The organism is Bacillus sp. 11B20 (assembly GCF_056098985.1).
Window position 1 is genome coordinate 974337 of sequence record NZ_JBLZWZ010000009.1, and the last position, 57345, is coordinate 1031681.

Here is a 57345-nt window from a genome sequence, read left to right on the forward strand (position 1 = left end):
CTTTGCATCTGAGCAATCCAATCATATTACGATGCAGAATCTCACAATTGATGGTGGCGCAACACTCGGAATCTAGCATTTCAATCAAAAGGAGGCCTTTTCATGAAACATTCATTATTGTCGTCAGAAGAAAAAGTACAGTTGCTTCAAGACTATCAGCCAGGCGCTTTTTTTCTTGCTTCACCTAAACGCACGATACTTGCCGAAGGGATTTTCCAGCATATTGAAACCAATCAGCTAAATGAACTATCTACAAAGGTAGCGCATGTATTTGACGCTGCCAAACAAGCTGGTATTCAAGCACCGATTGTGGCTGGTGCTGTCCCGTTTGATCCGGTGCAGCCCGTTCGTTTAAATGTTCCAGTCCATGTACAGTTTAGTGATCCACTCGAATTTCAACAAGGTGATGAGGAGTCAGAAGCGGTATCGCCATCCTATGAGGTGACACCTGTCCCTGCTCCAGATGTCTACATGGAAGGTGTGAACGAAGGATTAGCTAAAATTGAGAACGGAGAGCTTAGCAAAATCGTACTCTCTCGATCTCTCCATCTCAAAGCAAATCGAGATATTCATACGAAAACAATACTCGAACGACTGGCTCGTCATAATACGACTGGCTATACGTTTGCTGCAAATATAGCTGACCCGAAGGCTTCCCAAAAGCGCACACTTCTTGGGGCAAGCCCTGAGCTGCTACTTTCAAAAACTGGTTCATCTGTGATTTCCAATCCACTCGCTGGTTCTCGGCCGCGCAGTTCAGATCCAGTAGAAGACCAGCGCCGCCGCGATGAACTCCTTACTTCAGCGAAGGATTTACACGAGCACGCAGTGGTTGTCGAAGCTGTCACTAAAGCGCTTACTCCTTACTGTCATACATTAGATGTGCCTGCATCACCATCCGTCATACAAACAGAAACGATGTGGCATTTGTCTACTGTGGTCAAAGGTGAATTAACAGATTCTAGTGTGTCCTCAATTGATTTAGCGCTTAGCCTTCATCCAACACCTGCAGTATGCGGAACACCTACAGCAGATGCACGTGAAGCCATTCAAGCGATTGAACCCTTCGATCGAGGATTTTTTACAGGAATGATCGGCTGGGCAGATACAAATGGTGATGGTGATTGGATTGTCACCATTCGTTGTGCAGAAGCTGAGGGTCACTCCCTTCGCCTCTTTGCTGGTGCAGGAGTGGTCAAAGGATCAAAAGCAGAGGATGAGCTAGCTGAAACATCTGCAAAATTCAACACGATGCTTCATGCGATGGGCATCCATCAGCTATAAAAGTAAATAGGAGATGACAAAAACATGTTCGTTCAACCACCTACATGGCCAGAAGAATTTGCAAAACGCTACCGTGAAAACGGCTGTTGGCGTGGGGAAACCTTTGGCGGTATGCTTCGTGCACGCGCCGCATCGTTAGGAAATAAAACAGCGATTACATACGCTGATACGCATATGAGCTACCAAGAACTTGATGAGCGCGTCAGCAGTCTTGCCGCTGGTTTTCATCAGCTTGGCATTCAAAAAGGAAGTCGAGTTGTCGTGCAGCTTCCTAACATTCCTGCTTTTTTTGAGGTCATTTTCGCTTTATTTCGAATCGGTGCTTTACCCGTCTTCTCGCTGCCATCTCATAGAAGCAGTGAAATCACTTATTTTATTGAGTTTGCCGAAGCAGACGCATATGTCATACCAGATATCGATGGCGGCTTTGATTATCGAACACTTGCACGTCAAGTGAAAGAAAAGCTTCCCTCATTACCTCATGTCATTGTTGCAGGGGAAGCTGAGGAATTCCTTGGCTTAGATGATCTGCGCAAGGACCCAGCACTTGATCCCCAAATTCATGTAGAGGCAAGCGATATTGCATTTCTTCAGTTATCTGGAGGCAGCACAGGCCTTTCTAAGCTTATTCCTCGCACGCATGATGACTATATTTATAGTCTTTGGAAAAGCAATGAGGTGTGCGAGCTCACACAAGAAAGTGTGTATCTAGCTGCACTTCCAGTTGCGCACAACTATCCATTAAGCTCGCCTGGAGTCCTTGGGACGTTATACGCAGGCGGAAGAGTCGTTCTTGCACCTGGATCAAGCCCTGATGTCGTCTTTCCACTCATTGAAAAAGAACGGGCGACCATTACCGCTGTCGTTCCACCTATCGCATTGATTTGGCTAGAGGCCGCTCCTCATCGATCAGATGACATATCGAGTCTTGAAGTCTTACAAGTCGGCGGTGCTAAATTCAGTGCTGAGGCAGCAAAACGAGTGATGCCTGCCCTTGGATGTAAGTTACAGCAAGTTTTTGGTATGGCAGAAGGTCTGGTCAACTATACCAGATTAGATGATCCTGAACATGTCATTATTCATACACAAGGACGCCCGATGTCTGAATATGATGAGGTACTAGTGGTTGATGATGAGGACAAGCCCGTCCCGCATGAAGTGGCTGGACATCTTTTAACAAGAGGACCTTATACGATTCGCGGCTACTATAAAGCCGATGAACAAAACAAAAAAGCATTTACACCCGATGGCTTTTACAGAACAGGTGACATCGTGCGATTAACCAAAGAAGGAAATGTTGTTGTAGAAGGCAGAGACAAGGATCAAATCAATCGTGGCGGCGAAAAGGTTGCCGCTGAAGAAGTTGAAAACCATTTACTTGCGCATGCTGACATTCATGATGCCGCCATGGTATCCATGCCGGATCCATTTCTTGGCGAACGCTCATGTGCCTTTGTCATTGCAAAAGGAGACAACAAACCAGCACCGCACGTCTTAAAATCATTTCTAAGAGAACGCGGGCTCGCAGCCTATAAAATTCCTGACCGCATTGAATGGATCGATGCGTTCCCACAAACAGGTGTAGGCAAAGTCAGTAAAAAAGCATTAAGAGAACTAGCTGCAACCCATACTGCCAACGTATAAAAAAGAGGAGTGAAAACCATGGCAATCCCTACTATTCCTGCATATCCAATGCCAAGCACACAAGATTTACCCGAAAATAAAGTGAACTGGATACCAGATCCGAAACGTGCTGTTCTGCTGATACATGACATGCAGCAATATTTTTTAAATGCATTTCAACAAGATACATCACCGATCACAGAGTTAGTTCAGCATATTGAACAATTACGTGACACATGCAATGAACTTGGCATTCCAGTCGTCTATACAGCTCAGCCTGGTGACCAAGACCCGAAGGATCGTGCCCTATTAACAGATTTTTGGGGACCTGGACTTGGTGATGATGAAGCATTGACAAAAATCATTGATCAGCTTGCTCCATCTGAGGCAGATACATTGCTGACAAAATGGCGTTATAGCGCATTCAAAAAATCTAATTTTTTGGATATTCTTCAAGAAGGCGGGCGTGATCAACTGATCATTACTGGCGTATATGCACATATTGGCTGTATGCTGACAGCCGCAGAAGCATTCATGCTCGATATTGAAACCTTCTTTGTCGCAGATGCCGTCGCTGACTTTTCATTGAAACATCACAAAATGGCCATGACCTATGCAGCTGAACGCTGTGCGGTCACCACAACAACAAATCAAATCATTGGTCGTTTAACAGGACAGGAAGCAGAAAGTGATGACCTATCTTTTGAGGCCATTCTTCAGCAAGTAGCTGAGTATCTCCAATTGGAGCCGAATGAAATACCGCTTGACGAGAATCTCGTCTACCTTGGACTTGATTCTATTAGAATGATGAGCCTAGCGGAAAAGTGGAGACAGCAAGGAGCGACAGTCAATTTCGTTGAGCTTGCAGCAAATCCAACACTCGCTCATTGGCGGACTCTTCTTTTCCCAGACAAACAGCCATCTATTCCAAATATCGATTACTTGTAAAGGAGGTATAGACCCTTGTCGATCCAGTCAGTCGATTCATTTCCACTAACCGGTGCCCAATCAGGCATTTGGTATGCGCAGCAGCTTGATCCATCTAATCCTATTTTCAATACAGCTGAGTATATAGATATTAAAGGTCCTATTGACCCCATACACTTTGAAGCAGCCATTAGAAAAACTGTCTTAGAAGCAGATTCTTTGTATATGCGATTCGTTGAGGATACTGACGGTCCAAAGCAATGGTTCTCATCTAAGAAAGAGATTCCATTCCAATTAATCAATTTACAAAATGAAAAACAGCCGCTTGATGCGGCTAAAGCATGGATGAAGGCAGATCTTTCAACGCCAGTCTCTTTAGAGAAAGATGTATTATTCCGTGAAGTACTTTTTCAACTTGCTGACGATCGATTTATCTGGTATCAGCGCATTCATCATATTGCCATTGATGGATTCGCCTTTTCGCTCATTGCGCGTCGTGTTGCTGAGGTCTATACAGCCCTATCGAAAGGGACACCTATGCCCCCTCAAACATTTGGATCCTTACATGACGTAGTCCAAGAGGAGCTCACCTATCAACAGTCCAATCGATATGAAGATGATCAAGCGTTTTGGAAAAATCGCTTTGCTGATCAACCTGAAATTGTCAGCCTTGCTGAGCTTGCCCCAAGAACGTCGGATCATTTTATCCGAAAAACGGCTAGCTACGATGCCGCAAAGGTAAGCAAAATGAAAAAAAATGCTCCAGCCTTCGGTGGTACGTGGCATGAAATGATCCTTGCTGCATCCGCTTTATATGTGCATCGTATGACTGGTGCACATGATATTGTTTTAGGATTACCTGTGATGATGCGCCTTGGATCGTGCGCCTTACAAACACCCGGAATGGTCATGAACCTAGTACCGCTTCGTTTAACATGTAAACCAGAAATGACGCTCTCAGTACTTGTTCGCCAAGTATCTGATGAGCTAAAAGCCATTCGTCCTCATCAACGATATCGTCACGAGGACATGCGGAGAGACTTTAAACTTATCGGAAGAAATCAGCGATTATTTGGCCCGCAGATCAATATCATGCCATTTGATTATGATCTCATGTTCGATCAGAGCATTGGTCAAGCACATAACCTCTCAGCAGGGCCCGTGGATGATATATCGATCAACATATACGACCGCGCGGATGGGAACGGATTTCAAATCGACTTTGATGCAAATCCTGCCGTTTACAAAGAGCAAGCAGTTGACGCTCATCAGCAGCGTTTCCTTCAATTGCTGGAAGAAATAACCGGACTAGAGCAAGATCAGACGATCAGTCAATTCAACCTTCTTTTGTCTGAAGAAAAAGAGACCATTCTCAAGCACTGGAATGATACAAAACGAGAATTACCAAAGGAATCTTTACGGGAACTATTTGAAAAACAGGTGAGCAAAACGCCACAAGCAAAAGCACTACAGTTTGAAGGAATCACTTTGACTTACGAAGAGCTAAATCAGCGGGCAAATCAATTAGCTCATTATTTGAAAAAACACGGCATTGGACCAGAACAATTTGTCGCCATTGCTCTGCCTCGATCCATCGATATGGTCGTAAGTCTATTAGCCGTCGTCAAAACGGGAGCTGCATATCTGCCATTAGACCCTGATTACCCTAACGATCGAGTCGCCTATATGCTAGAAGATGCCAAACCGGCGTGCTTGCTCACAGTCAAAGAGACAGCAGACGGTTTGGACCATCCGCACATCGTTCAACTGGATGATTCAACTGTTCATCAGGAGATAGCAGGCAGTCCAAATCTCAATCCGACATGGAGCGAGGGCTCTCCACATCACCCGGCTTACATCCTCTACACATCAGGATCGACAGGCAAACCAAAGGGTGTTGTTGTAACAAAACGAAATGTGATCAACTTTATATTGTCCATGCAAGATTCATTTTTATTAGATCAAGAAGACCAGCTTTTAGCGGTAACGACCATTGCCTTTGATATTTCCGGGCTCGAAATGTTCCTCCCGCTTTTACATGGAGCTGCTATTTTATTGGCAAAAAAAGAAACCATACAAGATCCAGCAAAACTTTCAGATATGATTCGTTCTTATCATGTCACCATCATGCAGGCAACACCAACGTTGTGGCATGCGTTGGCAGATGAATATCCTGACGTGATTACAGGTATGCGAGTTCTTGTTGGAGGAGAAGCACTCCCTGCCTCCCTTTTGCATACCTTGCAATCTCTTCAATGCGACATTACTAATTTGTACGGACCTACAGAAACGACGATCTGGTCTACGATGGAAAATGTCACAGCACATCGAGAGAATAGCGGGCCGGCAATCGGTAAACCCATTTGGAATACGAGCGTTTATATTTTAGATGAAGGACTAAACCCAGTCCCAGCAGGGTCAATCGGTGAACTTTATATTGCTGGTGAAGGAGTATCTAGAGGATATCTTGGACGATATGATTTAACGGCTGAACGTTTTGTCGCTGATCCATTCGGCACAAGCGGCACGAGAATGTATCGTACTGGTGATTTAGCCAGATGGCGTGAAGATGGTTCGATTGATTATATCAGCCGTGCCGATCATCAAATTAAAATCCGCGGCTTCCGTATTGAACTAGGTGAAATCGAAACCGTGATGATGCAGCACCAAGCCATTAAGCATACATCTGTTATCGTTCGTGAAGATCAACCTGGGCAGCAGCTGCTTTGTGCATATGTTGTGCTGACAGATGGCTCTTCTCTACACCCTTCAGAGCTCAGACAGTTTGTGGCTTCATTACTTCCTGATTACATGGTACCTTCTGCTGTTGTCGTTTTGCCAGAACTTCCACTTACGCCAAACGGCAAAATCGATCGCAAAGCATTACCAATACCAAATATGTCTTTAGTTAGTTCTGAGCGGACACCTAGAACACCACAAGAAGACATGTTATGTAGTTTATTTGCAGAAACCCTTGGCCTATCTCAAATTGGCATAGATGATAGTTTCTTTGACTTAGGAGGACATTCCTTACTCGCCGCTCGCCTGCTTAGACGTATACGCGATACACTTGGCGCAGACCTAAGCATGAGTACCATTTTTGAATCGCCTCGGGTTGCTGATCTTGCGCAGCATATTGACAAAGCGAAGGACATTCGGCCGCCGCTTCAGGTTGAAGACAAGCCAGATGAAATTCCATTATCCTTTGCCCAAAAACGGCTCTGGTTCCTTCATTGCCTTGAAGGGCCAAGTCCAACTTACAATATTCCACTTGTCATTCAACTGACAGGTACACTAGATCAAACAGCTCTAATTGGTGCTCTGGCAGATATCACTGAAAAACATGAAACCCTTAGAACCATTTTTCCAGATAAGAACGGCATGCCAAGACAGGTCATTTTACATCCGAAAAGTGTTCAGCCTGAACTCCATGTCACAGCTTCAGCCGATCAACAAATTGAGAGTCAGTTAAACGAAGCCATTCGCTATAGCTTTAAAATTGAAGAAGAACCTGCACTGCGAGCAGAGTTATTCACGCTTGATGCAAACCGATCCGTCCTGCTTCTATTGCTGCATCATATCGCTGGTGATGGCTGGTCACTTGCACCATTGACGCGAGACTTAGCTGCTGCTTACGAAGCCCGTATACAAGGAAAATCCATCTCCTTGCCAGCAGAACCTGTTCAATATGCTGACTATGCTATTTGGCAGCAGAAGCTGTTGGGTAGTGAAGAAGAGACGGATAGTCTATTTGCCAAGCAGCTCAGCTATTGGAAAGGTGCCTTACATGACTTGCCTGAAGAACTTGAACTTCCCTATGACTTCCCGCGTCCACAGGAAGGAAGCTTCAACGGTGCGACGATAGACTTTACGATTGAACCCGCTTTACATCAGAACCTCCTTGAGCTTGCCAAGCAGCATCAAGTGAGTTTGTTCATGGTGCTTCAAGCATCACTTGCAGCATTAATGACACGCCTTGGAGCAGGGACAGATATCCCAATCGGCAGTCCGATTGCTGGACGCAATGACGATGCACTTGACGATATTGTGGGCTTGTTTGTGAACACACTAGTATTACGTACCAATACAGATGGTAATCCAACCTTTAGTGAGCTATTGAAGCGAGTGCGAGACGTTGACTTAGCAGCCTATGAGCATCAGGATCTGCCATTTGAACGGCTAGTCGAAATCCTAAATCCTACCCGATCCAGATCACGAAACCCATTGTTCCAAGTCATGCTTGCCTTCCAAAATACACCGAAGGCAGAAATGAAGCTGACACAGCTTGACTCAGACCTTTACGTGAAACCAGTAGGGTCAGCTAAATTTGATCTGACCATCGAATTGACAGAACAAAGAACTGAAACTGGATCAGCAGCAGGATTAACAGGTTTGTTTGAATTCAGTACAGATGTGTTTAAAGAAAGCACCATTCGAGCAATCGCTGACAGAATGAAGCGCTTTTTAACTGAAGTGACTGAGCGCCCACACGTGCCGATTGGCCAAGTGAACATTTTATCAGATAAAGAACGGCAAACATTTCTCCCTGATAAAAAGACATTCGCTCAGTTAGATCAAGCACATAGTCTCCCAGCCTTATTTGAAAAAACGGCGCAGCAATATCCTGATCGAGTGGCTGTAACGTATGGCAATAAGCAGCTTACCTATGGTGAGTTAAACTACAAAGCCAATCGTCTTGCTCATTTATTAATACAAAGAGGCGTTGGACCAGAACAGTTCGTTGCACTTGCCCTGCCTAGATCAATCGACATGCTCGTAAGCTTGTTAGCCGTTCATAAAGCAGGCGCAGCCTATGTTCCGCTTGATCCTGACTATCCAGCAGACAGGCTGGCATACATGATACAAGATGCCAAACCAGTTTGTAGCATCACAACAAAAACAGATGCAGTGCATCTCCCTGCTGATTGCGATTTGATTTTGTTAGACGAAAAAGAAACGAGCGATCAATTGCTGACTATGCCAAATCATAATCCGGCTGATATAGACAGAATTGAACCGCTATCTTCTCTGCATCCGGCCTATATTATTTATACATCCGGTTCTACAGGGAAACCAAAAGGAGTGGTCATCCCACATCAAAATGTCATCCGTCTTCTGACATCTACTGAACATTGGTTCCATTTTGATGAAGAGGATGTTTGGACAATGTTCCATTCATATGCCTTTGATTTTTCAGTATGGGAAATATGGGGACCACTTTTATATGGCGGCAGGCTTGTCATTGTACCTCATACCATCTCTCGCTCTCCTGAAGAGATGCTGCAGCTTCTAGTCGAGGAAGGGGTAACTGTGCTTAATCAAACACCTTCTGCCTTCTATCAGCTCATGCAGATAGACAAGGAACAACAAACACTAGGCCAAGCATTATCACTCCGCTATGTCATCTTTGGCGGTGAAGCATTAGAGCTTAGCAGATTAGAAGATTGGTACAGCCGTCACTCAGACTGTAAGCCAAAGCTAATTAACATGTACGGCATTACAGAAACCACCGTACACGTTACGTACAATGAACTCAATCGAGACATAATCACAAAGAACTCCAGCAGTTTAATCGGCGAACCGATTCCTGATTTACACGTTTACGTACTTGATGAATACCTGCAGCCTGTTCCCCCTGGGACAACAGGTGAAATGTATGTAGCTGGAGCTGGCCTTGCAAGAGGTTATCTAGGCAGACCTGACCTGACATCAGATCGATTCCCTGCTGATCCTTATGGAGCACCTGGCACAAGGATGTATCGTACAGGCGACCTTGCGCGCTGGACAGAAGAAGGGGCGCTTGATTACATTGGCAGAGCTGATCATCAAATTAAAATACGCGGATTCCGTATTGAACTTGGAGAAATCGAAGCCGTTCTGGCACGCCATGATGCAGTTGCACAAGTGGCCGTCATGGTGCGAGAGGATCAGCCTGGCGACAAGCGCTTAGTTGCATATATCGTCACAACGGAAGAAGACTATTTCGATACTGAAGCCCTTCGTCATTTTGCAGCAGCCAGTCTTCCTGATTACATGGTGCCCGCAGCATATGTACAGATTGACGCCATGCCGCTTACAGCAAACGGGAAGCTTGATCAAAAATCACTGCCGGCCCCTCAATTGCATTTACAGCAAGCGGATGGGCGCGGCCCAAGAAATCCGAAAGAGGAAATCCTATGTCATCTCTTTGAAGAGGTGCTTGATTTGCCTAAAATCAGCATAGACGATCGCTTTTTTGACATTGGCGGACATTCACTGCTTGCGGTTCGTTTAATCAGCCGCATTCGTGATGCACTTGGTGTCAAACTAAGTATCGGAACATTGTTTGAAGCACCAAATGTAGCAAGTTTAGCAGAGAAACTAGAAACAGGAAGCGATGAAAATGCACTAGAAATCTTACTGCCGCTGCGAACAAATGGAGAAAGGTATCCTCTCTTCTGTGTTCACCCAGCAGGTGGTCTTAGCTGGTGCTATGCCGGCCTCTTGAATACATTAGAGAAAGACATCCCTATTTATGGATTACAGGCACGAGGAATCGCAAGAAAAGATGACTACCCGCACACACTAGATGATATGGCTGCGGATTACATCAAGCACATCCAAACAATTCAGCCAAAAGGCCCTTATCATCTTCTTGGCTGGTCATTAGGTGGAAACGTTGTACAAGCAATGGCTACACAGCTCCAGCAGCAAGGTGAAGAAATCGCACTCGTTGCGATGCTGGATGCCTATCCGAACCATTTCTTACCGATTAAAGAAGCACCTGATGAAGAAGAAGCACTAATCGCTCTTCTTGCGCTCGGCGGTTATGATCCAGATACCTTAACAGGTGAACCGCTCACGATGAAAAGTGCCGTCGACATTTTGAAAAAAGATGGCAGTGCACTAGCAAGCTTAAGTGAAGATGCCATTAGAAATCTAAAAGAAACCTATGTGAATTCAGTTCGATTGCTCGGAGAATATCAGCCAAAAACTTATCAGGGAGACATATTATTCTTTAGATCTACCATTATCCCAGATTGGTTTACACCAATTGATCCCGAAGCATGGGCACCTTATATCAACGGAACAATCGAACAGCACGACATTCATTGCCGGCACAAAGACATGTGCCAGCCTAAACCCCTAGCAGAAATTGGTGTCATCTTAGACAACGCACTGCATCGGGTCAAACAAAAGCACTAAGAATAAAGGAGAGATGACAAATGACAAATCCCTTTGATCGTGAAGACGGTGTATTTCTTGTGCTTGTCAATGAACAAGGACAGCATTCACTTTGGCCATCATTTGCACCAGTGCCAGATGGATGGGAAAAGGTCTTTGGTGAAGACACTAGAAATGCCTGCATCGATTATATCCAGACACACTGGCAGGACTTGCGGCCATTAAGCTTAACAAAAGAACCTGCACTAGCACATGGAAAAACGGAATAAATCATTGCACCCTGATCTCCATCAGGGTGCTTTTTTGACAGAATAAACATCACCATCTTTCAGCTCTTTCTGCTACAATTTAATTGAGAATGTTTATCAATCAATAAGAGATCAGGTGGTTTTATGGGAAACAACAATCAATTACGTACATTGGCAAATGCCGAACAATTCATCTATCGATTAACATATACTGAAAAAATAAATAATGCAGAGCTTCCACATACAGAGCAGCAGCTATCAGATACATTCTGCCTCCTCTTCAGCATAAGCGGCAGCGGTTTACTCACATTGAACGATCAAAAATGGCGATTGAAACATCTGACACTCTATACGATCATGCCTGGGGAAACATTTATGTTGAAAACAGAGCCTTATCAAAAACACGAGCTCTATCTGTTTCGCTTTCAGCTCTACACGCTGCAAGATCAAAACATAGGAGAAGTATCAACGGAACATGCCCGTTCTTTACTGAATAAATGGCAATTTATCGATATTAGTTCGATTGAACAAATTCATTCTTTACTGTCCGATATGACAGAGGAATGGCAAAGACCTGAATCTATTAGCTTTTTTAAAAGCCAAACTCTTTTTCAGCAGCTCATTATGCAGCTTTTCACACTGCATAAAGAAGATATTTGTGACACGGCACATGCCCTTTTCAAAACAAAACAATATATCGATCAACATTCCGAAGAACCCCTCAGCCTGACAAGTCTATCTCATATGGCTGGCATCAGCTCTAATCATTACAGTGAGCTATTTAAAAAGCATTTTGATGTGAGTGTCACTGATTATATCACCAAGAAAAGGATGGCTAGAGCCAAACAATTAATGGCAAAAGGCAGCGCAAAGCTCAAAGACATTGCACTTGAAATCGGCTATCAAGATCCGTATTACTTCAGCCGCATCTTTAAGAAAAAAACGGGCATGACCCCTTCTACTTATATGAAAAGCCGGCAACGGAAAATTGCAGCCTATGGCCATTCCATACTCGGCCAGCTCACACCCATTCATATCATCCCATATGCTGCCCCGCTTCACCCTAAATGGACAGCACATGATTTTGAGCATTATGCAGAAGAAATTCCGATTCACTTGAGTGCACATCGGATCAACGAGCATGCTGAAGCCAATTTACAGCTATTAAAGGAAACAAAACCTGAGCTGATCATTGCCAATGATCATGTGACAGAGGAAGAAAAACAAGTGTTAAAAACCATCTGTCCTGTTCACTTTGTTCCATTCACACAATTGGATTGGCGCACTCAATTCAGACAGACAGCTATGTTCTTAAACGAAGCGAAGGAAGCAGAAGAATGGCTGATTCATTACGAGGAACTCGTCATTCAAGCGAAAAAGGCATGCCTTTTTGATCATCCACCAAAAACTATCCTGCCTCTTCGTATCTTTCAAGATCAGCTCTATTTGTCTGTGAATCGCACCATGTCAGAAGTGATTTTTCAAGACATTGGTCTTCAGCCAGCTTTTCAGAATGACGGCCAGCTAATAGAAAAAAAAATCAGCATTCGCTCTATACAACAGCTAGATCCAGACGCCATCTTCCTTTTCCTGCATAAGGAGCCAAAAACGATTGATTTTTATCAAAAATTAAAGCAGCAGGAGGCTTGGCAAAATCTCAAAGCTGTGACGCAGCAAGCAGTCTATCCACTTACGTCTGACCCTTGGCGTGAATACACAGCAGCCAGTCATCAACGAGTCATTCAGGACCTTTTATCTTTTTTTCCGTAAAAAGTCCATCATTTGACAGATCATTGTCTATGGATAAAAGGACGAAAGACTACTACAATCTTTAATTGAGAACAATTATCAGTTAAAGGAGAAAACAAATGAAAAAATGGTTCGCATTTCTTATCCTTTGTATCATGACGATCATCGCAGCAGCCTGTGGTGCTGCAGAAAATAAACCTGCTTCAAACACAACCAAAGGCAAGTCAGCTGAAGCAGCTGAAACAAACATCAAATACTTAGAACAAACGTACAAACTCAAAACACCAGTGAAACGAATCGTCATTGCTGGAAGCCTAGAATCAATGGAAGATGCAAAATTACTTGGTATCGAGCCTATTGGTGCTTCTACTGTAGGCGGCACTTTCCCTGAATTATTTAAAGACATCACAGCAAAAACTGAAGGCATCGGGGAAAAAACAGAACCGAACCTAGAAAAAATCCTAAAACTAAAACCAGATGTGATACTTGGATCAACCAAGTTCCCGCCTGCAACAATTAAAAAACTAGATAAAGTCCAAACGACGATCCCAGTATCACATGTCTCTTCCGACTGGGAAAGCAATCTTTTATTACTCGGTGAACTGACTGGAAAAAGTAAAGAAGCCAAAACCATCATCTCTGATTATCAGAAAGATCTTAAACAAGCGAAAGAAACCCTGAAAGACAAAAGCAGCAACAAAACAGCTGTCATTTTACGCATTAGACAGGGCGACCTGTACGTATACCCTGAAGACGTATACTTCAACTCTACTTTATATGGAGACTTAGGTTTTACAGCACCAAGTGATATCAAAAAAGCCAAAGCACAAGCATTGATTTCATTGGAGCGCCTAGGAGAACTCAATCCTGACTATATTTTTGTTCAGTTCTCTAAAGAGGAAAACTCATCGAATCCGAACGCATTGAAGGACTTAGAGAAAAATAAAATTTGGACAAGCCTAAAAGCTGTGAAAAATGGGCACATCAATGAAAATGCCGTTGACCCTATGCTTCAAGGAGGAACAGCACTAAGCAAGACAACCTTCCTTGATAAGGCCGTGAAATGGTTAGATCAAAACAACTAAAAAAGATGTGACGAATGACAAAGGGCTAAAATGATCTTTATTTTTAGCCCTTTGTCTTCTTTTCAGCGGAGCTTGAAAACTTGGAGGAGAGATGACACATGAACGGAATGTTTCTATATGACGAGTTTAACGGGCGTCAGCTTGATATTTACCTACCACCGGACACTTCTATTAATGTTCCAGCTGTCTTTGTACAAGATGGCTCTTCTTTGTTTAGAACACACCTGCTAGAAATCGAAAGAATGATCGAAACCAATACCATCTCGCCAATCATCATTGTCGGCATACATCCCTTCAATCGTCTTGACGAATATACACCATGGAAGGCGTCATCACTGCGATCTGGGTTCCCTGACTTTAAAGGCGAGGCACAGACGTATGTGTCATTTTTAGCGAATGACTTGCTCCCATATATCAAAAGCGAATATCCAGTTCAAGAGACCTGTCATGAGCATAGCCACGTAGGTGCTTCATTAGGCGGGTTATTTGCTATTTATACTTTATTCATGCACCCTGATCTTTTTAAAAATATCGCATCGATCTCCGGGTCATTTTGGTATGAAGATTTTCTACCGTTTGCTAAACAACAAAGCATTCAGTGTGTGGATCACCTTGTCTATTTGTCTGTAGGCAGTGAAGAAGGGAAAGGCAAAACATCTGTTCAACAGCACATGCCGTTATTCACCAAACAACTGCATGATCTTTTATTACAGAAAGGGATGCAGGAATGGCAGCTGCACTATCACATCGAACAAGGAGAGGGCCATCATCTGAAACAATTTCAAAAAAATTTCTTATCGGCTCTAATGTGGTTTTATAAAAGAGAATGCTAATTTTTTATCAGCATGGCACATCCGATATGATATATTGGAACGTATAGATTGAAAGGGAGGGATTTGCGCATGAGACCTTTACAAATCTCAGCCGATACCGCACAAAAGCTTGCTGCATCACTCAATGTACCGTTAGAACAAATTATGCATATGCCGCAGCATATCTTATTAGCTAAATTAGCGGAGCTTGAACAGAAGAAAGATCGTTCTTCTTAAAGACATAAAGGAGTTTACATTCATGGAACAACAACTAGAAAAATCAACATTACATCCTCGCAGTACAGGACAAACCATCCTGCTGATTGCTGGGATTTTGCTCATTGCATTTAATCTGCGGCCTGCCATTACGTCCGTTGGCCCTGTTATCGGCGCGATTCGTTCCGATTTACAGCTTTCAAATGGACTGGCAGGTTTTCTTACGACATTACCACTGCTTTCATTCGCATTGCTTTCTCCAATTGCACCTAAAATCGGAAAACGCCTTGGCAATGAACGAACCCTCTGGCTTGGACTTGCTGTCCTTCTGTTTGGGATTGTGATTCGCTCGTTTGGCACCATCACCTTCTTAATGATTGGAACGGCGCTAGTCGGCGTCGGAATTGCGATTTGTAATGTGCTCTTACCGGGGCTTGTGAAGCATAAATTTCCTGCACATGCAGGTTTGATGACAAGTGTATACACGACTTCAATGTCCGTCTTCGCTGCACTTGCATCAGGTGTCAGTGTTCCGCTTAGTCATACGATGCCTGGCGGCTGGAATACATCATTCCTTGTATGGGCTGGACTTGCCCTTCTCGCCATGATGGTTTGGGCGCCGCAGCTTCTTCATCAGAATACAGCGGCCGTCAAAACCATTTCTCTTACAGAGCAGCCAATATGGCGCTCACGTGTCGCATGGCAAGTGACCTTTTTTATGGGCTTGCAATCATTCCTTTTCTATAGCAGCATCGCTTGGTTTCCTGATATCTTAACATCACATGGAATGAACCTATCAACAGCTGGATGGATGCTGTCCATTATGCAGTTCGCTGGTCTGCCATCCACCTTCTTAACGCCCGTTCTTGCAGAAAAATTAAAAACGCAAAGACCGCTTGTCGCCGGCCTTGTCCTTGTGTATTTACTAGGCATGATTGGACTTCTTCTCGGAGGATCGACACCTATTCTTGTCATCTCTGTCCTATTGATCGGCATTGGACAAGGTGCTAGTATCAGTCTAGCGCTCACCTTCATTGGATTGCGGACAAGACATATGGAACAAGCAGCTGCCCTCTCTGGAATGGCGCAGTCACTCGGTTATTTATTAGCTGCTGTTGGTCCATTCATGATCGGTATCCTTTTTGATTTCACACATACATGGACACCAGCAATTATCATCTTTATCATCATCCTATTTTTCATGTTTTTATCCGGTATGCGTGCCGGACGCAGCGTCTATATTTCAGATCCTTCATAAAAAAGAACCCGCCTCCTCGTGAGACGGGTTCTTTTCTGCTTATGCCTGCTCTGTCACATGTACCTTTAACGTTGCTTGTACCTCTGGATGAAGCTTTACCGGTACATTTGTGTAACCTAATGCACGGATGGCATCATTCAGCTCGATTTTGCGCTTATCGAGTTTAATTTGATGATCTTTTTGCAATTTATCAGCGATTTGTTTGCTTGTAATGGAGCCAAACAAACGGCCGCCTTCACCTGATTTTGCAGTGAGTTCCACTGTTAACGCCTCAAGTGTTTCTTTTAATTGTTTTGCTTGTTCAAGCTCTTGGATGGCATTCTTTTTCTCTTTGTTTTTCTGCCCTTCCAATGCACTTAGGTTCGTTGGAGTTGCTTCAACAGCTAACCCTTGTTTGATGAGAAAGTTGTGAGCGTATCCGTCAGCTACATTCTTGACTTCGCCTTTTTTCCCTTTGCCTTTTACGTCTTTTAGAAAGATGACTTTCATCTTTGAACCCCTCCTTCGAAATATTCGTCTATGGCAGCCTTTAACTTCCCTACCGCTTCTTCAATGGTTATACCATAAATCTGGGTAGCAGCGTTAGTCAAATGACCGCCGCCGTCTAGTGCTTCCATAATAATTTGAACGTTGATATCCCCTAATGATCTGGCACTAATGCATACCGTATCGTCATCTCGTCTAGCGACAGCAAATGACGCTTCTACCTCACTCATTGACAACAAGGAATCAGCCGTCTGGGCAATCGTAATTTGATCATAATACTCCGACCTGTCAGACGGTAATGAAGCAATAGCCACCTGATTTTGATACAGCTCTGTATGCTGAATGAGTTTTGCCCGTTTGATGTAATGATCGACTGTTTCTTTTAAAAACTTTTGCACAAGGACAGGATCTGCTCCCTTTGCACGAAGGTAAGATGCTGCATCGAACGTTCTTGACCCCGTTCTCAGAGAGAAACTCTTCGTATCCACGATGATCCCAGCAAGAAGCGCAGTCGCCTCAATCATGTTAATCCGCAATTTCTTCGGCTGATACTCTAAGAGCTCTGTCACAAGCTCTGCTGTAGATGAAGCATACGGCTCCATATAAACAAGTAAAGGATCACGGATAAATTCCTCGCCTCGTCTATGATGGTCAATGACCACGACGTTTTCAATCTTATTCAGTAGTCGTTCCTCCATGACGAGAGACGGTTTATGTGTATCCACGACGACAAGCAATGTGTCATCCTTTGCAAGCTCCATTGCTTCCTCTGGCGTGATAAAACGTGACCAAAGCTCTTCATAATTTTTAATTTCACTAATTAAGCGTTGAACACTGTCGCCAATCTGGTTGGCATCAATGACAATATAGCCTTCTTTTCCATTGGCCTGAGCGACCTTTAAAATCCCGATGGATGCACCGATTGAGTCCATGTCTGGGAACTTATGACCCATGATCATGACATTACCGCTTTCAGATACAATTTCTTTTAAAGCATGAGAAATGACCCGTGCGCGTACGCGTGTCCGTTTCTCCATTGGGTTCGTTTTTCCACCGTAGAACTTCACTTTTCCATTCGGCTGTTTAATGGCGACCTGATCCCCGCCTCGTCCGAGGGCAAGGTCAAGACTCGACTGTGCTAGTGCTCCAAGCTCTTTCAAAGAAGGAACGGACGCACCAATCCCGATACTCAAAGTAAGCGTCGCACTATGTGCCCCTGTTTTCTCACGGACCTCGTCTAAAATGGAGAATTTCGACGCCTCAAGCTCAGCTAAAATGCTCTCATTTAGGACCGCCATAAATCGTTCAGACGAAATTCTCTTCAGGAAAATTCCGTATTCTTGTGCCCAATTGTTGAGCAGAGACGTCACTTCACTATTAATCGCGCTGCGCACTTGATCATCAAGGCCCTGCGTGACATCGTCGTAGTTGTCTAAAAAGATATAAGATAAAACCGTTCGTTCATTTTCGTACTGTCGTTCAATCTGCACCTGTTCCGTGACATCAAAGAAATATAAAAGGCGCTCTGATCGTTTAATAATGACTTTGAATTTCCGGTCATTCAGCGTTACATTTTCGGTCTCGACCTCTTGTTTAATAAGAGGCACAATGGACTCGAATGTATCGTACAAGGATCTGCCGACAAGTGTGCTTTCATGAAAGCATGAAGCGAGAAATGGATTCGTCCATTCGATATAATACTGGTCATTAAACAGCATAATACCAATTGGCATCTCCATTAATGCTTCTTCTCCAACCTTTTTGACTCGATAGGATAATGTTGAAATATATGAATCAATCTCTTTCTGCACTTGCGTATCTGCCCACTTTAAGAAGTAGAGCACACCTGCAAGGACGAAAAGACCAACCGCTCCTATGATCCAATTAAAATAAAGGTTGAGGAGGACTGTGACCACCGCAAGGACAATTAACGCGATGATCGGATACTTGATGACAGGTTTTCTATAGAAGCTTGGCACTGATATCAACTCCTCAACATTCAGAGTGAATTATTTGTTTTTTACTTTTTCTCTTAAATCAAAGCCTATGTCAGCAATCCCTATAATTCGCACAATCACACCGATCGGCGGAAAGAAAACCGTTAACACGACAGCGAAAATGGGTACCGCTTTTGAGATGTTTTTTTCGTGGCAATAATAGAAGAGAAAAGAAAATCCCTGAATAAGCACCAGTATAAATAAAATTTTAAACAAACTCGATTGAACGAGCCATAAAAAGCTGTCTTTTTCCGTCTGAATCAGCATCAAAAGCAATGTGAGTAAATAATACCATACCATGCTTTTTGGCAGCCGCATATCCTTAAATTTCTTCAAGGACGGCATGTCTGAAACAAACCGTTTGAGCAAAGGCCGCACGAACCAATGATTCACAAAAGCCATCAGCGTGACCAAAATCAATAACGCTATAGGTAAAGCACTTAATGCCGTATCCTGCAACTCTCTGAACTGCTTCAGCTGCTTCGCAATGTCCTTCTCAGACGCGCCGGATTGCTTTAAAGTACTCTCTACCATCGGCATCATTTGCTCAATCGACTCTTTCGCAATATTCATAATATCGATTTGAAAGAGCTGAACACTGACAACAAAGGAGATGAGAAAACTGAATAAATAAATCAGCGCACCTGTTATGATGGCATTCCCGGGCTGCCTTCTGCTGTAGAAAACACCCATGCCTAATCCGGCGGCAATCAATATTGGTGCAGTCATAAGACCATTTATAGACCCAATTAAAAAGCTGATCACTATGCCAATAGCGCCAGCAGCAATTCCTTTTTTCAAGCCGTGTCTGATTGTATAGAGGATGATCGGAATCGGAGCAGATAGAAAAAAAATAATGGATAATAGCGGCACATACAAATAAAACAACGTCATGACCGCGAAAATACTCATCATGATTGCGCCCTCTACTAACGCTTTTGTTTGTTTCACACCTTCACCTCTATCCAATCCTTTTGTCTATATCTTGCTCAATGTGTACTTCTATGTATACGTATGATGTCAGCTCCATCATGTCTTGCCCCAACCTTTATTTTACCATAGCGGCAAATCTCAAGTAAAATGCAGGCTATTCTGGGAGCGTTTCACGTGGAACACCGATATGGAATCGTACATGCAAGTTTTCAAACAGCATGTTACAATTTTTAAGATAATTCTTAGCTATAAACCCTGAATTCAAGGTCAAAAGCTGTTAGAATAGAAACATCATCAATAAAAGTAAGAAGGAGAATTCACATGGGAAAAACACTCGTATTCGGACACAAAAATCCTGACACAGACACGATTTGTTCTGCTATTGCTTACGCTGATCTGAAAAACAAAATCGGCGCTCAGGCAGAAGCCGTCAGACTTGGAGAAATCAATGGAGAAACACAATACGCATTAGATTTCTTTAAACAAGAAGCACCTCGTTTCATTGAAACGGCTGCAAATGAAACAAAGCAAGTCATTCTTGTTGATCACAACGAATTCCAGCAAAGTGTAAGCGACATTGATCAAGTACAAGTAACTGAGGTCATTGACCATCACCGTATTGCCAACTTTGAAACAAGTGAACCTCTTTACTATCGTGCTGAGCCTGTAGGCTGTACAGCAACGATCTTAAACAAAATGTATAAAGAAAACCAAGTGACGATTGAAAAGGAAATCGCTGGTTTGCTTTTATCTGCGATCATTTCTGATTCCTTACTATTCAAATCCCCAACATGCACACAGCAAGATATTGATGCTGCGCATGAGCTTGCAAAAATCGCAGGGGTAGATCCAGAAGTTTATGGCCTAGACATGCTGAAAGCAGGCGCTGATTTAAGCCAAAAAACGGTTCAAGAATTAATTACACTTGATGCAAAAGAATTCGCACTAGGCAAAAGCAAAGTGGAAATTGCGCAAGTCAATACAGTAGATATCGCTGAAGTGACAGCAAGACAGGCTGACATTGAAGCGAAAATCAATGAAGTCATTGCAGCAAAAGGTCTTGATCTATTTGTTTTAGTCATCACAGACATTTTAGAAAATGACTCCCTTGCTCTTGCACTCGGTGCAGAAGCAGCAAAAGTAGAAAAAGCATTTAACGTCACGCTTGAAAACAACACAGCTTTACTAAAAGGTGTTGTATCAAGAAAGAAACAAGTCGTACCTGCATTAACAGACGCACTTTCTTAATAAAACAAGACAAGACTGCTGAATCATTCAGCAGTCTTTTTTGTCTGTCTTCTTTTTAATGAACGTACGTATCACTCACGAGAATATCCTTTAGTACGCTTGTTGGAATCGTGAATTCAACTACGCCCATGTAACCAGGTGCCACATCATATTCATTAAAGGAAATCACCAGTTTGCCTTTTGAATTGATATAGAAGTTTTGATCTGGTTGAATCTTCTTAAACGGTTCAACCGTATCTTGCTTAGTAATCCAGTAAATCTTATTTGAATCCTCTTTCATCTGTTTCTTCATTTGTACTTTAATATTTTCACTAATCACATTAATATAACGATCATCTTTAAACAGACTTGGTAATGTAATGAGGACATGATTTTTCTTATCCACCGTATCATATGTCATTTCCTCTGCCGCAGAAGCCTGAGTCGTCACCTTGTATCGACCTAGTGAAAGAACTTGGTCATTGTTTGTTTTTACTTCATATCCGCTCTCTACACTCAAATGACCATTTTTATAACCCTTTGTTTCCTTTTCAAAATCTTGATACAGCTTTTTGTTTTCAGCTAAATATTTTTCATTCAGGCTGTCTTGTAATGTTCCGTCCCCAAGTCCTGAAACGTGTGGTGTTTTAAGATCAATATTCGTTCCTTGATCGCTCTTTTTAAATTCTGTAAACGTCACGACTTTCACCAGCTCGCCAATGATAGGTACTTCTGAAATCGCTCTTGCTGCCTGTGGACTAACATTAACAGTTGTGACAAAAAGAGCAGCCGCTGCAACAAGTCCGATGGTCCATTGCTGAAAATGAGGTTTTTTGTTTTTTCTTTTTAACGTTCGTTCAATCATCGCATCATATTCCGGTGGTATAGGGATTTCTAAATATTCATCTTTTAAATGTTCCAAATACTTATCCATTTATATTTCCTCCTGTGATAATTCTACTTTTAAAAGCCGCAGCGCCTTATATAATCTTGTTTTAATGGTGTTTTCATTTTCATCGAGAATCTGGGCGATGTCCTCTAATTTTAGATCTTCAAAGAATCTCAAAATAATGATGACTCGATACATCTCAGGCAAATCTTCTATAGCCCGTTTGACGTCTTGATCCTCGTATACATCTGATTCGCCCTGTGATAAGAATTCAAGCGTATCATCATCTGTCACCTGCACCCGCTTCTTCTTTCGTAAAAAGTCTAGGGCAGCGTTCACCACGATTTTATAAAACCAGCTATGCATCTTGCTCGTATCCTCTAATCGATGAACAGATTTAAGTGCTTTATGAATAGCCTCCTGAACAACATCCATAGCATCTTCCGGGTTTTTGACATAACTATAGGACAACCGATAAAAACTGTGTTTATGCTCCATGACGTAATCCGCAAATTGATCGTCTATTTTTCGTTTCTTCATTTTACAAAGAGCTCCTTTATCTTAAATGCGCATCTGTTATTTCTTACATTGGATAGACGCGCGCCTTTTAAAAATAGTTTGCGCTCGGTTATTTTTTTAACATGTCATCGCATTTGCATTCCTATACAAAAAGAGCGAACCTGATGGGTTCACTCTTTCCAGACGGATAGTGTTTGATGGACAAACTGTTTTAGTGGAGAAAGCGGATGAATGATAGGAACGCCTGTCTCGCGCTCCATCTGCTGTGCCGCATGAACCATCGAAAGCTGCATCACACAAATATCTCTGCCTTTTTGCTTCATACATTTTCTCAGCTGCTCCTTGATTTGTTCATCATAGGCTTGCATATCACCGTTTAGGCAAAGATGAAAGACATCCTCCATCACAACCATTTCTACTTCAACCTGTTTACCCCGCTCTGTTGCATATGATTCAAGCCGCTGCATCGTTCCCTCCACTGTATTTGGGTTGGAAAACACAAGCTGAAGAGGCCCTTTTTTCTCACAAATCAGCTCAAATAACGGTTCATCGATCGGAACAATCGGTTGTTTAAAGAGGTGCTGCTGATCACCTAGAGCAGCAATGTATTGTGTACACGTGAGCAGAATGAGATCGGCTTCACTTTCTTGCTTTAATCTGTTGATAGCATACGTTTGCTGCTTGTGTTGATCAAACGAGGGATCTTGAGTGGCGCGTTCTATAAATGATGAATCGACTGTGTGATGCAAATCAACATCTGTATCACCAAAAACATCTTCTATATATGACTGATTGGACGGATGGGCGTGAAGGCAGTGTAATCGAATCATCAGGCTCTCTCCTCGTGAAAGTTTTCAATCATTATATCAATCCTTGTATGAAATAGGGAGCAGCATGACCATATTGTTAAGGAGATATTGAAGGAGGGATTTGAATTGAAAGAAGATCAACAGCCTAAATCATCTTCAGAGTCAGAAGAAACCTTAACGAATCGGCAAGGTCATCCCGTCACAGACAATCAAAATATGAGAACTGTTGGGAATAGAGGACCCACTACACTTGAAAACTACGATTTCCTAGAGAAAATCAGTCATTTTGATCGTGAACGCATCCCTGAACGTGTTGTGCATGCACGCGGTGCCGGAGCTCACGGTTATTTTGAAGCCTATGGCACATTCGGCGATGAACCGATCTCCACCTATACGAGAGCGAAATTGTTTCAGGAGAAAGGGAAAAAGACGCCTGTTTTCGTTCGTTTTTCTTCTGTGATTCACGGCGGGCATTCGCCAGAAACATTACGCGATCCGAGAGGGTTTGCAATTAAATTTTATACAGAGGAAGGCAACTGGGATCTCGTGGGGAACAACCTGAAAATTTTCTTTATCCGAGATGCTTTAAAATTCCCTGATTTGGTTCATGCCTTTAAGCCAGACCCCGTCACCAATCGTCAGGACGGCGAGCGTATCTTTGATTTTGTCTCACAATCACCTGAAGCGACGCATATGGTGACATTTCTCTTTTCACCGTGGGGCATCCCAGCAACATACCGGCATATGCAAGGCTCAGGTGTCCATGCGTACAAATGGGTGAATCATGAAGGAAAAGCGGTGCTGGTTAAATATCATTTTGAACCGAAACAAGGCATTCGCAATCTGACCCAAGAACAGGCGCAAGCGATTCAGGGAGAAAATTTTAACCATGCCACACAGGATTTATATGAAGCCATTGAGCAAGGAGATTATCCTGAATGGGAGGTATATGCACAGATCATGGAAGATGATGCCCACCCTCACCTCGACTTTGACCCGCTTGATCCGACAAAGCTTTGGTACAAGGATGACTATCCATGGAAACCAATCGGACGGATGGTATTAAACAAAAATCCAGAAAACTATTTCGCAGAAGTCGAGCAGGTTGCCTTTGGGACTGGTGTACTCGTAGATGGTTTGGATTTCTCAGATGATAAATTGCTTCAAGGCCGTACCTTCTCCTACTCTGACACGCAGCGATATCGTGTAGGACCAAACTATTTACAGCTGCCGATCAATGCACCGAAAAAGCAAGTCGCCACCAATCAGAGAGACGGCCAAATGGAATACCATGTCGATCAAGGCAAAGGGCAAAATCCCCATGTGAATTATGAACCATCGATCCTCGGGGGATTAAAAGAAGCCAAACAGGATGGAAAGGATCATACGCCTTTTGTAGAGGGTGAAGTCAAACGAGAAGCCATTGACCGACCGAACAACTTCGGACAAGCGGGAGAAACGTATCGCCGTTTTAATGATTGGGAGCGAGAGGAACTGATTAAGAACTTAGTCAACACCCTTGCGACATGTCAAAAGGACATTCAAGACCAAATGATCGAAAACTTTACAAAAGCAGACCCTGATTACGGAAAGCGTGTCGCTGACGGTTTAAAAGCCTTTAAACAAGAGCAGCCAAGCGGACCTATCGGCTCTACAGGCGCTGCTCAAGCCGTGGACGAAGCCATCAACAACAGCACACCATCAGATCCTTATTAATGAAAAAAAGAATGCAGCGGCGAGGCTGCATTCTTTTTGTATACATCTATTAAGCGTTTTGACCTTTTTTGATCCATTCTGCCACATTCACTGTACGTTTTGCCTGATGTTTCACAGCTGCTTCTGCATCCTCTTGGATTTTTCCATTTTGGTCAACGGTCACACTCACACCGTAAGGGTTGCCCCCTGCACCGTATAAGGAATCATCTGTGTATCCAGGAGCGGCAATAATTGCTCCCCAGTGGAACATTGTCGTATAAAGGCTGAGAACCGTCTGCTCCTGTCCGCCATTTGCATTTTGAGCTGAAGTCATCGCACTGACTGCTTTGTTTGCCAATTTACCTTGGAACCACAAGCCGCCTGTCGTATCTAAGAACTGCTTCATTTGAGCTGGCAGGTTACCGAAACGTGTCGGCATGCTAAAGATGATGGCATCTGCCCACTCTAAATCACTTAATTGAACCTCTGGCACATCCTTTGTTTCGTCTAAATGTGCTTTCCATGCTGGATTTGAAGCTACAACTGCTTCTGGTGCCAATTCAGCAACCTTTAATACTTTAACTTCTGCGCCAGCTTCTTTTGCTCCAGCTTCAGCCCATTTCGCCATCTGATAGTTTGTACCTGTTGAACTATAATAAATAATCGCTAATTTTACGTTTTCCATTTGATCCATCTCCTTTTGTTTGTTTTGCCCAAAAAGCTTCTGTAAAAATCCCACCTGTATTCCCCACCTTATTTAAAATTGACGACGATACCATAAAGCCGCAGCATCGACTTCTTCTCTCGTTAACTGATGTCCGCGATTTTCCCAATGAAGTGTAACCGATGCGCCTGCACCCTGCAGCAATTGCTCCAGCTCCTGCGATTCCTCTGGACGGCACATTGGGTCATTTTCACCAGCTGCTATAAAGACTTGTTTCCCCGCTAATGAAGGCAATGAAACCCCGCGTCTTGGAACCATTGGGTGATGCAGGATGGCTCCTTTTAAAGCATCCCCATAATGGAATAACAAGCTTCCAGCAATGTTTGCCCCATTGGAATATCCGATAGCCACCACATTGTGACGATCAAACCCATATTCATCGGCTGCTTCTCCGATAAATGTATACAGCTCCTCTGTACGAGCAATCAAATCCTGCTCATCAAATACGCCCTCTGCCAAACGTCTGAAAAACCGCGGCATGCCGTTTTCTAATACATTCCCTCTCACACTAAGAACAGATGCGTCAGGATCTACTATCTGTGCAAGCGGCAATAAATCTTCTTCCGTCCCGCCAGTTCCATGCAGTAATAGCAGAACAGGTCTTTGTTCATTCTTTCCTTTTCGAAAAAGATGCTTCATCATGAATCTCCTTTCCCTTTAACTTCTCTCACTTCAATTGGCAGTACAATTTGTTCAATCTGACTGCGCTGCGCCTCATATTGCGGTGGCAGTTTCAATGCTTCACCCATTGTTTCCACTGATTCGTCATGTGCAAACCCTGGAGGATCAGTGGCAATCTCAAATAATATGCCCCCAAGTTCTCTAAAATAAATGGCATTGAAGTAATTTCGGTCTTGCACAGGTGTCACTTGATACCCACTTTGTGCAATATGCCTTTGCCAATCTAATTGGTCTTGATCATCTGTTGCTCTCCATGCAATATGGTGCACAACTCCAACACCCATACGTCCTCGTGGAACAGGTGTGATGTTCACATCAATGACATTGCCTATTTCGCCAAACGAACGGAATCTCACATAGTCTCCTTCTGCTCCGACTCTTTCAAGTCCCATCGTTTGCTCTAGCAGCTGCATCGTTTGTTCCGGCTGCGAAGTTAATAAAACAGCTCCGCCAAAACCTTTAATCGCTACATCTGGTGTGACACCGTTAAATGTCCACTCGTTTTGCTTTCCTTCCGCACGCTCTACTAGCTCAATCAATAAGCCGTGTGGATCTTCAAATGAGAGAAAAGCTTCACCAAAACGTTCAACCATTTCATAAGAAACATTAAACTGCTCAAGACGATCCTTCCAGAAAGAGAAAGCGCCTGTCGGTACGACATATGTCGTCACGCCCACTTGACCTGCACCAATTTGACCTTTTTGTGCTCCCGGCCAAGGGAAAAATGTAATAATGGTCCCTGGAGAGCCGCCTTCATTTCCAAAATATAAATGATATGTGCCCGGATCATCAAAATTCACGGTCTTCTTCACGAGACGAAGCCCTAAAACACCTGCATAAAAATCAACGTTCTCCTGAGGATGACCCACAATAGCTGTAATATGGTGAATTCCTTCTGTTTTTTTCACTTCTAATGACCTCCTAATCATGAAGTAATAAACCTCTATTCATTATTCATTATGTCTTTACTGACGTCTTTATATTATCTCGAATTCGAGATATTAAATCAAAAAAATATATTTATCTCGAATTAAGGATATGATGTTTTTAAGTAAATGTCAATGATTTTTGTTTTTTCTTTTAAAAAGCAGAGCTGCTTTGCCATAAACAGCCCTGCTTTTCCTTGATTATTGCAGCAATTTTTTCTTTTTTAAATAGGCTTTCGCTACCTGAAATGCATCCTTCCCCTTCACATTGACTTCATAATTCATTTCTCTCATCTCATCGTCTGTGATTTGACCCGCAAGCTTATTGAGAGAGGTCTCAATCTCAGGGAATTCAGTTAATGTCTCCTGCCTGAGCAGCGGTGCTCCTTGATATGGCGGGAAAACATGCTGATCATCATCAAGCACCTTTAATTTGTATTGTCTCAATTCACTATCTGTCGAATACGCATCGACCAAATTGATATCCCCTTTTTGAATCGCTCGATAACGAAGCTTTGGCTCCATCGTCACGACATCATCAAAGGAAAATTGATAGGCTTTTTGAATGCCTCGATACCCATCCTGACGATCAGAAAACTCTAAGGTGAATCCAGCTTTTATACGGTTTTTGATCTTACCTAGATCTGAAATGTTGGACACCTTATATTGATCAGCCAGTGACTGCGGCACGGCTAAAGCATACGTATTGTTGTATGCCATGGGCTCAAGAAGGCGGAGCTGAAAGGATGATTCCAATCCACGCCGAGCTTGCTCATACACTTTTACTTTATCTGTGCTTTTTGCTGTTTCCTTGAGGAATTCAGAAATCGCTGTACCCGTAAACTCAGGATAAATGTCGATATCACCAGAGCGTAAAGCCTGAAAAACAAAGGACGTCTTACCAAGACCAGGCTTCAGGTTCACTTGAATATCTGTATCCTGTTCAATTAAAAGCTTATACATCGAGATCAAAATCTCAGGCTCTGAACCTAACTTTCCGCCAATGGTGATTTCTTTCTTTTCTTGCTGAAACAGCACGGGGGAAGCGACAACTGCTCCAGCAATCAGAGCAAAAACAGTCACAGAGATCACCGTCTTTTTAAAGGAAATCTTCTCAAAGGTTCGCAGCACCACATCAAATAAGAGTGCGAGTAAAGCAGCTGGTATCGCACCAATGACAATGAGCGACATATCATTTCGATCAATTCCCAGCAGGATTAAGCTTCCTAATCCCCCAGCCCCGATCAGTGCGGCCAGAGTGGTCGTTCCCACAATGAGAACCATCCCGGTTCGGATACCCGCCATGATCACTGGCATCGCAAGAGGGAGCTCCACCTTTAATAACCGTTTGCGATGATTCATCCCCATAGCAAGCGCCGCTTCTCTCAGAGAAGGATCAACCTCCTGAATGCCTGTATATGTATTTCTTAAAATAGGGAGTAAGGCATAGACCACAAGCGCAATAATCGCAGGCACTTGCCCAATCCCCACGAGAGGAATCAGCAAGCCAAGCAGTGCAAGCGACGGAATTGTTTGCAAGACTGCCGTCACCCCGATGACCCACTCCGCTAGCTTTGGAACCCTCGTTAAATAGATACCTAATGGAATGGCAATCAAAATCGCTAAAAATAAAGCAATAAAAGAAATTTGAATATGCTCAAGTAAGGCGTGTCCCAATTGTTCTTTTCGTTCCCATAACACACGAGTCCAATCATTCATGTGAATCGCCCCTCTCTCTAGGAGAATCAGCTAAAAACTGAATCACTGCTTGACGGTTCACTAGTCCTATCCGATCTCCATTCTTTTCAACAGCCAATTCCTCATGCCTTGCCAATTGAGATAAGACTTCATCCAGTGTGGCATGTGCTGAGACCGCCTCATAGGATAAAAGAGCTTCGTGAGCCATCGGTTGCGCCAAGGTTTCCAGCTCAAATGCTTGATGTCCTTCATGATGGGCAGCCCCTGAGACAAACTCCTGTACAAAGGCATTGGCTGGTTGCTGAACCAATTCCTCAGGATGTCCGATCTGCACTACTTTTCCTTCATTCATCACACAAATTCGATCACCCAGCTTCATAGCTTCCTGCATATCATGCGTCACAAAAACAATGGTTTTTTGAATACGGCGCTGCAAATCAAGCAGATCATCCTGCAATTTCTCCCTCGTTAGTGGATCTAACGCACTAAAAGGTTCATCCATCAGGACAATCTCAGGATTAGCTGCAAGTGCACGTGCCACACCGACACGCTGCTGCTGCCCACCAGAAAGCTCTGCTGGCTTTCGATGTCGATACATAGCAGGATCAAGCCCGACCATCAACATGAGTTCATCGACACGCTGTCTGGTCTCATTCCGGCTCCATTGTTTAAGCTCTGGCACCACAGCAATATTTTCTTCTATGGTCATATGAGGAAAAAGCGCAATTTGCTGCAAAACATAACCGATATCCCAGCGCAGCTCATACATATCATAATCACTTATTTTTTGACCTTTTATGTAAATCTCACCTTCTGTTGAAGAAATGAGACGATTGATCATTTTCAATGTCGTCGTTTTCCCGCTGCCACTAGGTCCAATCAATACAAAAAACTCACCTTGCTGAATCTCCAAATCAACAGATTGAACGGCATAGCGCTCATCAGAAAATTGCATCGATACCTTTTTAAATTCAATCATCTTCCCACGCCCTGACTGCAATTATTTTCTAGACTACCAATATGACAGATCAACCTCATATTTGTATAGAATAAACTGTCACTTTTACATACTTCCCCTCGGTTGACTGCCAAAAACAGTTCTAGCAAAAATAGATGAGATTCTTAGTGAGACAAATAAAAAAAGCGAAGAGCTCGGGGCTCTCCGCTTTTAAGTCAACGACTTACTCACCAGTAACGTATGGAAGTAATGCCATTTGACGTGATCTTTTGATCGCTAATGTCAATTTACGTTGATACTTAGCGCTAGTTCCTGTTACACGACGAGGTAAAATTTTACCACGCTCAGAAACAAACTTTCTAAGAAGATCAACATCTTTGTAATCGATGTGCGTGATACCGTTAGAAGTAAAGAAACATACTTTACGACGTTTCGCACGACCGCCTCTGCGTCCACCTGCCATTTGTTTTCACACCTTTCCTTTAGTCATTTTTTCAGATCAATTAGAATGGCAAATCATCATCGGAGATGTCAATCGGTTTACCATCGTTCGCAAATGGGTCATCATTGAAGCTATTTCCCTGATTACGATTTTGGTTATTTTGATTGCCATATGGATTTTGACTTGGTTCATTTCCAAATGGATTCTGATCGTTTTGGCTGCCGCCATAATACTGGCCTCCGCTATTGCCACCGCCGCTGTATCCACCTGAACCAGCACCGCCGCTCTTAGGCTCAAGAAATTGAACACTTTCAGCTTGAACTTCTGTCACGAAGACACGCTGTCCTTGCTGATTTTCATAGTTTCTTGTCTGCAAACGACCGTCTACACCGGCAAGACTTCCTTTTTTCAAGAAATTAGCCACGTTCTCGGCTTGTCTTCTCCAAGTAACACAGTTAATGAAATCGGCTTCACGCTCTCCAGATTGATTCGTAAACGTACGATTCACAGCTAGAGTAAACGTGGCTACAGCCGCACCATTAGGCGTGTAGCGAAGCTCAGGGTCTTTTGTTAGTCTTCCGACCAATACAACACGGTTTAGCATATTGAAAGACCACCTTTAAATATATATTTCAATGATTTATACTTCTTCTTTAACAACAATGTGGCGAATGATATCGTCACTGATCTTAGCTAAGCGGTCAAATTCTTGAACTGCTGCAGCGTCAGATTGAACGTTTACGATTTGGTAGAAACCGTCACGGAAATCGTTGATTTCGTATGCAAGACGACGTTTACCCCAATCCTTTGTTCCAGTGATCTCCGCACCGTTAGAAGTTAACACGTTATTGAAACGCTCGATAACTGCTTTTTTAGCCTCATCGTCAACTGTTGGGCGGATGATGTACATAACTTCGTACTTTCTCATCTGATTGCACCTCCTTTTGGTCTAAGCGGCCCTAAACGGGCAAGGAGCAATAAATTATATTACTCACAATTGTATATTATAACAAATCACTTGGCCTATGACAAGAACCTATACGTTAAAACGGAAATGAATGACGTCTCCATCTTTCACTACATATTCTTTACCTTCTAGACGAACTTTCCCTGCTTCTTTAGCAGCAGACATGCTTCCGCCAGCTAGTAAATCCTCATACGCAACCGTTTCAGCACGAATAAATCCACGCTCGAAGTCTGTGTGGATGATTCCAGCACATTCTGGCGCTTTCATTCCTTTTTTAAATGTCCAAGCACGTACCTCTTGCTCACCTGCTGTGAAATACGTAGCTAATCCTAGAAGAGAATAAGATGCTCTAATTAGCTGATCAAGCCCAGACTCATTAATACCAAGCTCTTCAAGGAACATTTGCTTCTCTTCTCCTTCAAGCTCTGCAATTTCAGACTCAATCTTCGCACAAACGACGATGACTTCAGCGTTTTCACCAGAAGCAAACTCACGGATTTGCTGCACATATTCGTTGCCGTCATGATCCGCTACTTCATCCTCACTCACGTTTGCTACATAAAGAACTGGTTTAGATGTGAGTAAATGGAGCTGTTTCACAAGCTTTTGCTGCTCATCTGTAAATTCTACAGATCTTGCCGATTTCCCAGCTTCAAACGCGGTCATTAGCTTCGACAAAATCTCAAATTCAGCTACTGCTTCCTTGTCCTTTTGTTTTGCAAGCTTGCTCACACGAGCTAAACGCTTTTCAACTGTTTCTAAATCAGCCAAAATCAATTCGAGATTAATCGTTTCAATATCTGCAACAGGATCAACCTTACCAGCTACGTGTGTAATGTTATCGTCTGCAAAAGCTCTGACCACGTGACAAATCGCATCTACTTGACGAATATGAGAAAGGAATTTATTCCCTAAACCTTCACCTTTAGATGCACCTTTGACAATACCCGCAATATCAGTGAATTCGAAAGCAGTGGGAACTGTCTTTTTCGGCTGCACCAATTCTGTTAGCTTTTGTAAACGCTCGTCTGGAACTTCTACAATTCCGACGTTTGGATCAATGGTACAAAACGGATAGTTAGCAGACTCCGCTCCAGCCTGTGTAATTGCATTAAATAGCGTTGACTTCCCGACGTTAGGTAAGCCAACAATACCAGCTGTTAAAGCCATTCTTTCATCTCCTCTATATCAAACGTGCTCGTTATACTGCGTAATATGAACCTAGAGCAATTATAAGTAGGTTTACATGAAAAGACAAGCTAACCATCATGCATTTTCAATAGAAGAAACATCGTCAAAAAGAATAAATCAATGCTTCAAAACGGAAAATTGCACCTGGCTTTGCTGTAGAAAAGACAAATTTAATAAAAAAAGCATGAGGCCTACTTAAACAGTTGGCTCCTCATGCTTGACGAGAATTTTCTTCATTTTTCGTTCAAAATCTCTTCTTGGGATCATCACGCTGTGTCCGCAGCCTTCACATTTAATACGGATATCCATGCCCAAACGAATGACCTTCCACCGATTGGCACCACATGGATGGGGCTTTTTCATTTCAACAACATCATGTAACCCAAACGCTTTGTCTGCCATCAGCCTTCACCTCTCTTGCTCACTTCATTGCATCTATTGTACAAAAAAACGGCGATGGAGGGCAATGCACAAAACAAAGAGTCTCTTTCAATCGTTCATCCTATTCTTTTTTAAAGAAAAAACCCTCCTTTTAGATCATTTTATTTGTGACCAATAGTTACTTAAACTCCGCTTTTTTTCAATATTGTCACAAACACTGTAGGTCAAAAGGTTTTTATTGGTAGAACGCGGTGGTTTTTCCATATTTTTTGATTTATGATATCTGCATAAATGTTATGTGAGGGAGCAGGTACGATGGTCAATCGAAAGGATAGATTAACTGATAAAGAATATAAAATCATATCCGATCATGCTGGAAATATCGACAATTACCAGCAGCACCATACGATAGAAATAGGTCAGCAAACACTCACTGTCCACGATTTTCTAAAGATCGACCAAAAATTATATGGTTTAACGATGCAGCCGGAACAATCAGACGAATTCATTGTCGCTTTTCACTGTCCGCTGCCACATCAAATGACGGTGACATCTAAGCAAGATGTACACAACGCTGCACAGTCATTGCTCAAAACAGATTATGCCTATCCAATTGAAAGAAAGTCCCTTGACAGCAATCAAGAACATGTCTTTTTTAAAGGGAAGGAATACATAGAGAAAGTCTGTCAGAAGCATCCGAATGCAGGTATACATCTCACTGGACAAGCACTTGCCGGTGCTGTTTGTGCTTATGTTGCAACAGAACAGCCAGCTGTCAAAAAAGCCGTCACTTTTGACAGCCCAAATATATGGAGCAGTCTATCGCCTTCGATTCAGCAAAAGGCGCAGCAAGGTCAATATACACACATGTTGACTGAATATATTCAGCCTAGTCATTACGTCGGTTTACTCAATCGTCATGATCAAGGGGTTGGACAAGTCAAGTACACCGTACCGCCAAAGCAGCAAGGCTCAGTCCAAGAATCCGTTAAATACAAAAAAAGAGAAATAGACACCTTTTTAAAATCAGCTTTTGCATCTATGAATATAGAATGGAACGAATCCTTTGATACAAATGCTTTTTTAGCTCTCGTTTCAGGAGAATTTAAAGAAAATGGATATTCATTCCATCCGAATGGATCTGCCCGTATTTTAGATGAACAGCTTGATCATAATACAAGTTTTACAGCCATGCTGCTGCAAGAAATTCATTCTGGACGTGCATATGCACAAAGCGGACTTGAAATTATCATAAAATCCCATTTACTGAAAAATTCATCCTATGATCTGCAAAGTATTATTGAACATGAAGTACACACTGTATTTGAAAAAATCGATGGAATTGATGAAAGCGTAAAAGACGCCGTTCATCATGTAAAACAAGAGCTCAAAGGACTCGTCGGCTTTGGCCACTATGATTTATTAAGTCATAGTGATGTGGAAGCACTCGTAGAGGAAGTGAGAATGGAACAGACCCATTCCTCCTTTTATTCACACGAAAAACAACTGAATGCCTTGTACACCCTGAGAGATTACGAACAAGAGCTTTCTACCCTTTCAAGACATATGTACACAATGGGTGATGACTACGCCAAGGCAGATAGACGCCTTGCGGTGCAAATGGGTATTCATTAAGAAAGGAGTCATCGCATGATCAATCAAAATAAACCTCCTAGTGACGCCCAGCGTTTCTTGCAAAATGTGAGTGCCCGCCGCTCCATGTCTGTATTTGAAAATCAATCGGCACCACACACACAAACACAGTCTCCTGAAGAAATTGCCGCCATTCAGGCCATGCGCAGAGAAGGACAGCGTAAGGATTTAAAACGGCTGCTCAAAATGCGGCTGCACGACGAATTAGCAAATACTCGCGTGCACTTGGAGTATCAATTGGCTAAAACAGAAGACATGATAAACCAGACGACCATTGTCAAACAACACATTTCCCAGCATTTAAAGGGACAGGCCATTTCTGAATTAGAGGATCGCCTCCAGCGTCTTAAACAAATGCCTGTCTACGATGACATCAAAGAAGCTATTGATTCAATTCAGATCAAATAAGCACAGCTCTTAAAAAGAGAGGTGCTTATTTTATTTTATCAATATAATTTTTAGGGCGAGAAAATATCTTTTTACTTAAAATCGGATACAGCATTAAACAGACGAGCAAATAAAGATTCAACAAACTATAAATTGGATACAAGAAAGCAATCAAATCAGCAAATCCAAGAGATGTTAAAGGTGCCATCAAAAGAAGCATTACCAATACAACCAGCCAGCGGGGCATTCGTACAAAAGAAAGCATCCGGCTGGATAATCCAAATAAACCTGCTGCCGTCGTCGTATAAATGGCTAGACAAAGGACAACCGTCATAAACACAAACAAAGACGCCGGCGCCCCTTCTAATACTGTAAACAAAGGAATTCCCTCTGCTGAAAGGCTTCCAGAAATATCAACCAGTATTTCGTTATACACATACGAGATGACACCAAAAATGAGACCGCTTAATATACTCGCCACTTTGGCTTCCCCAAGCCCCTTCATTTCTTTCCCAACCGAAGACAGCACTGCCACAACGGATAATATATTCAAAGAAGCAAAGACAATGCTGGCAGGCCAATTGTACTGCTGTCCAAAATCAATCCGCCACATATGATCATGGTTCATATAATAAAAAACAAACGCATAGATGAGCCCTGCCACCAAAATTGGTATAATGAAAGCATTCACAGATAAAAGCCCTTTCACATCCCAGAAAAAAATCATAAACGAAAACAAACAGAACGCGCCGATGCCAATCCAAAAAGGCACATGATACATCTCAAGAGTCACCCCGCCGCCTGCAATCATGACCGTCGTTGTCGTGAATAAATAAAGGACAATTAACACGTCATACACCTTAGCCAGCCATGGACCGACAAGCCGCTCCAGCACTGGCACAAAGTGATCGGCACGCACCTCATAACTGATTTTTAACACCACATAGGTAGACAGCATAAACATCAATGTAAACAGTAGAATGGCTAGTCCGCTATCAATGCCAAAAAACTGCCAAATTTCCTGGCCGGAAGCATATCCCGCTCCTATTAAGCTTCCTAAAATTAAAAGCGTCCACCTTGAACCAGCCTTCCACACAATCATCACCTCATAGGTATAGAATTAAGCTTGTTTCCGTATACTGTTACTAACTACTATGACAAGGAAGTGAGACCTATGAATAGCAAGAACGGTCTTTTTTTTAGAAATAGGGTGAAAGAATACGTGTCCCATACGGATACAAATGCCATTCAACAGCTTAAAAGTATTTTATTCTCGCATCTTCAGAAAGCAGGAAAAAGACCCGTTGCCATCGTTTGTATTGGAACAGACCGCTCAACTGGCGACTCTCTAGGTCCACTTGTTGGTACAAAGCTTTCAGGTCTGAATTTGAAAAAGCTTCATGTATATGGAACACTCTCTGATCCAGTGCATGCAGTCAATTTAAAAGAAAAACTCGCTGAAATTGAACAAGCTCATAAACACCCGTTTATTGTAGCGGTTGATGCCTGTTTAGGAAGAGTGAAAAGTGTCGGTTCCTTCCAAATTGGAGATGGACCGTTAAAGCCCGGGGCTGGTGTGCAAAAAGAACTGCCAGAGGTAGGAGATATTCATATTAATGGAATCGTCAATGTGAGTGGTTTCATGGAATACTTCGTTCTCCAAAACACACGTCTTCATCTAGTCATGTCTATGGCCAATACACTTTCTGAAAGTCTATCTCACATTGACCAAATGGATTGGACAAGAGAAAAAAGCCGGTCTCTTTTCACCCCTATTCAAAATATCACTGGGCGAATATAAAAAAGACCATCCTGTATCAAGATGGTCACTCTGATGATTCCCTCGTAGAAAGCAATTCAAGGATTCTTTCTAAATCTTCATTGGAGAGAAATTCAATCTCAATTTTCCCTTTTTTCTTCTGTTTCTTGATCGTCACGGAAGTACCAAAGTAGTTCTGTAAGAAAGACTCTCTTTCTTTCAACACTCGATCCTTTGGTGCTTCTTTTTTCTTTGTTTCACGTGGAACATTTTCGTTTAACTGCTGCACAAGCTTCTCAACCTGGCGTACGTTTAATCCCTCATCCACGATTTTCTTTACTAAAGGCGCAAGCTTCTTTTTGTTTTTTAAGCTAAGCAATGTCCGGCCATGTCCCATTGATAACGTTCCATTTGCAATCAGCTTTTGTATGTCATCCGGTAAAGTCAACAGACGGAGATGGTTCGCAATATGCGGTCTGCTTTTCCCTAATCGCTTCGCTAATTCCTCTTGCGTCACACTTAGATGATCCAGCAAGGAAGCATACGCTTCGGCTTCCTCTAGTGGAGATAGATCCTCGCGCTGCAGGTTTTCTAAAAGGGCAATTTCTCTCATCAGCGTTTCTGAAAACTCTCGAACGATCGCAGGAATTGTTGTCAGACCAGCTTGTTGTGCCGCTCGAAAACGGCGCTCCCCTGCTACAATGTCATATCCTTTAATCGATTTACGAACAATGATTGGCTGTAAAACACCGTGCTGCTGAATCGATTCTTTCAGATCAGACAACGCATCATCATCAAACGTTTTCCTTGGCTGATACGGATTCGGGCGCAAATCCTTTAGTTTGATTTCTTCAACCGTTTCTTCATTTGAGTCTACGTTGTTAAATAGTGCATTAATACCCTTTCCAAGACCTTTAGCCATTCGCATCCACTTCCTTTGCTAAGTCTAAATAGACATCTGCACCTCTTGAACGTGGATCATACAAGATAATCGGCTTTCCATGACTTGGCGCTTCACTCAGCCTCACATTTCTAGGAATCACGGTTTGATAGACTTTATCTCTAAAGTACTTCTTCACTTCTTCGATAACCTGAATCCCAAGATTTGTTCTGGCATCAAGCATTGTCAGTAAGACACCTTCAATGGCTAAATCGGTATTTAAATGTTTCTGCACGAGACGAACTGTGTTTAACAATTGGCTCAATCCTTCAAGCGCATAATATTCGCACTGAACTGGTATTAAAACGGAATCAGAGGCAGTTAACGCATTAATCGTCAGTAGTCCAAGTGATGGCGGGCAGTCAATAATCATATAATCATAATTCTGCTTAACAGATTCAAGTGCTCTCTTCAGCCTCACTTCACGTGAGATTGTAGGCACAAGCTCTATTTCAGCCCCTGCAAGCTGTATCGTCGCAGGAATGACATCAAGATTCTCGACCTCTGTCGTCTTAATCACATCAAGAACATCTGCATCATCAACTAAAATATCGTACACACACTTCTCTACGTCGGCCTTCTCAATCCCAATACCACTCGTGGCATTGCCCTGCGGATCAATATCAACTAACAACACTCGTTTGCCTATGTATGCTAAACACGCACCCAAATTAACAGAAGTTGTCGTCTTCCCGACGCCGCCCTTCTGGTTGGTAATCGCTATGATTTTTCCCACGATGTCACCCACTTTCAACTTAACAAGTTTCTCATTCATTCATACTTCCTATTCTATCAAAAAAAGTATGAAACGTTTGCTTTTTTTGTTTCCCTATTATAAATTCGTCGGTGAATGTGCCTTTTCGTACATAAAAGGATGAATGAAAACACACCCAAAAAGTATATCGATATAGCTTTTTCAAGAAATAGACATGCTCAAAACCCTCACTTTCATCAAAAGTGAGGGTCACATGTCAAAAGTTTAATTCACCTATTTTACGGCCTTCACTCACAATGACCTTAGGAGTTACTGTTTTATAGCTTTTCTTTTTTAAAAATCCGTAGGGTGTCTTAATGGTAAAGTTCGCATGTCCCAATGCGTCCCCTGTTTTGCCATAGGCCTGCCACACAATCTTTGAACAATAAGTCGGATCCAGTGATTGAATGGACATGGTGATCGAGTAGCGAGCCTTCGGATGACCTTTCACATAATCGTGTGCCCATTCTCCTGCTAAATCTGCCTTTTCCTCTTGATTAATCCGAATTACCTTTGTATTGGCACTATAGCGAAACCAGTTATGAATGGAATCTAGTTGCGGATGCTGCCGTAACCCTGGAATAGAAGCATAGCTTTTCTCATTAATGACGATACCTGCATGTCCAACCAACCCCTTCACAGCATCAGTGGTTGTCACCAAAATATCTCCTTTTTTAGGGATAATATCGGTACCAGGATACGGCTTTCCTAAAAGGAGCTTGAGGGTGTGCGGCTTCTCATCCGTCACCAGCTCATCCTGCTTATTTTGTCGTAATCCATAGTTCTTCAAATCATCGTCAGCTGTAATCAAGTCGATCGAATCGTCGGAAGACACATAGTCTTGATTGAATTGCTGTACAGTCACATCTTGAGAAACAGCACCTTGCTCCTTCAGAACGTTCAATTCTTCGTTGGTCATCAAACTTTCATCCGCATGATGAGCCGTTGACGATTTCACAGCGTATATTGTCGCTTCATTTGAAAAAAGAGAAAAAGAAAATAGTAAATAACAAATAATGGCGAAAGTAGTCTTCTTCATTTTCATCAAGTAGTTGTCACCTCCTTTACACTTCTAAAATCATATTTTACCAATTTATAAATATAATGTATATTGAATGTGTGCTAGAAATAAGACAAAAAAAAGCTGACGAGTGGCGCTCATCAGCTTTTTTCTATTTAGGGATTCGAATTGTTAATTGGATATATTCCTCAAACTCTTCTTCCTCGGTATTTATCTTAAGTCCGCTGTCTTCTACCATGTGGAGAGACTGACGAATGGTATTCATCGCAATTCGTGTATCACGACTAAACGCCTTACGTTTTGGCTTCGGTTTGCGATCTGTTTTTTGTTCAAGCATCTTCACTACACGCTCTTCAGTCTGTTTCACATTCAACTGCTTTTCGATGATTTCCTGCAATAGCGCGATTTGTAATTCTGGAAGCTTTAGGGGCACAAGTGAACGTGCATGCCTTTCAGAGATTTTTTTCTCTAAAATGGCTTGTTGTACCTCTTCAGGCAACTTTAAAAGTCTTAATTTGTTTGCAACAGTTGATTGTCCCTTGCCTAAACGCTGAGCAAGCGCCTCTTGTGTTAAATCATGGAGCTCTAAAAGACGTGCATAAGCATGAGCCTCCTCAATAGCAGACAGCTCTTCTCTTTGCAAATTTTCAATCAATGCCACAGATGCCGTTTCCGTATCAGTAAAATCTTTTATAATAGCGGGGATTTTCTCCCATTGAAGAGTCTGTACCGCTCTCCAACGTCTTTCGCCGGCGATCAGTTCATATTTTCCTTCTTCTTCTGTTGGTCTAACAACAATCGGTTGGATAATGCCATGGGTATGAATCGTCGTGGCCAGCTCTTGTATCTTTTCTTCTGAAAAAATGGTGCGTGGCTGAAAACGGTTTGGCATAATTGTGTCGACCGGGAGCTCCTGTATCTCTTCCTTTAATGTATCATGCTCAGCAATCTCTGCCTCTATTTCGGTTTCACGCTCAGGATGTTCTTTGTCACCAAGCCCGAAGAAGCGTGAGAGTGAATGCTTCATGAACCTACACCACCTTTAAAAACTACCTTTTTATAATTCTATTTTCTCATGTTTTTTCCTTCTGTAAAATCATAAATATTGAAGAAAAGCCGACCTTTTACATGATCAACCTTCTATTGGTGATTTATTAGGTGTTCCTGGTTTTCTAGGATATTTTTTTGGTGTTTGCTTTTTCTTTTCAATGACAATGATGTTCCGTTCGCTTTCTTCTAAAGGCAGAACAAAGGAATGCTTCTCAACAACCTCTCCTCCGAGGACTGTGACGGCTTTTTTCCCTGCTTGCATTTCTTCGTCAGCGGCAGATGCTTTTAAGGCAACAAACAATCCTTCCTTTTTCACTAGAGGCAGACAAAGTTCGCTCAAGACAGATAAACGTGCAACTGCTCTAGCAGTGACAAGATCATAGCTTTCACGCTTTTCCTTACGTTGTCCAAACGTTTCCGCACGATCATGATAAAAAGTAGTATCTTGTAAGTTTAATCCTTTTGCTAACTCATTGAGAAACGTAATTCGTTTCTGAAGAGAATCAACAATGGTCACATGTAGATGAGGGAAACAAATTTTAAGAGGAATGCTTGGAAAACCAGCACCAGCTCCAATATCACAAATCGTCGTCACTTTGTGAAAATCAATAAAAAATGCTGCTGATATTGAATCATAAAAATGCTTTAAATACACTTCTTCCTTTTCAGTAATGGACGTTAAATTCATTTTCTCGTTCCATTCTACAAGCATGCGGAAGTAGGTTTCAAATTGTTCAAGCTGCACAGGAGAAAGAGTGATCCCTTTCTCCTCTAGTGCTGCTGTAAATTGTTCAATGTTCATGCCGACATCCTTTCTATTCTGCTATCTTCGCAATACGCCCCTGCTCTAAATATACTAAAAGGATAGAAATATCAGCAGGGTTAACGCCTGAAATACGAGAAGCCTGTGCAACAGAAAGCGGTCGGACTTCTTTCAGCTTTTGTTTCGCTTCAGTTGCAATTCCTTTGATGGCGTCATAATCAATTCGGTCAGGAATCTTTTTGTTCTCCATCTTTTTCAGTTTTTCAACTTGCTGGAGTGACTTTTCAATATAACCTTCGTATTTAATTTGAATCTCTACCTGCTCACACACATCAGAAGGAAGCGGTGTTTCAGCAGGAGCTAATTTCACAACAGATTCATAGTTCATTTCTGGACGCTTCATCAAATCGCTTGCACGAATACCGTCCTTCAGCTCACTTCCACCGAGTGAACGAATAAATTCTTGAGTCTCTGCTGTTGGTTTAATGATGACAGAATATAAACGTTTTTTCTCTGCTTCGATGGCTTCTTTTTTCTGCTGGAATGACTGGAATCTTTCTTCAGAAATTAATCCAATTTGATACCCAAGTTCAGTTAATCTTAAATCAGCATTGTCATGACGTAGAAGTAGACGATACTCAGCACGTGATGTCAAGAGACGGTACGGTTCATTTGTTCCTTTTGTGACAAGGTCATCGATGAGAACACCGATATATGCATCAGATCGGCTTAAAATGACTTCTTCTTTACCTAATGCTTTTCTTCCTGCATTAATACCTGCCATAATCCCTTGACCTGCTGCTTCCTCATAACCGGACGTACCATTAATTTGGCCGGCTGTATATAATCCAGAAATTTTCTTCGTCTCAAGTGTAGGCCACAATTGAGTAGGTACAATCGCATCATACTCGATGGCATAACCCGCTCTCATCATTTGTACATTCTCGAGTCCTGGGATGGTTGAAAGCATGCGCTGCTGTACATCCTCAGGAAGACTTGTAGACAATCCTTGAACATAAACTTCCTGTGTATTACGACCTTCTGGCTCTAAGAAAATTTGATGTCTCGGTTTATCATTGAAACGCACCACTTTATCTTCGATGGACGGGCAGTATCTAGGGCCAGTTCCTTTAATCATACCTGAATACATTGGAGAACGGTGTAGATTCTCATCAATTATTTGATGAGTCTCTAAACTCGTGTATGTTAGCCAGCATGGCAGCTGGTCAGTAATATATTCAACCGTTTCATAGGAGAATGCCCGCGGGACATCATCACCTGGTTGAATTTCTGTTTTACTATAGTCAATCGAGTGACTATTCACTCGAGGAGGTGTTCCTGTTTTAAAACGAACCAAATCAAATCCTAGTTCTGCTAAATGATCCGATAATTTAATAGAAGGCTGCTGGTTATTTGGACCGCTTGAATACGAAAGGTCTCCTAAAATAATGCGGCCTTTCAAGAAAGTCCCTGTTGTTAATACAACAGACTTCGCACGATAGTTCGCCCCTGTTTGAGTAACAACACCTTTACATTCATCATCTTCTACAATTAAATGATCTACCATACCTTGCAGCATTGTCAGGTTTGGTTCATTTTCCATTGTTTTTTTCATTTCATGCTGATATTGGAACTTATCTGCTTGCGCTCTTAACGCACGGACAGCAGGTCCTTTCCCCGTATTCAGCATGCGCATTTGAATATGCGTCTTATCTATATTTCGTGCCATTTCTCCGCCTAGAGCATCAATTTCTCTGACGACAATCCCTTTTGCGGGGCCGCCTACGGACGGATTACATGGCATAAAAGCAACCATATCGAGGTTGATAGTCAATACAAGTGTTTTGGCGCCCTGTCTTGCAGATGCAAGAGCAGCCTCAACTCCAGCATGACCGGCACCCACGACGATTACGTCATAATTGCCAGCTTCATAACCCATTTCTTATGTTCCTCCCTTTACTTTCCTAAACAGAATTGAGAGAATAACTGATCAATCAAGCTTTCATGAACAGCATCCCCAATAATTTCACCCAACTGTTCCCAGCAGCGTGTTAAATCTATTTGAACTATGTCGATCGGTACGTCCATTTCAATTCCTTCAAGAGCATCCTCAATTGATTGTTTTGCTGCCTGAAGGAGCGCAATATGCCTTGTGTTACTTACATACGTTAAATCTCCACTTTCAATTGAACCCGTGAAGAATAGTGATTGAATCGCAATTTCAAGCTCATCAATCCCCTTTTCTTGTAATAATGATGTCGTAACCACCGGACGATCCTTCGCTAACTGCTTGACCTTTTCGATATCAAGCTTAGGCTCAAGATCTGTCTTATTCACGATCACGATGATATCCATGCCTGAGACGGCCTCAAATAGTTTGATATCCTCTTCTGACAATTCCTCGCTATAATTGAGCACAAGTAAAATCAGGTCAGCTTCTTTTAAGACCTGTCTAGATCGTTCAACCCCTATACGCTCAACAATGTCCTCCGTCTCACGTATACCCGCAGTATCGACTAAACGAAGCGGTACACCTCTAACATTTACATATTCCTCAATGACATCTCTCGTTGTTCCAGGAATATCCGTTACAATCGCTTTTGTTTCCTGTACAAGACTATTCAACAAGGAAGACTTCCCAACATTCGGTCTTCCAATAATGACAGTGGATAAGCCCTCGCGAAGTATTTTCCCCTGCTGAGACGTCGTTAACAGTGACTCAATTTCCTTTTTCACTGATGTTGCCTTTTCAACTAAGACCCGATGCGTCATTTCTTCAACATCGTCATACTCAGGATAGTCAATATTGACTTCAACATGGGCCAAAGTTTCCAATATCTCGCCGCGAAGTCGTTTAATCAAACCGGAGAGGCGTCCCTCCATTTGAGTAATCGCTACATTCATCGCACGATCTGTCTTTGCGCGAATCAAATCCATTACCGCTTCAGCCTGTGAAAGATCAATTCTTCCATTTAAGAAAGCTCGTTTTGTAAACTCACCTGGCTCCGCTAATCTTGCTCCTTCTCTTAAAGCAAGCTGCAATACTTTATTGACCGTTACAATTCCGCCATGGCAGTTAATCTCAATAACGTCTTCTCTCGTAAATGTTTTTGGCGCTCTTAATACTGACACCATGACCTCTTCTATTACTTGCTCAGTGCTAGAATCCACAATATGACCATAATGAATCGTATGAGAATCCACCGATATAAGTTTTTTCTCCTTAGGACCTTTATACATCCGATCAGCAATCTGTACCGCATCAGGCCCGCTTAAACGAATAATCGCAATTGCTCCTTCACCCATCGGCGTAGAAATTGCTGCAATTGTATCCATCACTCATTCACCTCTTTCTCTACTGAATAAACAGTCTGTTATCTATTAAATGGACAATGTCCATCTCTATATCAAAAACGCTTAATCCAAAATTTAAAGATACCATAAATGAAAGCGAAGTGAAAGTATCCCATATCTAATTATCCACAGCTTTGCATCTTATCTATTTTAACACTTAACTTATCCACATGTGAATAACGACGTTTGAAACTTGTCTTCACATCTTACACCTAAATCCAATAAATTTAAACGCCCTGACCCCTTTACTTACTTGTTAAAATGGCGTTTTACACTCATATCTCACACTTAATTTTTAGAAATAAAGGATGAATCATCTATAAAAAGCAATTTTTCAATAAAAAAAGACTAAAATCCAGCTTTGCTGAATCTTAGCCTTTCTGCTATTTTTTATACAACACCACAACATGACGCTTGCTGCCTGTATCTTCAGATGCCGTTGCAAGTTCTTTAGAGAATGCAGCAATCGCATCATGGACAATTTTTCGTTCATTCGAAGGCATTGGTTCTAAATGAACCTTTCTCTTCGTTTTTAAAACCCGATTTGCTGTTTTGACGGCATATTGTTCAAGTGCTTCTTGTCGTTTCTTCCTATAATCGCCAATATCAATTGTTATATGATGATACTGATCAGAATAACGATTAAACACTAGCTGTACCAACGTTTCTAAAGAGTACAATGTTTGGCCTCTTTTTCCAATCATTAATGACGTTTTATCTCCATCAATGTGGAAAGAAATCTTTTTCGGTTCCTGTTTGGAAATAATCTTTGCTTTAGGATCAATAGACTTAACAATTTTATCTAAATACTGTGTAGCTAATTTAAGTGCATTTATCTTTTCTACTAACTTGACCACAGCTTGTCTTTTACCAAATAATCCTAAAAACCCTTTATTTCCTTCATCTACTATTGTGATTTCTACTTCTTCTTGTAGTAGCTGAATTTGTTTAAGTCCGGAATCTACTGCTTCTTCGATTGTGCGACCGACAGCAGTTATTTCCTTCATTTTTTATTCCCGCCAGCTTTTTCTTTTGTATCTACTTTTACTTGAGGTGTTTTAATCACCAATGTTTGAATGATCATGAAAATGTTACCTACAACCCAGTACAATGAAAGTGCTGCTGGGAAACTAATTGCAAACACAACGATCATAATCGGCATCACCCATAACATGATAGCCATTTGAGGGTTGTCCGAAGGATTTCCAGCCATCATCAGCTTTTGCTGAATGAAAGTAGCTACACCCGCAATAATTGGTAATAGGAACAATGGATCTGGGCTACCTAAGTCAAACCATAAGAATGTATGCTTTTTAATTTCTGCTGTTCTCATAATTGCATGATAGAAACCAATAAGGATTGGCATTTGAATTAAAATTGGGAAACAGCCTGCTAACGGATTGACGCCATTTTTTTGAAAAAGGGCCATTGTTTCCTGCTGAAGCTGCTGCTGTGTTTTTTGATCTTTAGAGCTATATTTTTCACGAAGCTTTTTCAATTCAGGCTGCAATGCTTGCATCGCTTTTGTACTTCTTAACTGTTTAATCATTAATGGTAAAATAAGCAAGCGAATTAGCAGTGTCACAATAATAATCGCTACACCATAGTTTTCACCAGTTAAGTTTGCCATGTACGTGATTAATTGAGATAGCGGGTAAACAATATAAGAATTCCAGAATCCCTTACTATCTGATGTAATTGGTTCATTGATCTGTGTACACCCTGCCAATAAAACCAATACGCCAATCAAGCTAAATATTAGTAATAATCGCCTTTTCAACAAGATTCCTCCCATTACTTCAAACTTTATTTAAGTTGGAATTGATTAAGAAAGTGACTCACCTAATCAGTATGGTAACATTTTTTCTTTGCAAAGTGGTGGTTTCATTTTAATTCACTAGATGAAGGAAGCGCTTTTAAAATTGATTCAACGAAAGTTTCTATTACGAAGACTTTTTCGGTTGTTGTTGATAAACAGCGGATTTTCTAAATAAATGTTGGAGAGACTTCTTTGTTTCTTCAAAGGTCAATTCACTCGCTGGTTTTCGTGCAATGACTATGTAGTCTTTTTCTTGCTTTAACTTATGACCTTCCTCTAAAAACACCTGACGGATCAGTCGTTTAATTCGGTTTCTTATCACTGCATTACCAATCTTCTTACTGACAGACAATCCTAAACGCAGTTCATCTTGATTTGGCTGATCCAGCTGGTAAATAACGAATTGGCGATTTGCCATTGATTGACCTTTTTTGAACACCTTTTGAAACTCTTCATTTTTTTTTAGCCTGTTTCGCTTCTTCATGTTTTCTTCCACTCCGATAAAAACTGACAGTTCATTTACGATTCTATGTAAAAAAGACCACTGACATTATTCAGTGGCCTAAGCTGATAATTTTTTTCTACCTTTGCTGCGGCGTCGCTTTAAAACTAGACGTCCGTTTTTAGTACTCATACGGCTGCGGAAGCCATGAACTTTACTACGCTTACGGTTATTTGGTTGAAACGTTCTTTTCATTTATGACACCTCCCTGAGGAATAGCTGTTTAAGACAGTCTAACTCATTATATTTGTGTAACCCATCGATTGTCAATATCAATGATAAAACTCTTATTATCAACCTTATAAGCATAACATAAGTTATCAAACGAAGAAACCTTCTTTTTTAGTTTCCAGCATTTTATTCTTTTTTTCCTCCTAAAAGACCTTCAAAACATGGATGTGGATATTTTTCCGGCATATTTAGACTATCCACACCCATTATCGACATTTTTTTCACACAAATAACCGATGTGGATAATTATTTTTCAACAGGATGTAAAGTGTGTGGATAAGTTTGTGACACCCATTGCACCATCTTGTTTATTTTGATATTATATTTGTGTTTTAACTCTTAATTACTTATCTGGCCCATTTATATTATCCACAAATTGTGGATAACCTGTGGAAAGTTATTACACAGCCTGTTGAATTGTTTATCCACAGCTTGTGTAATTTGTCGAAAAGACGTTTTTCTACTATATTAATTGTTTTCAACAATGTATGTGCACGAATGGTGATGACCATTTGCTCTTTTTCGTGTTCTATAACAGTTTGATACTGGTCATTTTAAAAAGAAAAGGAGGGGGGAGAGGCCTTATGGAAAATATTTTGGATCTGTGGAATAAAGCACTTCAGAAAATAGAGACAAAATTGAGCAAACCCAGTTTTGAGACATGGATGAAATCGACAAAAGCCCATTCTCTTCAGGGAGATACGCTTACAATTACGGCACCAAATGAATTTGCTAGAGATTGGCTCGAGTCAAGATATCTTCACTTAATTGCTGATACCATCTATGAACTAACAGGTGAAGAGCTCAGCATTAAATTTATTATTCCTCAAAATCAGGACGAAGAGGAAGCCATGCCAAAGTCTCCAATCAAAAAAATGTCTAAAGAAGAGCCTGTTGACATTCCACAAAATATGCTGAATCCAAAATATACATTTGATACTTTTGTTATTGGTTCAGGCAACCGTTTTGCTCATGCCGCTTCACTTGCAGTCGCGGAAGCACCAGCAAAAGCATATAACCCGCTTTTTATTTATGGGGGCGTTGGTTTAGGAAAGACTCACTTGATGCATGCGATTGGTCATTATGTGATCGACCATAATCCATCAGCCAAAGTGGTCTATCTATCATCTGAAAAATTTACTAATGAATTTATCAACTCAATCCGAGATAACAAAGCTGTCGACTTCCGTAACCGTTATCGGAATGTAGACGTGCTTTTGATAGATGATATTCAATTTTTAGCAGGAAAAGAACAAACTCAAGAAGAGTTTTTCCATACATTCAACACACTTCACGAAGAAAGTAAGCAAATCGTCATTTCTAGTGATCGGCCTCCGAAAGAAATTCCGACACTTGAAGACAGATTGCGCTCTCGATTTGAATGGGGCTTAATTACAGACATTACCCCGCCAGATCTAGAAACACGTATCGCAATTCTGCGCAAAAAAGCAAAAGCAGAAGGCTTAGATATTCCAAATGAAGTCATGCTTTATATTGCCAATCAAATCGACAGCAATATTCGTGAGCTGGAGGGTGCTTTAATTCGTGTCGTTGCTTACTCATCTTTAATTAATAAAGACATTAATGCAGATCTAGCAGCTGAGGCACTAAAGGACATCATTCCTTCATCGAAGCCAAAGGTCATTACAATTAAAGATATTCAAAGAATCGTAGGGCAGCAATTTAATATTCGATTAGAGGATTTCAAAGCGAAGAAACGTACGAAGTCAGTTGCTTATCCAAGACAAATTGCCATGTACCTCTCTAGAGAAATGACCGATTCCTCTCTGCCTAAAATCGGAGAAGAATTTGGCGGTCGTGATCATACGACTGTCATTCATGCTCATGAGAAGATTTCGAAATTAATCGTTGAAGATGAACAGCTTCAGCAGCATGTCAAAGAGATCAAAGAACAATTAAAATAACCAAGCTGATATAATGAGTACGGGAAAATGTGAATAACTAGAGCATAGTCATACACAGTCTGTCCACATGTGGATAGGCTGTCTTTCCTTTCTTTTTCTTGACTTATCCACATATTCACAAGCCCTACTATTACTTCTACGATTTTTATTAATAAAATATATATACATGTCATTAAGAAAATTTAGGAGGACCACTATGAAATTCACGATTCAGAAAGATCGTCTTGTCCAAAGTGTCCAAGATGTATTAAAGGCCGTATCCTCTAGAACAACGATTCCTATTTTGACAGGGATTAAAATTGTTGCGTCTGATGAAGGAGTTTCTCTAACAGGAAGCGATTCTGATATCTCAATTGAATCTTTCATTCCTCAAAGAGATGGAGATTTAGAGGTTATCACCATTGATCGTCCGGGAAGTATTGTGCTTCAAGCCCGCTTCTTTAGTGAAATTGTAAAGAAACTGCCTATGGCTACTGTCGAAATTGAAGTAGAACAAAACCACCTGACCATCATCCGCTCTGGTTCAGCAGAATTTAACTTAAACGGCTTAGATGCTGAAGAATATCCGCATCTTCCACAAATTGAAGAGCATCATGCATTTCAAATTCCGACAGATCTGCTTAAAAACTTGATTCGTCAAACTGTTTTTGCAGTGTCCACCTCAGAAACACGACCTATCTTGACAGGTGTAAACTGGAAAGTTGAAAAAGGTGAATTAATATGCACGGCGACGGATAGCCACCGTCTTGCTTTAAGAAAAGCGAAGTTAGATATTAACGAGGAAAGTTCGTATAATGTCGTCATTCCAGGGAAGAGTTTAACAGAGCTAAGTAAAATTCTTGATGATGGACAAGATCTTGTGAGCATCGTCATTACAGAAACACAAGTTCTTTTTAAAGCACAAAACGTCTTGTTCTTCTCAAGATTGCTGGATGGTAATTATCCAGATACAGCTCGTCTGATCCCGCAAGAAAGTAAAACAGATGTCGTGGTCAACACGAAAGAGTTCCTTCAAGCCATTGATCGTGCATCACTTTTGGCAAGAGAAGGACGTAATAATGTCGTGAAACTGTCAGCTGACCCTGAACAAAGCCTTGAAATCTCTTCTAATTCGCCTGAGATCGGTAAAGTGGTGGAGACGGTTCAAGCAGATGATATTAAAGGGGAAGATCTTAAAATCTCCTTCAGTCCAAAATATATGCTGGATGCGTTAAAAGTATTAGAGGGAACCGATATTCATGTAAGCTTCACTGGTGCAATGAGACCGTTCCTGCTGCGTACGCCGAATGATGATTCTATCTTGCAATTGATTCTTCCGGTAAGAACGTATTAATTCAATCTAAAATGGCTGCTGTGTGAGTGCACAGCAGCTTTTCTTCTCGTTTTCCATGCTTTCTTTTATCCCAGTTCGCTTTCTCCCTTTCCTTCTTGTCTTGTTTTTTAGTACAATTAGATATTAGTGATATTGAAAGAGGTCGATACAATGCCTAATCTTATAACCATTGAAACAGAAATGATTACATTAGGGCAGTTTTTGAAATTAGCCGAAGTCATCCAATCTGGCGGAATGGCGAAATGGTTTTTAAGTGAACATGAGGTGTTCATTAATCAAGAGCCAGATAATAGACGGGGACGCAAACTATACCCAGGAGATGTTGTCGAGATAGAAGGTTACGGCACATTTCAAGTTGTGAATTAGAAACGGGTGACAATACATGTACATTCAAAGTCTGGCGTTAACTTCATACCGAAATTATGAACACACCGAGCTTCAATTCGACAATAAGGTGAATGTCATGATCGGTGAGAATGCCCAAGGTAAAACGAACTTGATGGAAGCGATCTATGTATTGTCGATGGCAAAGTCTCATCGTACGTCAAATGATAAAGAACTTATCCGATGGGACCAAGACTATGCTAAAATAGAAGGTAGAGTCATTAAAAAAAATGGTCCACTCCCAATGCAGCTCGTGATCTCAAAAAAAGGGAAAAAGGGTAAGGTCAATCACATTGAACAACAGAAGCTCAGTCATTATGTTGGTGCGTTAAACACCATCATGTTTGCGCCAGAGGACTTAAGTCTTGTGAAGGGCAGCCCGCAAATCCGCAGAAGATTCCTCGACATGGAGATTGGACAAGTTTCTGCTGTCTACTTGCATGATTTATCGCTCTATCAAAAAATCCTCTCTCAGCGTAATCATTACTTGAAACAATTGCAGACAAGAAAGCAAACTGATCAAGCGATGCTGGAGATTTTAACAGAGCAGTTGATTGATGCGGCAGCGAAAGTTGTCAAAAGACGACTGACTTTTACGAAACAGCTCGAAAAATGGGCGCAGCCGCTGCATTTTGGGATTTCTAGAGAGCTAGAAACACTCACGCTCCAATACCAGACGGCAATAGAGGTATCAGAAGCGTCAGACTTGTCGAAAATAAAGAATAGCTATGAAGAATCGTTTCAGAAACTAAGAGAGAGAGAAATAGACCGAGGGGTGACACTGTGGGGACCTCACAGAGATGACCTGCTTTTCTTTGTAAATGGTCGGGATGTTCAGACATATGGCTCTCAAGGGCAGCAAAGAACAACAGCTCTTTCACTAAAGCTGGCAGAAATTGATCTGATACATGAAGAAATCGGAGAATATCCTATTCTTCTACTTGATGATGTGTTATCTGAACTTGATGATTACAGACAGTCTCATTTGCTCCATACCATTCAAGGACGTGTCCAGACCTTCGTCACCACAACAAGTGTTGAAGGTATCGATCACGCCACCCTGAAAGAAGCGGAAATTTTCAGAGTAGCCAGTGGAAAAGTAATTGACTGATAAATGAGGTGTGAGTCTTGTATATTCATTTAGGTGATGATTGTGTTGTTTCTACACGAGAGATTGTCGCAATTGTTGATTACAAAATGAGGTCGTCTTCTGTTGTAGAAGAGTTTCTACAAAAACAAGAGAAACAGATCATTTCGTTATCCCAAGGGACACCCAAATCCATTGTCGTCACAACTGAATCTGTTTATTACTCTCCTCTTTCCTCAAGCACGCTCAAAAAACGTGCTTCGTTTGTGATTGAAATTGAAGTCTAAAAGCTCAATTCATATAAATATATCGTTTAAGAAAAGTGTAGGTGAATGTACGTGGCAATGGAACAGCAACATAATAGTTATGATGAAAATCAGATACAGGTGCTTGAAGGACTAGAAGCTGTTAGAAAACGTCCAGGAATGTACATTGGGTCAACCAATGCAAAAGGACTTCACCATCTTGTATGGGAAATTGTCGACAACAGTATTGATGAGGCATTAGCTGGTTATTGTACAGACATTACAGTGCAAATTGAAAAAGATAACAGCATTACAGTAAAAGATAATGGCCGCGGGATTCCTGTTGGGATTCATGAGAAAATGGGGCGTCCTGCCGTAGAGGTCATTATGACTGTTCTTCACGCTGGTGGTAAATTCGACGGCAGCGGTTATAAAGTATCAGGCGGTCTGCATGGTGTAGGGGCATCTGTTGTAAATGCATTATCTACTACCTTAGACGTGACTGTATACCGTGACGGGAAAATTCATTATCAGCAGTTCAAACGCGGCGTTCCAGTGGGAGATTTAGAGGTTATTGGTGAAACAGATGTAACCGGGACAACCACTCACTTTGTGCCAGATCCAGAAATTTTCACGGAAACCATTGAATTTGATTACGATACACTTGCCAACCGTGTTCGTGAGTTGGCTTTCTTAACAAAAGGTGTAAACATCATCATTGAAGACTTGCGTGAAGGCAAAGAGCGGAGAAATGAATACTGCTACGAAGGCGGTATTAAGAGTTATGTAGAACATTTAAACCGCTCAAAAGAAGTTGTTCACGAAGAACCTGTTTATATCGAAGGTGAGAAAGACGGAATCACGGTGGAAGTGGCATTACAATACAACGATTCCTATACAAGCAATATCTATTCCTTCGCCAACAATATCAATACGTATGAAGGCGGAACACACGAAGCTGGCTTTAAAACCGGTCTAACGCGTGTCATCAATGATTATGCTCGTAAAAATGGCGTATTCAAAGATGGGGATGCGAATTTGAGCGGTGAAGATGTGCGAGAAGGCTTAACAGCCATTATCTCCATCAAACATCCAGACCCTCAATTCGAAGGACAAACGAAGACGAAGCTTGGGAACTCAGAAGCGAGAACCATCACTGACTCCCTCTTCTCTGAAGCACTTGAGAAATTCTTGCTTGAAAATCCTGATTCTGCGAAAAAAATTGTGGAAAAGGGACTGATGGCGGCTCGTGCAAGAATGGCGGCCAAAAAGGCTCGTGAGCTGACAAGACGTAAAAGTGCGCTGGAAGTCTCCAGCTTACCTGGGAAACTGGCAGACTGTTCTTCTAAAGATCCTTCCATCTCTGAACTCTATATTGTAGAGGGAGATTCTGCGGGCGGGTCTGCTAAACAAGGACGTGATCGTCACTTCCAAGCGATTTTACCGTTAAGAGGGAAAATCCTAAACGTAGAAAAAGCTCGTCTAGATAAAATTTTATCGAACAACGAGGTTCGTTCAATGATTACAGCGTTAGGAACTGGAATCGGAGAAGACTTTACTTTAGAGAAAGCACGCTATCACAAAATTGTGATCATGACAGATGCCGATGTGGATGGTGCACATATTCGAACGCTGCTCTTAACATTCTTCTATCGCTACATGCGTGAAATTATTGAAAACGGTTATGTGTATATTGCGCAGCCGCCTTTATATAAAGTGCAGCAAGGAAAACGTGTGGAGTACGTGTATAACGATAAACAGCTGGATGAGCTGTTAAAATCACTTCCTCAAACACCAAAGCCTGGACTTCAGCGTTATAAAGGTCTTGGAGAAATGAATGCTGCTCAGCTTTGGGAAACAACAATGGACCCTGATGCGAGAACACTTCTTCAAGTCACACTTGAGGATGCGATCGATGCTGATGAGACATTTGAAATGCTGATGGGAGATAAAGTAGAGCCGAGACGAAACTTTATCGAAGAAAATGCACAATACGTGAAAAACCTTGATATTTAGATAGATCCCTCCTGAGAACAACCTTATTTCTTGTTTGGAATAAGGTTGTTTTTCAAGAAATAGGGGCGTGTAACGAATGTCCTGGTTTTCCGTGTTTTCGTTGATTTTCTAGTAAATAAATGTGTATAAAGCCGAGATTATTGATATAATGGAGAATAGTCTTGTGAAGATAAATACATATTTTACTCCCACATAATTTATTTCATGTGATACGTAAAGGGAGGTTCTTATAGTGAGTGAACAACATACACCAAATGTACGCGAAGTAAATATTAGTCAAGAAATGCGTACGTCCTTTTTAGATTATGCAATGAGTGTTATTGTTTCGCGTGCATTACCAGATGTGCGAGATGGATTGAAGCCCGTGCATCGAAGAATTTTGTATGCGATGAATGACCTAGGTATGACAAGTGATAAACCATTTAAGAAATCTGCACGTATCGTTGGGGAAGTTATCGGTAAGTACCACCCTCACGGTGACAGCGCTGTATACGAAGCGATGGTTCGGATGGCGCAAGATTTCAACTATCGTAATATGCTGGTTGAAGGTCATGGAAACTTTGGTTCTGTCGATGGAGACGGTGCAGCGGCAATGCGTTATACTGAGGCGCGTCTATCTAAAATTTCAATGGAAATCCTGCGTGATATCACCAAGGATACGATTGATTATCAAGATAACTACGATGGCAGTGAAAGAGAACCAATCGTTATGCCAGCTCGATTCCCGAACTTATTAGTCAACGGGGCAACAGGTATCGCTGTAGGGATGGCCACCAACATTCCCCCTCACCAGCTAGGTGAAGTGATTGATGGGGTACTTGCGATTAGTCAAAACCCAGAAATGACAACACAGGAACTAATGGAGATCATTCCAGGACCAGATTTCCCAACTGCGGGACAAATCATAGGCCGAAGCGGAATTCGCAAAGCATATGAAACAGGCCGGGGCTCTATTACATTACGTGCAAATTCTATTATCGAAGAAACATCCAGCGGTAAGCAGCGGATTGTCATCAATGAAATTCCATATCAGGTCAACAAAGCCCGTTTGATCGAAAAAATCGCTGATCTTGTGCGCGATAAAAAGATTGATGGCATTACAGATCTGCGTGACGAGTCTGATCGTAATGGAATGCGGATTGTAATTGAACTGCGAAGAGACGCGAACGCCCACGTTCTATTAAACAATCTTTATAAACAAACGACACTCCAAACGTCATTTGGGATCAACTTATTGGCACTAGTTGATGGACAGCCGAAAGTCTTGTCCCTCAAACAATGTCTTGAATATTATCTAGAGCATCAAAAAGTGATCATTCGCAGAAGAACAGCATATGAACTTCGTAAAGCTGAAGCAAGAGCTCATATTCTAGAAGGTTTAAGAATCGCTCTTGACCATTTAGATGAAGTCATTGCATTAATTAGAAGCTCTCAAACTGCTGAAATTGCGAGAAATGGCTTAATGGAGAACTATAGCTTGTCCGAAAAACAAGCACAGGCCATTCTTGATATGCGTCTTCAGCGCTTAACTGGTTTGGAAAGAGAAAAGATAGAAGAAGAATACAAAGGACTTGTTGATTTGATTGCTGAGTTGAAAGCCATTTTAGCAGACAATGAGAAAGTTCTTGAAATCATTAGAGAAGAATTAACAGAAATCAAAGAACGTTTCAATGATACGCGCCGTACTGAAATTGTGACGGCAGGTATTGAAACAATTGAAGACGAAGATTTGATCCCTGTTGAGAATATTGTGATTACGCTGACTCATAATGGTTATATCAAGCGTCTGCCTGCATCAACATACCGCAGCCAAAAAAGAGGCGGTAAAGGTGTTCAGGGCATGGGAACCAATGAGGATGATTTCGTAGAACAGCTGATTTCAACATCTACCCATGATACGATCCTCTTCTTCTCTAATAAAGGGAAGGTCTATCGTGCGAAGGGATATGAAATTCCTGAATTCGGACGAACGGCGAAAGGGATTCCGATTATTAACCTGCTTGAAGTAGAAAAGGGAGAGTGGATTAATGCCATTATTCCAGTAAGCGAATTTGATGAAGATTCGTATCTCTTCTTTACAACAAGACACGGCGTATCAAAACGAACATCATTATCTCAGTTTGCCAACATTCGAAACAATGGACTTATCGCATTAAGTCTTCGTGACGAAGATGAACTGATGGCTGTCCGTTTAACCAATGGAGAAAAACAAATCATCATTGGTACGAAAAAAGGTATGCTGATTCGTTTTGACGAGACAGACGTTCGTGAAATGGGACGTACGGCGGCTGGCGTGAAAGGAATTACGCTTTCAGAGGATGACATCGTCGTTGGGATGGAAATCCTTGAGCCAGATGCAAACGTATTGATCGTAACCGAAAAAGGATATGGTAAGTTAACACCTGAAAAAGAATACCGTGTTCAAAGCCGGGGCGGTAAAGGTCTTAAAACATGTAAAATCACTGATAACAATGGTCCGCTTGTCGCAGTGAAGGCAACAAATGCTGAAGCTGAAGAGGACTTGATGATTATTACAGGAAGCGGCGTGATCATTCGTATGGCCGTTTCAGACATTTCAACAACAGGTCGAGTCACTCAAGGTGTCCGCCTGATTCGTCTTGGTGATGATGAACATGTCGCTACAGTGGCATTAGTTGAACAATCACAAGAAGATGATGAAGAGAATAGTGAAGAAAACGTAGAAACTATAGAGTCAGATCAAGAGCAATCTGAGTAAAAATAAAGCCGGTTCTTCACCGGCTTTATTTTTTTCTAAAAAAACATGAGTTTTTTTGAAATTTATAATGCTTTTTTCATAGATATGTGTTAATCTTTCAAAGGAGCAAAAAGAGGCTCTATTTTTTATCTCTTCTACAGTGGAAACTTCTTAAAAAAATAAAATGTTTTTTAAGAAAAATGTTGACTGTTGATAGAGATATATGATATATTCAAGTGGTCGCTTTGAGAGAGTGACACACAAGTTCTTTGAAAACTAAACAAGACAAAACGTACCTGTTAATTCGAGTTTTTATAAAAAAATCCTATGATACTTCATAGGTAGTCAGTCAAACGCTGACGAAAAACAAAACTTCGGTTTTGTACTTTTTCGGAGAGTTTGATCCTGGCTCAGGACGAACGCTGGCGGCGTGCCTAATACATGCAAGTCGAGCGGACAGAAGGGAGCTTGCTCCCGGATGTTAGCGGCGGACGGGTGAGTAACACGTGGGTAACCT

At 41.8% G+C, this 57345-nt stretch carries 51 protein-coding genes and 1 rRNA gene (1 of these 52 cut by a window edge); 24 read left to right on the forward strand and 28 right to left on the reverse strand.

The genetic code is table 11. The features are described from left to right. The 11 genes from ACN6NB_RS19185 to ACN6NB_RS19235 all read left to right on the forward strand — a co-directional run. Positions 1–76: the end of a 2,3-dihydro-2,3-dihydroxybenzoate dehydrogenase gene (locus ACN6NB_RS19185; RefSeq protein WP_144491808.1), read on the forward strand. The gene continues 710 nt to the left of window position 1, outside the view; 76 of the gene's 786 nt are visible here — the last part of the coding sequence; its start codon lies beyond the left edge, outside the window; its stop codon occupies positions 74–76. A 26-nt stretch (positions 77–102) separates the two neighbouring features. Continuing rightward, positions 103–1284 carry an isochorismate synthase DhbC gene (gene dhbC / locus ACN6NB_RS19190; protein WP_144491807.1) on the forward strand — a complete coding sequence of 394 codons (1182 nt, stop codon included), beginning with the start codon at positions 103–105 and terminating at the stop codon, positions 1282–1284. A 24-nt stretch (positions 1285–1308) separates the two neighbouring features. After that, positions 1309–2928, forward strand: a complete 1620-nt coding sequence (locus tag ACN6NB_RS19195) for a (2,3-dihydroxybenzoyl)adenylate synthase (protein ID WP_144491806.1) — start codon at positions 1309–1311, stop codon at positions 2926–2928. 18 nt (positions 2929–2946) lie between these two features. Next, the gene (locus ACN6NB_RS19200; protein ID WP_474253545.1) at positions 2947–3855 is read left to right on the forward strand and encodes an isochorismatase family protein; all 909 of its coding nucleotides are present in this window, start codon (positions 2947–2949) and stop codon (positions 3853–3855) included. Between the two features lie 15 nt (positions 3856–3870). Further along, a complete protein-coding gene (locus ACN6NB_RS19205) occupies positions 3871–11019 on the forward strand; it encodes an amino acid adenylation domain-containing protein (RefSeq protein ID WP_474253546.1) in 7149 nt (2382 codons plus the stop codon). Between the two features lie 20 nt (positions 11020–11039). Beyond that, the gene (locus ACN6NB_RS19210; protein WP_025093680.1) at positions 11040–11267 is read left to right on the forward strand and encodes an MbtH family protein; all 228 of its coding nucleotides are present in this window, start codon (positions 11040–11042) and stop codon (positions 11265–11267) included. Between the two features lie 123 nt (positions 11268–11390). After that, complete coding sequence (locus tag ACN6NB_RS19215; protein WP_474253547.1) at positions 11391–13016, forward strand: AraC family transcriptional regulator; 1626 nt, start codon at positions 11391–11393, stop codon at positions 13014–13016. A gap of 98 nt (positions 13017–13114) precedes the next feature. Continuing rightward, positions 13115–14080 (forward strand): iron-hydroxamate ABC transporter substrate-binding protein, encoded by a 966-nt coding sequence (locus ACN6NB_RS19220; RefSeq protein WP_144491803.1) that lies wholly within the window; start codon positions 13115–13117, stop codon positions 14078–14080. A gap of 98 nt (positions 14081–14178) precedes the next feature. Next, positions 14179–14913 (forward strand): alpha/beta hydrolase, encoded by a 735-nt coding sequence (locus tag ACN6NB_RS19225; protein ID WP_039182884.1) that lies wholly within the window; start codon positions 14179–14181, stop codon positions 14911–14913. Positions 14914–14982: 69 nt separating this feature from the next. After that, positions 14983–15129 carry a YycC family protein gene (locus ACN6NB_RS19230; RefSeq protein ID WP_064498621.1) on the forward strand — a complete coding sequence of 49 codons (147 nt, stop codon included), beginning with the start codon at positions 14983–14985 and terminating at the stop codon, positions 15127–15129. A gap of 22 nt (positions 15130–15151) precedes the next feature. Further along, on the forward strand, positions 15152–16366 hold the full coding sequence (locus ACN6NB_RS19235) for a CynX/NimT family MFS transporter (RefSeq protein WP_039182887.1): 1215 nt from the start codon (positions 15152–15154) through the stop codon (positions 16364–16366). Between the two features lie 39 nt (positions 16367–16405). Here ACN6NB_RS19235 and rplI read toward each other — a convergent pair whose 3' ends face one another. Genes rplI through ACN6NB_RS19250 form a run of 3 tightly spaced genes read right to left on the reverse strand, consistent with a single transcriptional unit; the run spans position 16406 to position 19800 of the window. After that, positions 16406–16855 carry a 50S ribosomal protein L9 gene (rplI, locus tag ACN6NB_RS19240; protein ID WP_008359128.1) on the reverse strand — a complete coding sequence of 150 codons (450 nt, stop codon included), beginning with the start codon at positions 16853–16855 and terminating at the stop codon, positions 16406–16408. After that, positions 16852–18831 (reverse strand): DHH family phosphoesterase, encoded by a 1980-nt coding sequence (locus ACN6NB_RS19245; RefSeq protein WP_039182890.1) that lies wholly within the window; start codon positions 18829–18831, stop codon positions 16852–16854. The genes rplI and ACN6NB_RS19245 overlap by 4 nt, the downstream gene beginning before the upstream one ends. Positions 18832–18861: 30 nt before the next feature. After that, the gene (locus ACN6NB_RS19250) at positions 18862–19800 is read right to left on the reverse strand and encodes a YybS family protein (RefSeq protein ID WP_474253548.1); all 939 of its coding nucleotides are present in this window, start codon (positions 19798–19800) and stop codon (positions 18862–18864) included. Between the two features lie 303 nt (positions 19801–20103). Between ACN6NB_RS19250 and ACN6NB_RS19255 the strand changes: the two genes are divergently transcribed. Continuing rightward, entirely contained in the window at positions 20104–21030 is a 927-nt protein-coding gene (locus ACN6NB_RS19255; RefSeq protein WP_039182895.1) for a manganese-dependent inorganic pyrophosphatase, read from the forward strand. Positions 21031–21085: 55 nt separating this feature from the next. Here ACN6NB_RS19255 and rsiV read toward each other — a convergent pair whose 3' ends face one another. From rsiV to ACN6NB_RS19270, 3 genes are all read right to left on the reverse strand, one after another. Then, on the reverse strand, positions 21086–21943 hold the full coding sequence (gene rsiV / locus ACN6NB_RS19260; protein WP_366206519.1) for an anti-sigma-V factor RsiV: 858 nt from the start codon (positions 21941–21943) through the stop codon (positions 21086–21088). After that, the gene (locus ACN6NB_RS19265) at positions 21944–22438 is read right to left on the reverse strand and encodes an RNA polymerase sigma factor (RefSeq protein WP_039182900.1); all 495 of its coding nucleotides are present in this window, start codon (positions 22436–22438) and stop codon (positions 21944–21946) included. Positions 22439–22587: 149 nt separating this feature from the next. Beyond that, positions 22588–23247 (reverse strand): aspartate/glutamate racemase family protein, encoded by a 660-nt coding sequence (locus ACN6NB_RS19270; RefSeq protein ID WP_039182903.1) that lies wholly within the window; start codon positions 23245–23247, stop codon positions 22588–22590. Between the two features lie 195 nt (positions 23248–23442). On the opposite strand from ACN6NB_RS19270, the gene katX reads away from it, so the two are divergent. Continuing rightward, positions 23443–24942, forward strand: coding sequence for a catalase KatX (katX, locus tag ACN6NB_RS19275; protein ID WP_235354832.1), 1500 nt, complete (start codon positions 23443–23445; stop codon positions 24940–24942). 49 nt (positions 24943–24991) lie between these two features. Here katX and wrbA read toward each other — a convergent pair whose 3' ends face one another. The 10 genes from wrbA to ACN6NB_RS19325 form a co-directional block, all read right to left on the reverse strand. After that, positions 24992–25606 carry an NAD(P)H:quinone oxidoreductase gene (gene wrbA, locus ACN6NB_RS19280; protein WP_034283654.1) on the reverse strand — a complete coding sequence of 205 codons (615 nt, stop codon included), beginning with the start codon at positions 25604–25606 and terminating at the stop codon, positions 24992–24994. Between the two features lie 72 nt (positions 25607–25678). After that, positions 25679–26287 (reverse strand): alpha/beta hydrolase, encoded by a 609-nt coding sequence (locus tag ACN6NB_RS19285; RefSeq protein WP_039182909.1) that lies wholly within the window; start codon positions 26285–26287, stop codon positions 25679–25681. Further along, positions 26284–27255: a ring-cleaving dioxygenase gene (locus ACN6NB_RS19290; protein ID WP_039182911.1), complete on the reverse strand. Its 972-nt coding sequence runs from the start codon at positions 27253–27255 to the stop codon at positions 26284–26286. Before ACN6NB_RS19290 ends, ACN6NB_RS19285 begins: the two co-directional genes overlap by 4 nt. Positions 27256–27453: 198 nt before the next feature. Next, positions 27454–28971 (reverse strand): osmoprotectant update ABC transporter permease/substrate-binding subunit OpuFB, encoded by a 1518-nt coding sequence (gene opuFB / locus ACN6NB_RS19295; RefSeq protein ID WP_474253549.1) that lies wholly within the window; start codon positions 28969–28971, stop codon positions 27454–27456. Further along, positions 28964–29929, reverse strand: coding sequence for an ABC transporter ATP-binding protein (locus ACN6NB_RS19300; RefSeq protein WP_144491799.1), 966 nt, complete (start codon positions 29927–29929; stop codon positions 28964–28966). Before ACN6NB_RS19300 ends, opuFB begins: the two co-directional genes overlap by 8 nt. 202 nt (positions 29930–30131) lie before the next feature. Continuing rightward, the gene (gene rpsR / locus ACN6NB_RS19305) at positions 30132–30371 is read right to left on the reverse strand and encodes a 30S ribosomal protein S18 (protein ID WP_008359105.1); all 240 of its coding nucleotides are present in this window, start codon (positions 30369–30371) and stop codon (positions 30132–30134) included. Positions 30372–30411: 40 nt separating this feature from the next. Next, on the reverse strand, positions 30412–30954 hold the full coding sequence (gene ssbA / locus ACN6NB_RS19310) for a single-stranded DNA-binding protein SsbA (RefSeq protein WP_007497456.1): 543 nt from the start codon (positions 30952–30954) through the stop codon (positions 30412–30414). Positions 30955–30990: 36 nt separating this feature from the next. Further along, positions 30991–31278, reverse strand: a complete 288-nt coding sequence (rpsF, locus tag ACN6NB_RS19315; protein ID WP_024424058.1) for a 30S ribosomal protein S6 — start codon at positions 31276–31278, stop codon at positions 30991–30993. A 108-nt stretch (positions 31279–31386) separates the two neighbouring features. After that, positions 31387–32487 carry a redox-regulated ATPase YchF gene (gene ychF / locus ACN6NB_RS19320; RefSeq protein WP_058837887.1) on the reverse strand — a complete coding sequence of 367 codons (1101 nt, stop codon included), beginning with the start codon at positions 32485–32487 and terminating at the stop codon, positions 31387–31389. Positions 32488–32703: 216 nt separating this feature from the next. After that, positions 32704–32910 (reverse strand): DUF951 domain-containing protein, encoded by a 207-nt coding sequence (locus tag ACN6NB_RS19325; RefSeq protein WP_059374968.1) that lies wholly within the window; start codon positions 32908–32910, stop codon positions 32704–32706. A 294-nt stretch (positions 32911–33204) separates the two neighbouring features. On the opposite strand from ACN6NB_RS19325, the gene ACN6NB_RS19330 reads away from it, so the two are divergent. Both ACN6NB_RS19330 and ACN6NB_RS19335 read left to right on the forward strand, forming a co-directional pair. After that, on the forward strand, positions 33205–34524 hold the full coding sequence (locus tag ACN6NB_RS19330; RefSeq protein WP_144489682.1) for a hydrolase: 1320 nt from the start codon (positions 33205–33207) through the stop codon (positions 34522–34524). A 15-nt stretch (positions 34525–34539) separates the two neighbouring features. After that, complete coding sequence (locus tag ACN6NB_RS19335) at positions 34540–34950, forward strand: hypothetical protein (protein WP_039182926.1); 411 nt, start codon at positions 34540–34542, stop codon at positions 34948–34950. Positions 34951–34975: 25 nt separating this feature from the next. On the opposite strand, the gene ACN6NB_RS19340 is transcribed toward ACN6NB_RS19335, so the two are convergent. Further along, positions 34976–36031, reverse strand: a complete 1056-nt coding sequence (locus ACN6NB_RS19340; protein ID WP_080967203.1) for a YkvI family membrane protein — start codon at positions 36029–36031, stop codon at positions 34976–34978. Positions 36032–36103: 72 nt separating this feature from the next. On the opposite strand from ACN6NB_RS19340, the gene yyaC reads away from it, so the two are divergent. Next, the gene (gene yyaC, locus ACN6NB_RS19345; protein ID WP_058837885.1) at positions 36104–36730 is read left to right on the forward strand and encodes a spore protease YyaC; all 627 of its coding nucleotides are present in this window, start codon (positions 36104–36106) and stop codon (positions 36728–36730) included. Positions 36731–36755: 25 nt separating this feature from the next. On the opposite strand, the gene ACN6NB_RS19350 is transcribed toward yyaC, so the two are convergent. The 11 genes from ACN6NB_RS19350 to rpmH all read right to left on the reverse strand — a co-directional run bounded on the left by ACN6NB_RS19350 (position 36756) and on the right by rpmH (position 47086). Further along, positions 36756–37610, reverse strand: coding sequence for a ParB/RepB/Spo0J family partition protein (locus ACN6NB_RS19350; RefSeq protein WP_024424064.1), 855 nt, complete (start codon positions 37608–37610; stop codon positions 36756–36758). Next, positions 37603–38364 carry a sporulation initiation inhibitor protein Soj gene (soj, locus tag ACN6NB_RS19355; protein WP_008360890.1) on the reverse strand — a complete coding sequence of 254 codons (762 nt, stop codon included), beginning with the start codon at positions 38362–38364 and terminating at the stop codon, positions 37603–37605. The genes ACN6NB_RS19350 and soj overlap by 8 nt, the downstream gene beginning before the upstream one ends. A 235-nt stretch (positions 38365–38599) precedes the next feature. Next, positions 38600–39427: an orthopoxovirus pf05708 family protein gene (locus tag ACN6NB_RS19360; protein ID WP_144491821.1), complete on the reverse strand. Its 828-nt coding sequence runs from the start codon at positions 39425–39427 to the stop codon at positions 38600–38602. Between the two features lie 127 nt (positions 39428–39554). Continuing rightward, on the reverse strand, positions 39555–40430 hold the full coding sequence (gene noc / locus ACN6NB_RS19365) for a nucleoid occlusion protein (protein WP_039182930.1): 876 nt from the start codon (positions 40428–40430) through the stop codon (positions 39555–39557). A gap of 105 nt (positions 40431–40535) precedes the next feature. Then, positions 40536–41255 (reverse strand): 16S rRNA (guanine(527)-N(7))-methyltransferase RsmG, encoded by a 720-nt coding sequence (gene rsmG, locus ACN6NB_RS19370; protein WP_024424068.1) that lies wholly within the window; start codon positions 41253–41255, stop codon positions 40536–40538. Between the two features lie 13 nt (positions 41256–41268). Then, positions 41269–43155 (reverse strand): tRNA uridine-5-carboxymethylaminomethyl(34) synthesis enzyme MnmG, encoded by a 1887-nt coding sequence (gene mnmG, locus ACN6NB_RS19375; protein ID WP_039182934.1) that lies wholly within the window; start codon positions 43153–43155, stop codon positions 41269–41271. 17 nt (positions 43156–43172) lie between these two features. Continuing rightward, positions 43173–44552, reverse strand: a complete 1380-nt coding sequence (gene mnmE, locus ACN6NB_RS19380; RefSeq protein WP_039182936.1) for a tRNA uridine-5-carboxymethylaminomethyl(34) synthesis GTPase MnmE — start codon at positions 44550–44552, stop codon at positions 43173–43175. Between the two features lie 401 nt (positions 44553–44953). Next, a complete protein-coding gene (gene jag / locus ACN6NB_RS19385) occupies positions 44954–45577 on the reverse strand; it encodes an RNA-binding cell elongation regulator Jag/EloR (RefSeq protein ID WP_039182938.1) in 624 nt (207 codons plus the stop codon). Beyond that, positions 45574–46356 carry a YidC family membrane integrase SpoIIIJ gene (spoIIIJ, locus tag ACN6NB_RS19390; protein ID WP_087976621.1) on the reverse strand — a complete coding sequence of 261 codons (783 nt, stop codon included), beginning with the start codon at positions 46354–46356 and terminating at the stop codon, positions 45574–45576. Before spoIIIJ ends, jag begins: the two co-directional genes overlap by 4 nt. A 157-nt stretch (positions 46357–46513) precedes the next feature. Continuing rightward, positions 46514–46873: a ribonuclease P protein component gene (gene rnpA / locus ACN6NB_RS19395; protein WP_008360906.1), complete on the reverse strand. Its 360-nt coding sequence runs from the start codon at positions 46871–46873 to the stop codon at positions 46514–46516. Between the two features lie 78 nt (positions 46874–46951). Beyond that, entirely contained in the window at positions 46952–47086 is a 135-nt protein-coding gene (gene rpmH, locus ACN6NB_RS19400; RefSeq protein ID WP_073208224.1) for a 50S ribosomal protein L34, read from the reverse strand. A 620-nt stretch (positions 47087–47706) separates the two neighbouring features. On the opposite strand from rpmH, the gene dnaA reads away from it, so the two are divergent. The 8 genes from dnaA to ACN6NB_RS19440 form a co-directional block, all read left to right on the forward strand. After that, positions 47707–49047: a chromosomal replication initiator protein DnaA gene (gene dnaA / locus ACN6NB_RS19405; RefSeq protein WP_024424073.1), complete on the forward strand. Its 1341-nt coding sequence runs from the start codon at positions 47707–47709 to the stop codon at positions 49045–49047. A 196-nt stretch (positions 49048–49243) separates the two neighbouring features. Continuing rightward, positions 49244–50380, forward strand: coding sequence for a DNA polymerase III subunit beta (gene dnaN, locus ACN6NB_RS19410; RefSeq protein WP_039175825.1), 1137 nt, complete (start codon positions 49244–49246; stop codon positions 50378–50380). A 150-nt stretch (positions 50381–50530) separates the two neighbouring features. Continuing rightward, on the forward strand, positions 50531–50746 hold the full coding sequence (gene yaaA / locus ACN6NB_RS19415; RefSeq protein WP_008360916.1) for a S4 domain-containing protein YaaA: 216 nt from the start codon (positions 50531–50533) through the stop codon (positions 50744–50746). A gap of 16 nt (positions 50747–50762) precedes the next feature. Beyond that, a complete protein-coding gene (gene recF / locus ACN6NB_RS19420) occupies positions 50763–51875 on the forward strand; it encodes a DNA replication/repair protein RecF (protein WP_024424075.1) in 1113 nt (370 codons plus the stop codon). Between the two features lie 17 nt (positions 51876–51892). Further along, positions 51893–52138: an extracellular matrix regulator RemB gene (gene remB, locus ACN6NB_RS19425; RefSeq protein ID WP_039175827.1), complete on the forward strand. Its 246-nt coding sequence runs from the start codon at positions 51893–51895 to the stop codon at positions 52136–52138. Positions 52139–52195: 57 nt separating this feature from the next. Beyond that, positions 52196–54112 (forward strand): DNA topoisomerase (ATP-hydrolyzing) subunit B, encoded by a 1917-nt coding sequence (gene gyrB / locus ACN6NB_RS19430; RefSeq protein WP_024424077.1) that lies wholly within the window; start codon positions 52196–52198, stop codon positions 54110–54112. Between the two features lie 232 nt (positions 54113–54344). After that, positions 54345–56849, forward strand: coding sequence for a DNA gyrase subunit A (gene gyrA, locus ACN6NB_RS19435; RefSeq protein ID WP_039175829.1), 2505 nt, complete (start codon positions 54345–54347; stop codon positions 56847–56849). 366 nt (positions 56850–57215) lie between these two features. Then, a 16S ribosomal RNA gene (locus ACN6NB_RS19440) occupies positions 57216–57345 on the forward strand; the annotation flags it as partial.

Bases quoted from the DNA above. Each gene is read 5' to 3' on its own strand.
- katX (WP_235354832.1), top strand. From the start codon at position 23,443: ATGAGAACTGTTGGGAATAGAGGACCCACTACACTTGAAAACTACGAT.
- ACN6NB_RS19215 (WP_474253547.1), top strand. From the start codon at position 11,391: ATGGGAAACAACAATCAATTACGTACATTGGCAAATGCCGAACAATTC.
- rpmH (WP_073208224.1), bottom strand. From the start codon at position 47,086: ATGAAAAGAACGTTTCAACCAAATAACCGTAAGCGTAGTAAAGTTCAT.
- ACN6NB_RS19300 (WP_144491799.1), bottom strand. From the start codon at position 29,929: ATGATTGAATTTAAAAAGGTATCGATGCAATTTTCTGATGAGCGCTAT.
- ACN6NB_RS19360 (WP_144491821.1), bottom strand. From the start codon at position 39,427: ATGAAAATGAAGAAGACTACTTTCGCCATTATTTGTTATTTACTATTT.
- opuFB (WP_474253549.1), bottom strand. From the start codon at position 28,971: ATGAATGATTGGACTCGTGTGTTATGGGAACGAAAAGAACAATTGGGA.
- ACN6NB_RS19330 (WP_144489682.1), top strand. From the start codon at position 33,205: ATGGTCAATCGAAAGGATAGATTAACTGATAAAGAATATAAAATCATA.
- wrbA (WP_034283654.1), bottom strand. From the start codon at position 25,606: ATGGAAAACGTAAAATTAGCGATTATTTATTATAGTTCAACAGGTACA.
- ACN6NB_RS19195 (WP_144491806.1), top strand. From the start codon at position 1,309: ATGTTCGTTCAACCACCTACATGGCCAGAAGAATTTGCAAAACGCTAC.
- noc (WP_039182930.1), bottom strand. From the start codon at position 40,430: ATGAAGCATTCACTCTCACGCTTCTTCGGGCTTGGTGACAAAGAACAT.
- ACN6NB_RS19340 (WP_080967203.1), bottom strand. From the start codon at position 36,031: ATGATTGTGTGGAAGGCTGGTTCAAGGTGGACGCTTTTAATTTTAGGA.
- ACN6NB_RS19325 (WP_059374968.1), bottom strand. From the start codon at position 32,910: ATGGCAGACAAAGCGTTTGGGTTACATGATGTTGTTGAAATGAAAAAG.
- mnmE (WP_039182936.1), bottom strand. From the start codon at position 44,552: ATGGATACAATTGCAGCAATTTCTACGCCGATGGGTGAAGGAGCAATT.
- ACN6NB_RS19235 (WP_039182887.1), top strand. From the start codon at position 15,152: ATGGAACAACAACTAGAAAAATCAACATTACATCCTCGCAGTACAGGA.
- yaaA (WP_008360916.1), top strand. From the start codon at position 50,531: ATGCCTAATCTTATAACCATTGAAACAGAAATGATTACATTAGGGCAG.
- rpsF (WP_024424058.1), bottom strand. From the start codon at position 31,278: ATGAGAAAGTACGAAGTTATGTACATCATCCGCCCAACAGTTGACGAT.
- ACN6NB_RS19225 (WP_039182884.1), top strand. From the start codon at position 14,179: ATGAACGGAATGTTTCTATATGACGAGTTTAACGGGCGTCAGCTTGAT.
- ychF (WP_058837887.1), bottom strand. From the start codon at position 32,487: ATGGCTTTAACAGCTGGTATTGTTGGCTTACCTAACGTCGGGAAGTCA.
- ACN6NB_RS19230 (WP_064498621.1), top strand. From the start codon at position 14,983: ATGAGACCTTTACAAATCTCAGCCGATACCGCACAAAAGCTTGCTGCA.
- dnaA (WP_024424073.1), top strand. From the start codon at position 47,707: ATGGAAAATATTTTGGATCTGTGGAATAAAGCACTTCAGAAAATAGAG.
- yyaC (WP_058837885.1), top strand. From the start codon at position 36,104: ATGAATAGCAAGAACGGTCTTTTTTTTAGAAATAGGGTGAAAGAATAC.
- ssbA (WP_007497456.1), bottom strand. From the start codon at position 30,954: ATGCTAAACCGTGTTGTATTGGTCGGAAGACTAACAAAAGACCCTGAG.
- dnaN (WP_039175825.1), top strand. From the start codon at position 49,244: ATGAAATTCACGATTCAGAAAGATCGTCTTGTCCAAAGTGTCCAAGAT.
- ACN6NB_RS19200 (WP_474253545.1), top strand. From the start codon at position 2,947: ATGGCAATCCCTACTATTCCTGCATATCCAATGCCAAGCACACAAGAT.
- rsmG (WP_024424068.1), bottom strand. From the start codon at position 41,255: ATGAACATTGAACAATTTACAGCAGCACTAGAGGAGAAAGGGATCACT.
- ACN6NB_RS19335 (WP_039182926.1), top strand. From the start codon at position 34,540: ATGATCAATCAAAATAAACCTCCTAGTGACGCCCAGCGTTTCTTGCAA.
- gyrB (WP_024424077.1), top strand. From the start codon at position 52,196: ATGGAACAGCAACATAATAGTTATGATGAAAATCAGATACAGGTGCTT.
- jag (WP_039182938.1), bottom strand. From the start codon at position 45,577: ATGAAGGAAATAACTGCTGTCGGTCGCACAATCGAAGAAGCAGTAGAT.
- rsiV (WP_366206519.1), bottom strand. From the start codon at position 21,943: ATGGATAAGTATTTGGAACATTTAAAAGATGAATATTTAGAAATCCCT.
- ACN6NB_RS19210 (WP_025093680.1), top strand. From the start codon at position 11,040: ATGACAAATCCCTTTGATCGTGAAGACGGTGTATTTCTTGTGCTTGTC.
- ACN6NB_RS19220 (WP_144491803.1), top strand. From the start codon at position 13,115: ATGAAAAAATGGTTCGCATTTCTTATCCTTTGTATCATGACGATCATC.
- rpsR (WP_008359105.1), bottom strand. From the start codon at position 30,371: ATGGCAGGTGGACGCAGAGGCGGTCGTGCGAAACGTCGTAAAGTATGT.
- rplI (WP_008359128.1), bottom strand. From the start codon at position 16,855: ATGAAAGTCATCTTTCTAAAAGACGTAAAAGGCAAAGGGAAAAAAGGC.
- ACN6NB_RS19350 (WP_024424064.1), bottom strand. From the start codon at position 37,610: ATGGCTAAAGGTCTTGGAAAGGGTATTAATGCACTATTTAACAACGTA.
- recF (WP_024424075.1), top strand. From the start codon at position 50,763: ATGTACATTCAAAGTCTGGCGTTAACTTCATACCGAAATTATGAACAC.
- ACN6NB_RS19255 (WP_039182895.1), top strand. From the start codon at position 20,104: ATGGGAAAAACACTCGTATTCGGACACAAAAATCCTGACACAGACACG.
- ACN6NB_RS19265 (WP_039182900.1), bottom strand. From the start codon at position 22,438: ATGAAGAAACGAAAAATAGACGATCAATTTGCGGATTACGTCATGGAG.
- mnmG (WP_039182934.1), bottom strand. From the start codon at position 43,155: ATGGGTTATGAAGCTGGCAATTATGACGTAATCGTCGTGGGTGCCGGT.
- rnpA (WP_008360906.1), bottom strand. From the start codon at position 46,873: ATGAAGAAGCGAAACAGGCTAAAAAAAAATGAAGAGTTTCAAAAGGTG.
- ACN6NB_RS19285 (WP_039182909.1), bottom strand. From the start codon at position 26,287: ATGATGAAGCATCTTTTTCGAAAAGGAAAGAATGAACAAAGACCTGTT.
- dhbC (WP_144491807.1), top strand. From the start codon at position 103: ATGAAACATTCATTATTGTCGTCAGAAGAAAAAGTACAGTTGCTTCAA.
- ACN6NB_RS19290 (WP_039182911.1), bottom strand. From the start codon at position 27,255: ATGATTAGGAGGTCATTAGAAGTGAAAAAAACAGAAGGAATTCACCAT.
- ACN6NB_RS19270 (WP_039182903.1), bottom strand. From the start codon at position 23,247: ATGATTCGATTACACTGCCTTCACGCCCATCCGTCCAATCAGTCATAT.